Below are 57,671 nucleotides of genomic sequence, written 5' to 3'. Positions count from 1 at the left end.
GCCAGTTCGCCGACGCCTACCGCATGGAGGCGGATCTGATCCTGGCCGACGGCGACCGAGTGGTGGTCCAGGCCCGCGGCTACGCCACCACCCTCGCCGGCGAGCCCTACCACCAGACCTATTGCCTGCTGTTCACCATGTCGGACGGCCTGATCACCGAGGTGGTGGAGCACTGCGACACGGCCCTGGTGGAGCGGGTCCTGAAGCTGCTCACGCCCACGTCCTGATGCGTCGGGCGTGGCGGCGGGGGCCCGGGGCGGGTTCTGGTTCGATGGAGTGATGGCCGACAGGGTTGTTCTCATCACCGGGACCTCCAGCGGGATCGGGCTGGCGGTCGCCGCCGCGGCGGTGCGGGCGGGGTACCGGACCGTGGCGACACTGCGCAATCTGGACAAGGCCGCGCGGGTCCGGGACGCCGGGGCCGACGTGCGTCGCCTGGATGTCACCGATCCCGCCTCCATCGCCGAGTGCCTGGCGGGCGTGGTCGCCGACTACGGCCGGCTGGACGCTCTGGTCAACAATGCGGGCGTCTCGGTGCTGGGCACCCTGGAGCACCTGCCGATGGCGGACATCCGCCGGGCCATGGAGGTCAACTACTTCGGAGTGGTAGAGGTGACCAGGGCCGCCATGCCGCATCTGCGCGCGTCGAAGGGTCGCGTGGTGACGGTGACCAGCGTCGGCGGCGCGGTCGGGCAGCCCTTCAACGAGGCGTACTGCGCGGCGAAATTCGCGGTCGAGGGGTTCATGCAGAGCCTGGAGCCGGTAGCCGCCACGGTCGGCGTCGGGGTGAGTGTCATCGAACCCGGCGCGGTGACAACGGAATTCGTCAACAACGCGCGAATCGACATCCCCGCCGCCATCGACGCCGCCGGTCCCTACGCCCCCGCGCTCGAGGCCTACATCAACCGTACCCGCGGCGCCTACCGCACTGCCCAAACCGCCGACCAGGTCGCCGAGGTGGTCCTGTCCGCGCTCACCGCCTACCCGGTCGTCTTCCGCTGGCAGACTTCGGACTTCGCCCGAGCCTTCGTCGCCGACAGCCTCTCGGACCTCGACGGTTCCATCGTCGCGGGCCTGACCTCGAAGTGGGTCCGCTGACAGCGGGGTTCAGAACAGTCGAATATGCCTGACCCCCACCAGGATCCGCCGTAGCTCGGTGCGGAGTCTGCCGTCGGTGTTCGGGGTCAGGGTAAGGCCGCAGGCGGCGGCGATGTGGTCGGCGACCGCACGCAGCGAGAGCTCGTCGGTGTGGAGGTGTTCGGCGAATTCCGGTCGAGCCAGGGCATTCAGGCAATGATCCACCCGGTCGATGGCGAAGCTCTCGTGCCGCAGCCCGCCCAGCGCCCGTTCCCGCAGTCGCCGTACCACCGTCTCCGGACGCGCCATGAGCGCGAAATGCCTTACGTCGTGACCCTTTTCGCGCAGCCGCCCGACTGTTTCCGCGAAATAGACCGGCTCGACCACCGTCATCGGCGCGATCACCGGCCCGCCGTGTTTGCTCAACACCAGATCGAGTGTCTCGAAGACGCCCTGCCGCCAGGCCGGTAGATCCTGGAAGTCGGGTCGGAACTCCTTGGGGATAACCCGATGCAGCCCGAACCCGACCTCCTCGGGATCGCAGACCAGGCTCCCGGGCAACCGCCGATGCAACTCGAACGCGGTGTGCGTCTTCCCTCCGCCGAAGGGTCCATTGATCCACAGCAGCATGCCTGCCACCCTAGCTGCGGTCGTTGCTGTCCCTGGTCAGCTCTCGAGTAGGACGGTGACTGGGCCGTCGTTGACGAGCTCGACATGCATATGCGCCCCGAACCGTCCGGTGGCGACCGTCGCCCCGAGTGTGCGCAGGGTGGCGGCAAACGTGTCCACCAGCGGTTCCGCGACCGGCCCGGGGGCGGCGGCGTTCCACGAGGGGCGACGACCCTTGGCGGTATCGGCGTAGAGAGTGAACTGGCTGATCACCAGAATGGGCGCGGACAGGTCGGCGGCGGAGCGCTCGCCGTCCAGAATCCGCAATCGAAACAGCTTGTCGGCCAGCGCTTTCGCGGTGCCCTCCGTGTCGGTGTGGGTGACACCGACCAAGGCCACCAGCCCGTGCGGCGCGCCGTGCGCGGCCGGATCGATCCGTCCGACCACCTCGCCGTCGACGGTCACCTGAGCCGATGTCACACGCTGCACCAGTACTCGCATGACAGTCGATCTTCCCAGATGGCCGAGCCGCGCTCGCTTGGCTACCCTGGGGCGGCCGCGCATGCCCCGAATTTCCTTGTGCGCCACCGGGAGTTCACAGCAGTAGGCTGTGCTGGCATCTTCAGCTGGCAACGGGCGGAGCGACAGTAGTTAGCGATGGCACCTGATAACAAAGACAAGTACAAGGACAAGGACCAGACGGCCTGGCCGACGCTGAAAGACCAGGCGAATTCCGGTCATCTGGAATTCGAGCCGGGCGCGGCCGAGCAGGGCGCGCAGGCCGCGGCGACCCTGGTCGGCGATCTGCTGTACTACCAACAGATCATCGACGGTCATCTCACCGATATCGGCCCGATCGGCGATCAGGAGTCGGGCCGGACGCTGGCCACCTATCTCGGTGCGATCGGCACGCACATGTCGGATGCGCTCACCACGCATATCGCCATCCTGCGGGACATGATCGACACGTTCAATCAGGCCGGGCGCAACTACGTCGACACCGACCACATGTCGGCCGACAACCTGCGCTACCTGCACACCTCGGCGCCGGACAAAGCCACCGACCTGAAAATCGACATCCCGAACAAGAAGTCGCCCAATAGTTACGACGATTCGGCCGACGACGGCTATCCGGACAGCCTGAAGAACTACAAGGGCGGCAAGGAGTCCTACTCCGTCCGTCCGGAGCCCAAGGACACCAGGAGCTGGGAGCAGCTGTACAACCTCGGGCAGGATATGAAGCCCGATCCGTACAACAACGCCTACGAGCTCTACAAGCTGCTGAAGACCAAGGTCGACAGCAGCCTCACCGACTTCGACAACAAGGTCCAGGCGCTGCAGAGCAAGTGGCGCAGCGATGGCGCGAGCGCCGCGCAGGCCGCGGTGACGAGCTACTGCAACAGCATTCAGCCGCTGCTCGACACCATGGACAACGCGTCCCAGCTCATGCGCTACACCAACCGCTGGATGATCCAGACCGCGGCGTCCATGCCGTACGAGGGTCCGCATCAGCCGTGGAGCTGTGACAAGCAGGGTGAGCTGGACCGTTACCGCGGCTATTACCAGGACCATTACGTCGATGGCATGAACCACACCGTGCAGTCGACGCCTTCGGTTCCCGTTCCGGCGCCGGTCGAGAAGCCCAAGCCGAACCCCGATCCGAATCCGAACCCCAATCCGAACCCGAACCCCAATCCGAATCCAAACCCCAATCCGAACCCGAACCCCAATCCGAACCCGAACCCGAACCCGAACGCCAATCCCAACCCGAATGCCGGTGGCGGCACCCCGAATTCCGGTGGTGGGACTCCGAACGCGGGTGGCGGCACTCCGAACGCCGGTGGTGGTACACCGGCCCCCAACCCCAAGGTGCCTCCGCTGAAGGACGCCAAGGATCCGAACCCCAAGGGCTCCAACCCGAACGGAACCAATCCGAACGGTGCGAACCCGAACGGCGCGAATCCCAACGGTTCCAACCCCAACGGCACGAACCCCAACGGTTCCAACCCGAGCCTCCCGAATCAGACTCAGCCGCAGAACACCTCGAACGGCACCGGCTCCGGCGGCTCGGACATGTCGCAGCTGACCAGCCTGTTGAGCACGCTGGTCAGCGGTGCCAGCACCGGCATCTCGACGCTGGCCCAGCAGCTGCCGACCATCCTGCAGGCGCTGGATTCGATGCACTCCACGGATCTGTCGACCTTGGCCACCGCGCTGGGCGTGCCCGAGGACAAGCTGACGACCGCCTTCAGCGCCATCGAGCAGGACCCGTCGAAGGTGACGCAGCTGTCGCAACTGCTGGGCCTGTCGAACGCACCGCAGACGCCGACGGCCGGACTGCCAGGGGACACCACACCGCTGGGCGCGTTGGCGACGCCGAACTCGGGCCTGGCGAACGCGATTCCCGCGGCCGCCGTGACCAATCCGCCCTTGGCCGGTCTGACCAACCTGTTCGGCGGAGCCTCGACCCCCGGTCCGGAGCCGCTGGTGGGTGTCGTGGCCGCGCCGTCGGACGCGGCCGCACCGATCGCGACCGGGATCCCGAGCGCCGCGGCCGAACCCGAGGCCGAGCACGTCGACTTCATCCGGGGTCTCGGGCAGACCATCGAGGGTGTCGTCGAAGGGAACCCGGTGGTCGAGGCATGACCTGGGAATTCACCGACCTCGAGTTCAAGGTCCTGTGCAATCTGTACCGGCAGGGCGCGATTCCGTCGCCGCTGGTGTACACGAGCCGGACCATGGATCCCGACGTCTACGACCGCGAGCTGTTGGCGGCCCAGGAGGATCTCGACCTGCGACTCGATTCGTACTTCCGCGCGGTGTTCGAAGCCGTCTGCAACCCGGAGGTTTTCGTGGGTGTGCACGGCTGGCACGACGCGGATATCGACAATCCGGCAAAGCATCTGGTGGTGCACGGGGCGCGGCGCGGCCGCCGCGCCTGCGTGCTGATCCAGAAGCCCGGTGAGACGACGATGCACAGCGGCGGCGTCACGATGCTCGAGTGCGAACCGGAGGAACTGTCGGCCCTGCTGGTCGCGCAGCTCCCCGAGGCCGAGCCCGGCCAGTCGACCGCGATCCCGATCGCCACCGAGCCCGCGCCGCCGGATCCCTATGAGGCGCCGCGTGCTTCGGCCTTCGACACCTTCGAGGAGTCGGTCGACACCCGCAGTCTGCGTTTCTTCTCGACCCCGGCCGATCAGACCGGGGCCATGCAGATTCTGCAGGGCCGTTCCAAATACGGTCCCCGAGGCGTCGCGGTCTCCACCCTGGTGTGGCGGGATCTACCCGGCGACGGCCGCTACCTGATCGATCTCGATCCGGAGGTGAAGTCCGCTGTCGGCGTGGACAATCGCCGGTTCATCGAGCACCTCGACGGTGTCATCGCACAGATTCGGATGCACATGGAAGCCCGTGGGGAACAGCAGGAATTCGTCTGATCGAGGCCGGGGGACACGGCGCTGGCGTCGCCGTGTCCCCCGGATCACCACTCTCCGTTCAACTTCCGGCAACTGAGCGGTTGCCAGGAGCTGAAAGGGTCCTTGTCATGAGTGGTCGGTTGGAGTCATACCGGGACTTGTTGATGAGGGCGTCGGAGAAGACCGGTGAGGTCCGCGATGGCATCAATGGTGTGGTGAACACCTTCACCGCTCAGTCCGACGCGCTCGGCACGCCGTGGGGCAACGACTCGCTCGGCAGTCAGTTCGCGAATGGCGATCAGGGCTATCTGGCCAGCAAGAAGAACATACTCGAGGGTGCGTCCAACATGGCCGGTACGTTCGCGAATTTCTCCAAGTCGCAGAAGGATTCGGCCGACGAGCTGGAGCGCACCGAAGAGGCCAACCGCGAGGGCTTCCAGCAGGCCGCGCAATGAGCAACGAGCGTCGGAAGGCGGAGCTGGCGGAGATCCTGGACGGCTTCGGCGAGCAGATGCGCCTCATCACCCGACTGCAGCGCGAGCGGGCGGCGTTGACCGCGTCGGTGACGGTGCGCAAGCGAGTGACGGTCACCGTGAACGCCGACGGCACCGTGATCGATACCAAATTCTCGTCCGGCATAGAGGATCTCGACTATTCGGAGATCGCCCGGGCGGTCACCGAGGCCGCGCAGCAGGCCGCCGCCGAGGTGGCCCGCCGCGGCCGCGACATCATGGCCCCGGTATCCCAGAACCGCAAGCGGCTGCCCACCCTCGCCGACCTGGTGCCCGGCATGCCCGACCTGAGCAAGGAACTCGCCATTCCGGAGCCGCCGGTGGTCTCCACCGCGCCGCCGAAATCGCCGGAGCGCCTGGATGGTTACCGGGATCTAGACGCGAATACCGATGCGGCGCAGCCGCGGCGGGGCGGGGCCACCGATTCCGGATGGTGATACGACCGCGCTGGGCGAGGTAGCCGACCGTGGCTCTCGAACTGCCCTCGGAACTCGAATGGCTGGGCTGGATCGTCGGGGTCGAATGGCCCGAGGGCAACGAAGACCAGATGTGGGACCTGGCCACCTACTGGAAGAACGCGGCCGACGGCCTGCGTGACCAGGTCTCGGGTATGGACGCGGCCAAATCCGCCACGCTGGCCGCGTATGTCGACGGTGACGGCCGCGACAAGATGGCCAAGCAATTCGATCTGATGGCCGGCGTCGGCGGGAAACAGGACGGCAATACCTCCATCCTGGATCTGGCGGGCTTCTTCGACCAGCTGGGTGAATCGGTGCACGACACCGGAACCGAGATCGAGTCGACCAAGCTGATGTTCTACTCGTCGCTGGCCATGCTGGCGGTCGAGATGGCGGCGGCCTGGGCCTTCCCGCCCACCGCACCGGCCGCGGAGGCGGCGGCGCAGGCGGCCACCCGCATCGCGGTGCGCATCATCGGCCGGGAGGCGGTCGAGCGCATCGCCGAATACGTCGGCGAGCTGGTGGGCTCGTCGCTGGCGAAATTCATGCTGCGGCACTTCGTCCTGGATGCCGGGCTGGGCGTGCTCCAGGAAGTGGGCATCGAGGGCTATCAGATCGCGGCCGGGCACCGCAGTGGACTGGACTGGGGCAAGATCGGCGTCACCGCCGTCAGTTCGGCCGCGGGCGGTATCGCCGGTGGCAAGGTCGGCAAGGCGCTGGGCGAGCACTTCGAGGGCTCGGCCATGAATCACTACCTGAGCGCGGCCATCACCGGCACGAGTGCCGGATTGGCCGGTGCGGGAGCGGGATTCCTCGCCGGTACCGGTGCGCAGTTCGGGCTCGACGTGTACCAGCACGGGTGGGGCGACGCCTTCAAGAACATGGGCAACGCCTTCACCAATTTCGACCCGCGCATGCTGACCGCGGGCGTCGCCAACGGTGGCCTCTCCGGCCTCAATCACACGGCATCCCACCAGTTCTGGGAGCCCCGGGTGTCGCGCATGCGTGCGGGCGTCCCCGACAACTTCAATGTCGGCTTCCGACCCGATGCGGGCGGCACCGGCGACCTCGGCGGAAACTCCCACGGCAACGGCCATGTCGGCGATCCGGGCTCGACCCCCCGCGATGGCGGCGACCTGGGCGGCAATGGCCATGGCGGCGGCGGTGACACCGGCGGCCCCCAAACCCACGCCGCCGGATTCGCCGGTGACACACACGATTCCGACCCGCGCCCCACCGGCGACGGCAGCACGGCGCGGCCCGAGGGCGGCGATCCCAGCGGCAATGGCGGCTACAGCGGCTCTGATTCCCGCGCACCCGCGGATCGCGGTACGACCGAGGATCCGAGCGCGGCGACCGGCGGCGACCACTCCGCCCAGTCCCACACCCCGTCGGACACCGGCTCGGTGGCGCACCCACCCGCCGATTCCGCCACCCAGCCACAGGCGCAGACCCACGAAAGTCACAGCGGCAACCCAGAATCCGGTGTCCAAGCGGGCACCCGCGATACCCTCGCGCCGACCTCGGCCGCCCCGACCTCCTCGAACGCTCCATCGTCCGCGTATGCTCCGATGTCCTCGAACGCACCGACGGCGACGACCAGCGGCGACTCGCGCGCCCCCTCGACTTCCACGTCCGCCGGGAATTCGGCGGCACCCACCGGCGGCGAGTCCGGGGCGCGCACTTCCGGCGACAGCACATCCGGTGTCACCTCGAACTCGGCCGGGGACCCGGCTACCACTTCGGCGGCCCCCGCGGATTCGACCGCGGCAGCCCCGGCCACGGACTCGCGCGCCGCCGTTGCCGGTGACTCTCCCGGCCTGTCCCCGCAGAGCGCCCCATCCGGCCCGGCCACCTCACACGAGGCGGGCGCGGCCGTCGGGTCTGCGCCGGTCGGCGACCGCTCCGATACGCCGATCGCCGCCTCCTCCAACGGAACTCAGGCCCCCGTCAGCGCCGCCCCGGCCACCTCCACGTCCGGCACGACGGCCGCTCCCCAGCACGGTACGGCGGCTCCCGAACCGCGGTCCGTCTCCGAGACACCTCGCTCGACCGCCGAGGTCCGTCCGACCGCCGAGGCGCGTACGGCCGGTGAGACGCGTCCAACGGGTGCCCGTGCGGGCGACGCCACCGGAGCGCGCGCCGATGCCCCACGCGCCGACGGATCTCGTTTGAACGCTCCCCGCCACCAGGGCGCGGACACCCGCCCGGCCACGGGAGCCCACGCCCGCCCCACCGCCCCCGAGGCCGGTCGCACTCCCGAGCATGCCGCCTCAGCTGACGGCGTGACCGCACGCCCGGGCCTGGAAGATCCTGTCGCACAACCGGAATCCCGTACCATCGAGCCGGAACACCCACTCCCACCCGAGTCGACCGACCCGATCGCGCACGAGTCCACCGACTCGCGTGCGCCTGAGTCCACAGACCCGGTCGCGCCCGAGTCCACCGAACCTGTCGCGTCCGAGTCCACCGATCCGGTCGCGTCCGACCCTCGCCCGGACGCGAGCGGCTCCGACGAGCACCCCGTATCGGATGATCGTGCGGAACAGCCGGATTCCCGCACGCCCGCCGAAGGACCCCTCGAGTCGCCCCGCGAGACGGAACCGCGCGCCGAGACCACCCCGGACCGCGACGGTGCCCTGCCCAATGCGAACGAGCACGAGGGCTCGCCCACCGAACACCGCGACGAGGCCCGCGATCCCGCTGCGACGGAATCCCGTGGCGGACGCGATGCCACCGAGCCCACCGCGCGGCGTGACGAATCCGGTGCGCACCGCGACGATGCAAAACTGCCGCACGATGATTCGCCCCTCTCGCGTGACGATTCGGCGGCTCGGCGCGACGATTCGATGCGGGAACATGACGATCCGACGCCGCGGATCGACGACTCGACGCCGCAGCGTCAGGAATCCGCGCCGAGCACGCATGATCCGTCGCTGAGTGAGGCTGATCCCCGTGCGCGCCAGGATGATTCCCAGGCGCCCCAAGATGATTCCTATGCATCCCAGGAAGATCCCCGGACGCGCCAGGAAGATTCCCGAATGCGCCAGAATGATCCAAAGGCGCGCGTGGACGATTCGCAGCCGCGGGATGGTTCCGCAGATCGTCCGGCATCCCCGGAGGGCGCAGACCACCCCGGGTTCGAGCGTCGGCATTCTGCCGGGGGGCGGCCGGAACCCGTTGCGGCACAGCGGAATGGTGAGGTGCGCGATGGTGGCACCCGGTCGGAGGATGAGCACGACTCGGCCAACCCGGACGCGGGACTGCTGGTCGCGCCGATTCCTCTCGGCGATCACCCGGTCGGACGTCCGCTGGAGCCTCGGTCTGCCGGGGGTGATCGGCCGCACGAGACCCCCGGCGGCGATCGCGCGCCGGAACGGTCCGCCACCGCCGAACGTCCGACCGATCGGCGCGATGGTGTAACCAAGCGCGGGGATGGGGCCACGGCGCATCCGGGCAAGCTCGACGAGCCGGAAGTTTCCGCCTCACACCAGGAGCCGGATTCGGAACCGAGCCGTGGCCCGGAGAACCCGAATCGCGGACGCTGCGCCGAACTCTCCCTGCGCCTGCTGCGGATGCTGACCGGCAACGACTCGATCCGGGTACCGGAGCGCGCGGTCGGCCCGGAGGGCATGTCCGTCTCGGAGGTCGTGGCGGCCGCTGGCGGCAAGCTGCGCACCTACGACGACCACGACGCCATCTCCGCCCGGCTCCTTGAACTGGGCCCGGGCTCCTCAGCCCTGGTCATCGACCGCTACGCCGGTCCTGCCGACGAACACGGCGTCGGCGCCCACGGCTACATCCTGTTCAACGACGGCGGCGAGGTGAAGGTCCTCGACCCCGGAGCCGGTCGCGACCAAGGCTTCCCACCCGACATACCCCGCGAAACCAAGGCCACCCACGCCATCCTCTTCGAACCCGCCGAAAAGGGCGGCGCAGCCGTAGACCCCCTCAACGCCCGAACCCGTGCAGGCCTCGACCCAACCCACTTCACCCACCACCCCACCCCCGACCAACATCCCACCGACTCCGAGGACCCTGCTGACGCCCTCTCGCCCGAGGCCCGCCGCCCCTCGCCCTCGGACCCCGAATCCCCAACAGGGTCCGAAGACCACTCGCGCTCGGAAGACCGTCCGCGCCAGGATGACCCATCGCGGCCCGAAGACCCCTCCCGCGCGGCGGACACCCCACGTGCCGGAGATCGACCCCGGCCGGAGGAGCCACCACGCGAAGGGGGCCGGTCCCATCCCGACGAGCAGTCGCACGATGGCAGCGAGCCGCGCTCGGAAGAAGCTCCGCGCGAAGGCAACGAGTCGAGTCCCGAGGGCACCCCGCCCGAAGAAGGTCAGCCGCACCCGGAGGAGCTATCGCGTCCGGACGACCAGCCTGAGCCGAGGGAGCCTCGGGACCGGGAGCAGGCGACCGAACGGGGACCGGGTGAGGAGCGCACGCAGTCGGTCGCTTCGAATGAGTCTGTGCCCGTCCATGATTCGGAGCGCGGGCCCGGCCGCACCGAGGAACCCACCTCGGAACATCGGGCTGCTGATGCGCGCGTCGGGGATGAGCCGCCGGCGCACGATGGTGAGCGGCGTGAGCAGCCGGATGCGCATGAGCGTGGGGACGAGCATCCGGCCTATGAGTCGGCGGAAAAGCCGGAATGGGCGCTGCAGGTTGACGACGAGTGGTCGGGGCTGAGTGCCGAGGAGATTGCGGAGAAGCTCGAACAGCGGTGGGATGTCGATGTTTTCGGGTTCGACGCCGATATCCATCCCGAGGTGCTGCGCGAGTTTGCGCGCGCCGTCGACGCGATGTTCGAAAAGTATCCCGCCACCAATGTGCGGTCGGTTGGGATCGGGGATCTGCCGGAGTCCGTCTACGCGCGGTCGACGCCGGAGAAGAGCCCGAAGGTTGGCTGGTACGCCGAGAAGATCGTTCTGAATGAGCGTTACGCGCATGATCCCGAGGAAGCCCTGCGGTTGGCCCGGCGGGACGAGGCGTCGGGGCATGATGTGCCGGGCTCGAGCGAGCGCCCGATCTACGCGACGATCATGCACGAGTTCGCGCACGCGATGGACTGGACAGGTCAGGGCAAGGCCCGAAATCGCATGCTGGATGCCCTCGCCGAGCACTACGTGGCCGAGAACGGCAATATCGCCGGATTCCGACACTGGTTGGAGCGCAACCTCTCCGGCTACAGCTTCGACGGCCGCGACGGCATGACCAAGCACCTGGACAAGGCCGAAGCCCTGGCCGAGGCCTTCCAGGACGTCGAACTCAACGGCGACAACGCCAGCCCCGCCGCGAAGGTCATCCACCGGGTCCTAGTCGACGCCCTGGCCGAACACGCAGCCCAACACCCCTCCGAGCGCGGCCCCCGAACCCGGATCGACCCTGCAGCCGAGCACCGCCCCGCCGAGGCGCGCCCGGCGCAAGCGCATCCGGCATCAACGCATCGCCAGGAAGGTGAGCAGCCCAAGGACTCTCGCTTCGGCAGACGATCCGACGACCCCGATGGTGAGCACCCGTCGCAGTCCCACGACAGCGACCCCTCCGGCCGCGAGCGCCGCCCCACCGGCTACGACGACGGAAGGCCCATCCCCCCACCGGAATCGGAGCGGGGCCCACGCGTGCCCAAGGAGGAATACCTCGCGGCATCTCCCCAAGAGCGCCACACCATCAACCTCCCGCTCGACGAATGGTCGGCGATGTCTCCGTCGGAGGTCGCTCACGAGCTCGGCGAACGCTGGGGCCTGGAGGTCACCGGATTCGACAATGCGACCGTAGACCCCCATGTCGCGAGGGAATTCGCACGCGCGGTCGACGACATGATGCGCCGCTACCCGGCCGTCCGGAACCTGAAGCGCATCTCGATCGAGGAGATGGCGGACAACAACGTCTACGCCTACTGCGAGCGCACGATCCCGGGCCGCTTCGAGGGCGGTCCGCGCAGACTGGAAGCCGACGCGATCGTGCTGAACGCGCACTACGCGCACGATTACGCCCTACTGCGCAAGGCGATCTCCATCGAGGTGAAAGCGGGCGTCACCCCGCGTGGCGCCTCCCTGCGCCCCGTGCACGCGGTGATCGTGCACGAACTCGCACACGCCATGGATGTCGAGGCCACCCCCGCCGGAGCCATCCGCAACCGCCCATCCCGAAGCGCACTGCGCGTCCTGCGCGACTACTTCGAAGCCACCCGCCCCGACCTGGGCCGCAAGGAGTTCCGCACCGCCTTCCAAGACTGGCTCGATCAACTCAGCGGCTACAGCCGAGGCGGCACCGAGCGCGTGGGCCTGGGCCCCAAGTACAAATTCGACGGCGGCGAGGCCATGGCCGAAGCCCTCCAAGAGGTCGAATACAACGGCGAACGAGCCTCCGAACCCGCCAAGGTCCTCTACTGGCACCTGATGGACAGCATGGCCGAACACGCCCGCGTCGACGCCCCCCACCACATGCCCCCCGAATCGATTTCGAGGCCGACCCCGCCGACCCCGGGGGAGGAGAGCGCCCCCGCCACCCGCCGTCCCGCCGTCACTCCGAAGGTCGACGATGCGCCCGCCAGCGGTGCGCGTCCGGACTCGCCGAATCCGGCAGACGGTTCGAATACCCGTGGTGCACACGACGAGTCGGCCTCGATCGAGCCCCAGCCCCGAAGCAGTGAAGCGGAACCCCCGGCCGAGCCGGTCGATCCCGGCAAGTCCCAGGGAGATGACGAGGGCAACCCTCGCGCTCGCGATCTCAAGGCCGGTGGCCAGAACGAGACCGAAGGCACGGGCCGCAATGACCCCGAGGCCGAGCCCCCCGCTGAGCCGGCGGCCGGTGGTGCCGGAGGCGAACAACCGCCGACACCCGGCAACAAGGCCGCCCCCGGTCCCGAGCCCGAGCCGAACAGCGCCAACAACGAGGCTTCCGAGCCCACCGGTGGCCGGCCCGAAACTCCCAGTGCAGCGGGGGGATCCGAGCCGGACACGCGAAGCCCCTGGCTGCGGCGCGAGGAAGCGGTCCAAGCCGACTGGAATGCCGAAATGGCGGACCAGCGCGCGAAGTGGCTGCGCGGCATAGCCGATTCACTCCCGCAGGGCAGCCCCGATCGCGCCCTGTACGAGGCTCGCGCGACCAATGCGGAAGCCGAGGCCCGCACCGCCAAGACCACCGCGGATCAGGCGTGGGAAAGCGCCGGTGGCCGCCCCGACGAGCCGGTCACCTTCAGCGACCCAGACCCGAATCCGCCGGAGCCGCAACAGGAGCCAGGCGAGGGGCAGCGCGAGGGAGAAGGCCAGGAGCAGCGAACGGAAGAGAGCCAGGGCCAGGGCGGGGAGCCGGGTCAGGGCCAGCGCGCGGAATCGGCCCAAGGGCAGCAAACGGAGTCGAGCCAGGGGCAGCGCGAGGAGCCGGGAGAAGGGCCGGGATCGACTGCTGCGGCGACGTTGCCGGATACGCGCCTGCATACCGATATCCTGGTCGATCCGACGTTCCCGGAGGCTCACACTCAGGAATTGCTTATCCCGGCAGGAGAGGTGACGCGTGCCGTTGATCCGGTGGACGCCTCTCCGGCCTTGCATGCGGTGGCCGATTACCTGGGGCGGTCCGAGGCTCCGCCGAGTCTTCGGGAGCACAGCGCGGCCGATTTGGAGTACGCGGCGCATTTGATGGACGCGCTCGGTATGGACGGCTCCATTGGGCAGCAGCGAGATCCGCTGGCCGCCATGCGGGATGTGGCCGAGAATGCGCGTGCGCGTGGCGCTTTCGGAGATCCACGAGGCGATCGTCCGCCGCGTGCCCTGCGTCCCGAGGAATTCGGTCGACTCTCGGACGAGGATCGCTTCCTTCCGAAGCCGGTGGAACGGCCTGCGGGGGAGACGCCCCGTGAGCTGCCGCTCGAGCCGTGGTCGGAGGCGAATCACGGTCCCGTCGAGGGGGAACCGCGCACATACACGCTGTCGGAGTTGCGTCAGGAGCTGGCCGACCGCCTGGGTCTGCGGCCCGAGGATGTCACTCCGGAGCACTTGTCCGAGGTGGCCGGTGAACTCCAGTACCGGAATCTATTGCGCGCGGGTGCGATCGAAGCCCTCGCCGATGCGGTGAACCTGCACGATCGTGCTGCCACACCCGAGGGCCGTGAGGTCTTCGGAAAGATCCGCGACGAGTGGGCCCGCTTGCTGGGCGTCGATCCCGAACACCTGGCCCGCGATCCGGAGCGCGTCCTCACCGACCTTCGCGACGAAACACTTTGCCGTGCAAACGATGTCGCGGACGTCATGGCCGCCACCTTCCACCACCCGGACCCCGCCGCCGGCCCGCGCCTGGTGCTCGAGGCCGATGGCCACCGCGTGCACGTTGAGATCACCGCGGGTCCGGATGGCACGCACGGCCTCCGCACCGTCGATCGCCCGGCGGTGGAGCTCGAGCCGAAACCCGGTGCCCCGGAACAGAAGATCGGCCTACTCCGCCGCGCCTGGCGCTCGTTCAAGGGCTACGAGGGTCAGTACCCCAAGTACATGTCCGGCTACGAGCACGGCGACGGCGAAGGCCAGGCCAAGATCATTCGCGGCGTCGCCCACATGTTCGGCCACGACTTCCCCCTCGAGGAGGAGGCGAACCCGCACGAGCATGTCGCCCCCGGCCACAAACCTCACACCATCGAGGTGCTGGCGGAGGCTCCTATCGCCCGCGCCATCAAGGAGGGCGCCACCATCTGGAAGGCCCGGGAGCGCATGCCGTTCCTGAAGCGCTGGACCAGCCGCGTCGCGGACATCTCCGCCGATGTGGTCCCCATGCGCGGCCGCCGTGGCGGCGAGTACGAACCCTGGTTTTCCGAGGCCGATCCCCATCTCCGCGCCCAGATCGAGCACAGCCTGCGCTTGGGCGAGATGAAGACCGAGGCGGATTACCTCCGCGAACGTCAGGAAGGCGACACCCAGGAGCTTCCGGCCGGTTCACACACCCCGGAACTGCCCCCTCCGCCGGAACACCATTGGGCGTCGAATCTGCCCGAACCCGTGGCGCACGCGCTCGAGGCCCGCGACGCCGCCCTGCGGGAACTGGCGCGGGTGGCCCGCGAACACGGATACGAACTCTCCGAGGCGAATCCGGAGCAGCTGCGTCGCGTGGTCACCGACGAGGCGTACAAGCTGCTTCGCCGGGCCGCCGCGCTCGAGGCCCTCAACCACGCCGCCCACGAGTTCAACGAGGTCGAGGCTCGCGTCCCCCGGCGTCCGGTCGCCCACAATGACAAGAATCCGCTGGGCCGCTTCGTGCGTGAGGTCCACGCGGTCCAGGAACTGGAGCGCCGACAGGCCCAGGCCGACCGCAAGCGCGAGAAACACGGTGCCGCGCCGGATGATCCGTCGGAGCGGTTCCAGCCCAAGAAGCCCCGCAGCACCTTCCTCGACGCCGTCGGCACCAACAACAATGGCGAGTGGGCGAACCACTTCGAGGATGCCGACGAGGGCTTCCGCCAGAGCGAGCGCGGTGATCTGTTCCGCGACGCCCTCGAGCGCGACCAGCTCGCCGAGGAACAGTCGAACTGGGCGCAGCTGCTCGGCATCGGTTTGGACGAACTCGGCCCGGGCGAACTCGATCGCACCATTGCCGAGCACCGGATGGCGATCCGTGACGCCCGCGACCATCTGAACGAATTGTCCACCGCCGTAGACCATTTCCTCGCACTGGACGAGGCCTCGAAGCAACAGGCCCGAGAGCTGATCGACAGCGCGGCACACGAGTGGATGGACGCCAATGGCGGCGCCATGCTCGAGCCCGGCATCGGCGTGCGCCCGGGCGAGCACGTCGGCGACCCGAACCGCCTGGTCGTGATCAGCGGCGACGAAGACCACCACGCCCGCCTCGCCGAGGCCCTCGCCGAGTATCCGCGGCTGGCCGACCTGCTCAATCGCGGTGAGCTGCACCTGGATTACCGCACCGTCGGCATGAACGACGATGGCGTGCTGCACGTCGTCGACGAGGCCACACCGCAGGTCCGCTTCGCCGATCTGGAGCCCGGCGGCGACCGCACCCCGGTGCTCATGCTGCGCGACGGCCACGGCCCCTGGGAAGTGGTCCAGCCCGAAGCCCGGTCCGCCACACCGGAGCACGAGACCTCCACCCGGAATGAAACACCGAGTGCGCCAAGGGATCCAGATGTGGTCCGCGCCGAGCGCAATGCCGTCGCCGCCCGCCTCGAGGGCGCTTCCCACATGGACCTCGGCGAGCACCTCGACGAGACCATCGCCGCCCTGCGCCAGGACAATATGCTGCGGGCCGCGCAGATCGAGGGCATGGCCGACTACATCCGCAGCAGCGATGCCATCGAACACTTCCACGAACTGAGCGACAAGCTCGGCGATCTGGGCCACGTGCTCGGCATCGATCCGGAGCACATGTCGCCCCAGCGCGTGGCCGAGGCGATCACCGATCCGAAGACGCCGCGCGCGCGTCGCGCCCAGGCCATCGGCGATCTGCTGGATTACGCGAAACAGCTGGGCAAGACCAAGGGCCCGGAGGTCATCGCCGCCCGCGACCGGCTGGCGCGACGGCTCGGCGTCGACCCGGAAGACCTGCACGGATCGAAGTACCAGAAGAGCGAGGACAAGCGGCGGATCACCGGCTATGGGCCGGAGGCCGACGCCACCAGCAAGCGCGCGACGGTGCGCGCCATCAACAATGCGCTGGGCCGTGACGGCGAGCGCCCGCACGTGGCCGCCGCGCTCGAGGAGTACACCCGCGCGCTCGGAGCCGTCGACCCCTACCACCCGGACCTGCGATTCGACCCGCGCACCGATCCGCGCGCGGCCGACGGAGTCCTGCCCATCCATCCGGAGTCCGCGACCGCGCTCCTGCACAGCCTGCTCAGCGAAACCGTCGGCGAGCGACCGCTTTCCGGCAACCCGTCCCATGCCAGCGGCGTCTGGGCGCATCTGCTCGGCACCGATCTGCACGATGTCGACCGCATGGTCGCGTCGTATTCCAAGGAGCTGCCGGGCCTGCACGAGCGGATGTCGCCCGAGCAGATGCGGCAGGCCCTGGGCTCGCTGCCCGAGCACGCCACGCTCGAGCGGCTCCGGGAGCGCAAGCTCTCGCCGGAGGAGACGGACGCGCTCCGAGCGTCCTACGACGAGTACATGTCGGGGCTGGCGTCCGAGCAGCGTCCGCTGTCGATCGGCGAGTACGTCGAACTGGTTCAGGGCGTCCGGGACGCGCGTTTCGCCGAGGTCTACGAGGTCTATCGCGACGGCAAGATCGAGGAGCACGAGCGACCCAAGCCGGAGAAGTTCCGGCAGATGCTCGACGAACTGCGCGCCGAGGTTCGCGCCCGCGAGGCCGATATCGACGAGCTGCAGCGGCTGGCCGCCGAACACCACGCCCTCACCTCGACGCCGGAACCGCAAGCACCACACCGGAGTCCGCTTGCGGAGGCGGGTGATCTGGTCGAGGCCAGGAATGCCCGCGACCTGGCCCTCGAACAGCGCGAGGCCGCGCTGAGCCACCTGGAGACCGGCTCGGACCGCGGAGTGCGCGCCAGCGATCTGACCCCCGAGCGACTGCGCGGCACCCTCGATTACCTGGCCACCCGGACCACCGAGGATGGTCACCCGCTCAATTCCCAACAGCGCATCGACGAGTTGGCCCGCACGGCCACCGAATTCAATGAAGCGCAGGCCCGCGTCGATGATCAGGAAGCGCGAGTGCGCGCGTCCGTCGAGGCCGCCGCGGGCCCCGGCGAGGCACCGGCCGATGTGTGGCGTCGCGAAGTCGACAGTGCCGGAGCCGATGTGGTCGCCAAGGCCGCCGCCACACCGGGCCACTGGCCCGAGGATCGCGATCAGATCGTCGGACAGCTCGACCGAATCTCCCGCGGACTCCCCGAGAGCGGTGCGGAGCTCACCCACGAACTCGATCCGCTCCGCGAGGCCGTACAGCGCTACCAGACCGCTCTGGACTTCCAGGGCGCGGTCCGGCCCGAGCCCATCGAATCGGTGCGCGCGGGGGAGTCGCCGCGACAGCAGGCCGAGCGTGAACTGAACTACGCCCACCAGGACGCCGACATCGCCAAGCTGGCCGTGGAGTCGGCGCGGGCGGGTCTGCCGGTCACCGAGGCCGACCTTACCCGCGACTGGATCGACCGCACCCGAACCGAATTCGGCGGCACCCCACCCGACCGCCTTACCCCCGACCAGCGCAGCCTGCTCCGCCTCGCCGACGTCGCCGAACACCATCTCGACGTCCTCGACCGGGCCGCCCGCTGGCAGGCCCAACTCGACCACCTCGACGCCGAGGCTCGCCACGCCGCCGACACGCCCCGTGCCGCCGCGGCCCGCGCCGTCGACACCGCCCGCGCCGAACGGGCCGCCGCGATTGAGAACGTCCGCCGCCAACTGGGCATCCACATCGACGAAACCGAGCTCACCCGAACCACTCTCGCCGAAACCATCGAGGGCCTGTCGAACCGCACCATCATCACCGTCCCGGGCGAAGACCCACTCGTGGCGATGGCCGCGGCCGAACACCTCCGCTCCGCCGCCGAAAACCTCCACAACGCAGAAGATTTCGCCGACTGGGCCGACCGCCACCTCACCGACCACAACCCCGGCGACGATCCCGACGGCAATTCCGGCCACGATTCCGGCAGCGGCCCCGGCGACGACGGCGATGGCTCGTCCAAGCCTCCGACCGGTCCCGGCGATCCCGATGGGTCGGGTGACCCGGGGCGTGGCAAGTCCGGCGACAACTCGACCAACTCGAACGAGGGAGCGGACCCCAACCCCGGCCGGGACCCGAACGCGGGCAATGACCCGAATTCGGGTGTGGATCCCACTGGAGTTCAGCCTGTTCCGACATCGACCGGGGCATGGGAGCCGGTCGGGCCGAGCCGGGTTCACGTGCCCGCCGATCCCGCGGTCGCGGCCCGGATCGCGGAGGATATGCGGGCCGGGAATCAGTCCCGGACCGATGCGGAGAACGATCTGGCCAGGGTCGGCGAACTGGCCCGCGAATTCGGCGTGGATCCCACCGGATTGTCCGCGCGCGAGCTCGAGCACGCCCTGACCCAGGCGCTCGACGCCGAGGTCGCGCGCTGCGAAGAGGTGCAGGGCCGCGAGAACATCCCCAAAGAGAAGATGGTCGAGTACTTCGCCGAACGCGATGCGGCAACGCTGCGCTCGGCCGAGGTGAGTGCCGCCCGCGCCCGAATGTCCGCGGATCTGGGCCGCTATCACCAGGGCCAGAACGACGCGGTCGCCTCGATCACCTCCGCCTACCAGGCAGCCGTCGACGACGTCCTGACCTCCTCCACCGACCGCGTCGTGAACCCCGGCGTCGGCGTCACCGGCCAGCCCCCGCGCCTGGTCGTGGTGAGCCACCTCGACAACCACGACATCATCGTCGGCCCCGACCTGCGCGCCTCCCTGGCTGCGCAAGGCATCGACATCAGCTTCCACCGAGTCGAGGTAAGCCCGGACGGCACCATCACCGTCCAGGAAATCCGTCCTCCCTCGAACCCCACCGCCTCCCACCACGATCCGGGCTCCGACCCAGGCGGCTCCGGCGATGACTCCGGCCCCGGCAAGCCTGGCGGCGCCGGCGGCCGCAGCCCCGGCGACAATGGCTCCGGCACACCGACTTCCGGCCCCGGCGACCCAGATCCCTCTGGCTCCGGCGGCAAGTCGGGCTCCGGCGGCAAGGACGGCGGCACGGACCCAGCCACCGGCACCCCGGACCCCGAAGAGCCCGAGGGCAACTCGAGTTCCAACGGCAAGGGACCCGGGGCCAATGACTCCGGCGACATCAGCGGTCCGACGACCGAGCACAAGGCCGAGGCCCCCGGCACCTCGCCCACCGGCACCGTCGACCCGAACGCGGAGACGGTCGAGCTCCCGCCTTCGTCCGAGCGCCCGACCGTTGAGCTGCCCCCACTGTCGGAGCGCCCCACGGTCGAGTTGCCGCCGATATCGGAGCGTCCGACCGTCGAATTGCCGCAGGCCTCCGAGGCTTCGACGGTGGAGGTACCGCCGCATTCGTCCGGCGACCCAACCGTGGAAGTGCCGCCGCACTCATCGGGGGATCCGACCGTAGAGTTGCCGCCGCCAGGCTCCGGAGATCCGACGGTCGAGTTGCCGCCGCCGGGTGCCGGGGATCCGACGGTGGAGTTGCCCCCGCCGTCGTCCGAGGTTGCGACGGTGGAAGTTTCGCCGACGCCGGGGGAGGATCCGCTGTCGGTGAATCCGGCGGTGGTCTCGCCCACCTTGAAGGCGGTCGCGGATTTCCTGGCCGATGCTCCGCTCGAGCACAATGCGCATCAGCGGACTCCCGAGGAGCTCGCCTACTTGGCCCGGCTGGCCGAGGGCCTGGGTTTGGTCGAGCCGTTGTCGCAGCGTGCGGACGCGTTGGCCTCATTGCAGGAGCTGGCCGAAATGGCCAGGGCGCGTGGTCTGTTCGGTGATCCGGAGACCGGTGTCGGCCCCGCCTCGATGCACGGCGACGACTTCCGCCCGCTCACCACCGACGAGCGTTACGGCGGCGAGGAGTACTGGCGCTCCGAGGTCGACCCTCGCGAACTGCGCGCCATCGAGGCCGAGTTCCGGGATCTGGGCATCGCCGACCGCCTGCACCAGGCGGAGTTGGAGGAGGCCGCCACCGCTCGACAAGCCCTGGAGCAGAACGCGTCTCGCCCCACCGGTCCGGTCCGGGATCTCCCACTCGAGCCGTGGTCGGATACCACCCACCCGGCGGGAACCCCGCCGCGCGCCCTGACACTAGAAGAGCTGCGTCAGGACATCGCCACCCGCCTGGGCCTGTCCGACGCCGACCTCACCCGGCAGCGACTGCCAGAGGTCGCGGGCGAGCTGCAATACCGAAACATGTTGCGCGCCGGCGCGATCGAGGCGCTCGATGAGGCGGCAGCCCGCCACGATGCCGCTACCGATCCGCGCGAGCGCGCACGGCTCGCCGAGGTCCGCGACGAGTGGGCGCGCCTGCTCGGCGTCGAGCCCGACCGTCTCGCCCCGGAGCACCGCGCCGCGACCTTGGCCGACCTGCGCGCCGAAACCCTCCGCCGCGCCGACGATGTCGCCGACCTGATGGCCGCGACCTTCCATGATCCGGACCCGTCCGCCCCCCAGCGGCTGGTCCTCGAGGTCGACGGCCAGCGCGTCCACGCCACGGTCCGCACCTACGCGGATGGCGTGCGCCACCTGGAACCCGCCACCCGCCCGCCCCTGCCCGGCGACCGTCTCCCCGCCGAGCGGCCCGCAGCCCGTCCGCCGTTCCTGCGCCGCCTGTGGGACATGGTGCGCAGCGGATTCCAGGGCCAGTACCCGAAATACGCCTCGGGTTCGGGCATCGACGGCACCGGTCAGAAGCAGATCATTCACGAGGTCGGCGGCTGGCTGCACAACAACTTCCTCGAGCACGTCGAGATCAACCCCTCGCGCCTGGGCAAGGAGTTCGCCACCCTGTGGAAGGCGCGTGAGGATCTACCGTTCGTCAACCACCTCACCGCCCGGGTCGCGGATGTGGCCTCCGAACTGGTGCCCATGCGCACCCGAGACGGCGGCGAGTATGAGCCCTGGTACAGCGAGGTCGATCCCGCCACCCGGGCGCGCATGGCCGCGGAACTGGAGTTCGCCGGTATCGATCCGGGCGACCCGGAGCCCGTCGGACCGCACCCGCCGCACGATCCCGCCACGGACCCCGCGCAGGTCACTCAGCGTGAGCCGCTGCCGGAACTGCCCTCCGGCGATGATCCCGAACATGCTGGGACACAATCGGATCCGACGACCGCGTACCAACCTGACCCACCGGTGTCGCGCGACGCGCTGCCCAAGGTACTCGCCGACGGCCTCGACGTCCGGGACGCGGCCCTGAACGAAGTCCTGAAACAGGCGGCCCGCCAGGGCATCGATGTGCGTACGGCCGATCCGGAGACGCTGCGCCGCCTGGTCGACGAGACGACCTACGTGATGCTGCGCCGCGCCGGAGCCGTGGAGGCGCTGTTCGACGCCGCCGAGCGCTACAACGCGGAAGACGCCCGAATTCCCTACAGCCGCAACGTCAACTACTTCGAAAAGGATCCACTGGGCCGCTTCCTGCGCGAGCTGGTGCACAGCGACCCGACCCGTCACGACTGGGCGGTCTCGCGGCTGGCCCGCAAGCTCGGGCTGTTCGGCAGGGACGACCCGCTGTTCACCACCCTCGAATGGGACGGCACCCCCAATGGCGGCGAGCCCGCCCTCCACTTCGACGACCTCTCGCCCGAGGAGCTGCTGACCCGCAAGGAGGGCGTGCTCTTCACCCAGGGCTTGGACCGCGATCAGGTGCGTGAGGAGCGCGGCAACTGGGCGCAGCTGCTCGGTGTCGGCCTCGACGACCTGACCCCGGAACGCCTGCCGCACACCGTCGCCGAACTGCGCATGGCGGTGCGCGAGCACGCCGACCAGATCGCCGATCTCGGCCGCGCCGTCGACGAATACGTGCGCGCCGACGCTAACCTGCGCGCCACCGCGCACGATATCGCCGACGACGCGGCCCGCACCTGGTCCGGCGAGCATGGCGGCGTACCGCTCGATCGCGGTATCGCCGTCCTGCCCGGTGAACCGCCGCGCCTCACCGTGATTCGCGCCGACGGCGCCCACGAGCGCGCGTTGGCCGAGTACCTCGCCGACCATCCCGAGATCGGCCGTCAGCTCAACGACGAGCACCTGCGACCCGACTTCCGCACGGTCACCATGGACGAGCAGGGCCGGGTGCGGGTCGTCGCCGAACACACACCCGAGGTGCGTTTCCACGAGCCCGAGGTCGGTGGCGAGACGATTCCCACCACCACCGTGCGCGACCATCCCGCGGGCCCGTGGCGGGTCGTCGAACACCCGCCTGCCGACCCGACCCCGCACGAAACCCCCGCGCGGCCGACGCGCACGCCGGACGAATTGCACACGGCGCGTGATGAACTGGCCGCCAAGCTGGGCGTCGATCTGGACAATCTCACACCCGACAAGCTGGCCGACACCATCAAGGCCCTGCAGCACGACAACGCACTACACGCCGCGCAGATCGAGGGCATCCGCGACTTCATGCGCAGCAGTGACGATATCGAGTCGTTCAACGATCTGAACGCGGCACTGCAGCAGTTGGCGCATCGGCTGGATCTCGAGCCGTCCGCGCTGACGCCGGAGAGCCTGGCGCGGGCACTGACCGACCCCGGACTGCGCAATGTGCGACGTTTGCAGGCGGTCGAGGATCTGGTCCGCTACGCGAAATCGGTACGCGGAGTGGATGAACGGGCAGCGCTGGCCGCGCGCGATCGCCTGGCGGAGCGCCTCGGTGTGCCCCGCGAGGAGTTGCTCGCCAGCAAGTACAACAAGTCCGCCGACCGGTTCGAACCCGATGCGAAGAGCATCGCGCCCAAGGCCCTGCTGCGCGCGATCAACGACATGCAGCACCGCTCGCTGGAACAGCCGCGGCTGGTCGACGCGCTGGCCGAATACGCGCGCACGCTCAGCGGCATCGACCCCTACCACAACGATCTGCGCTTCGATCCGAGCACCGATCCCCGGGTGGCGGAGGGCGAGCTGCCCATTCACGATCCGGCCGCACCCGCCCTGCTACGCGACTTCGACCCCGAATTGATGGGCGAGCCACCGCGTTTGGACGATCCCTCCTGGGTGGATTCGGCGTGGGCCAGGCTCCAGGGCCTCGAACTCGGCGACGATCCCGCGCGCCTGGCCAAGGCTTACGAGGCGTATCGCGACGGCAAGATCGAGAAGTTCGAGCGTCCGGACGATGCCCAAACCCGCGCCACCGTCGAGGAATTGCGCAGCGAGGTCCGCGAGCGGGCCGCCGCCATCGAGGAGCTGCGACAGCTCGCGCACGAATACAACGAGGCGGACACGCCGGCGCAGACCCCCACGCAGCCGCTGCGACCGGTGCGGGCGGCACGCGAACTCCAGAGTGCGCGTGTGGAGTTCGAGCACGCCAGCAATGCCCGCGATTACGCGCTGTCGCGGATCACGCAACCCGATGAGCATCAGCCGCATCTCGAGGGCGCTCCGGGCCGCCGCATCGACGCCGCGGATCTGACCCCGCAGCGGTTGGCGTCCACGATCGAGCACCTCGAAAACTTGCCCGTACCCGAGGCCATGCGGCCGGGCCACGAGGCCAGGATCGCCGCACTGCGCACGGCCGCCGACCATCACAACGACGCCGAAGTCCAGCTGCGTGCGGCGGAGCACGAGCTCGACCGATCCCTGATGGCCGATGCCCGCCCGGACGAGGCTCCGGTGGACACCCTGCGCCGCGCCCTCGACCAGGCGCTACACGAGCAGCGGCAGGCGACGCACGGCGTGCGAGTCGACCCTGCCGACCTGACCCCGCAGCGCTACCGCGAGGCCCTGACCGAGGCGGCCCAGCACGCCCGTACCCTCGAGGAACAGGCCGCGGCCACCCCGCGCATCCAGCGCCTCGAGGACGCGACCATCCGCGTGCACCAGATCCAGGAACTCATCGCCCAACACGAGGCCGCCGCCGAGGCACAGTCCCGCGCCGCGGAGACACCCCTGGACACCGCCCGCCGCGAATCCCGTGCCGCACAACAGGAACTGCGCGCCGCCCAAACCGCCCGCGACCTGCTCATGACCGCCCCGAAGCCCACCAACCCGGAGGAATTCGCCGCCCACACCGACGCCCTCCGCGCCGCCACCGACCGAGTCGACCAGGCCCAAGCCGCCGCCAACCGCTGGTCCACCGAACTGAAACGCCTCTGGTCCGCCTACACCCGAGCCGAAATCACCCCCTACGAGGCAGCCGCCACAGCCCGCAACGAAGCCCGTGCAGCCCTCCGCCAGGCCATCACCGACTTCCACACCGCAACCGGCCTCCGCGTAGCCGAGTCCGACCTAACCCCCGAATCCCTGGACCCCACAATCGAATACCTCCAGGGCAAAACCATCCTGATCGGCCCCGGCAGCGCCACCGCCTTCGAAGACCTCCACCGCGCTGCCACCCACTCCCACCAAGCCGACGCCCTGGCCCAATGGGTCAACGAAAACATCCCCCACCCCGACAACCCCCAACCCGGCACGGCCACACCGAATTCTGGCCCCGACGGCCCCGATCCCGCCTCCGGCCCTGCGGGCAACGGCCCGAAGCCACCCAGCGACTTCGACGGCGGCGCCGCGCACCCCGAGCCGAACAGCCCCGCACAACCCGACCCCGACTTCGCGGTCACCCAGGTACTCACTCCCGGCGAGACCTCTGATGCCCCGGGCGGGCCTGCACACACCCCGTCTCCGACGCCCCCTGAGGTTCGGGAGACGAATTCTGCTGCACCGATGTCGGGTCCGGTTCAAGCCGAGCCTCAGAAGTCGGCGGTAGTCGAGACTCCGCCTGCGGTGCGGGCGGAATCGGAGAATCCGGCCGACAACGACGCTGACGCGGCGAAGCACGGCGTCGAGTCCGAGAAGCTGTTGCCGCCCAGGACCTCCGACGGTTTCGCGGCTGGATCTGTCCCGGTTGAGGAGTCAGATTCGGCGACTGTCGGCATGCAGAAGTCGGCGGGCGGTGAGCCGGAGCCGACCGGAGGCGGAGAGGAACCCGATTCGAAGCGGCCGGTGGAGCTTGGAAAGGCCCTGCCGCCGAAGACCTCCGGCGAACCCGGTGAGGGTGCAGTTCCGCCGCTCGATAGTGAGCCGCGCAGCACCGGTGAGAGCGGTGGGTTCAATTGGGATCCGAATTGGCGGTCGCATATTCCACATCCGCCGCGGTTCTTCGATCCGGAGTTTCCGCAGTACACGCCGCAGCCGTCGCAGGAGGCCGCGCCGTGGTCGCTGCCGCCGGAGGCGAATCCGCCGCAGCCACCGGCTCCGCCCAATCCTCCGGCACCGCCGAATCCGCCGCAGCCGCCGTATCCGCTGCCGCCGGGTGGGCCGGGCGGGCAGCCGTATCCCGGTGGGCCCGGGATGCCCGGCGGGGCTATGCCGCAGCCGCCGCGCATCCCTCAGATGCCTCAGGTGCCGCGGATGCCAGAGCCGCCGCAGCTGCCGCAGCCGCCGGAGACTCCGCCGTACGGGCAGACGCCGCCGGGCGGTTCCTATCCGGGTGTGCCGACGCCGCCGGATCCGGGCTGGCCGAGCGGGCAGCTGCCGACCAACGGTCAACAGCTGCCGTGGGGTTCGTGGCCAGGCTCGCAGCAGCCCGGCGGATCCTCCCAGTGGCCCAACGGTTCGCCGCAGTGGCCGGTCTCGCCCGATGGGCAGAACCCGGGCTACCCGGGCTCGCCCGACGGACAAAACCCGGGGTACCCAGGCTTGCCCGATGGACGGAATCCCGGCTATCCCGGCTCGCCCGACGGGCGTAGTCCCGGTTACCCGGGTTCGCCTTCGGCCTCCGGGCCGCGCGGTCCCGGTGGGCCGAATGGCTCTGCGCCGCATGCTCCGAACGGTGCTCCCGGCTGGAATGCCCTGCCGGACAACACTCCATCCGGCGGCAACGGCCAGAACGGCACGAATGGCAATGGCGCGAACGGCGCGTCCGGCACCCCGGGCGGTTTCCCGGGTGGTCCGATGAGTGGCGCGCTGGGCGGCCAGCAGCCTGGTGCGTCCAATGGCGGCCGCGGACGCGGCGGCAACCGTTTCCCGCGAGCATCAGGCCCGGCGTCCTCGGGCTCGGGTGTCTACCTGCGCTCGCATTCCGGCTTCGGTGAGTTCGCCACGCTGAACCCCCTGACCGGTGAACTGAACTCGGCTCCGGTCGGCGCGGGTTCCCTGGCCGGTGTCTACGACGACATGGACGGCCTACGCGTGGTCTTCTACCGCGATCCCCAATCGGGCCTGGTCCTCCGCGTCGGTGATCAGGCCATCGAGGTGGACCGCATGGGCGCGGAGGTGTATTGGGAGCGCACCCAGCAGGGCTTCAACCGCCTGCTGGTCGGTGTCGGCGGCACTCCGCAGTGCGAGGTGCGCTATCGAACCGTCCCGCAGGACGCCGATCTGGGCCTGCTGATTCGCGATGTGCTCTCCGATCCGGATCGCAGGGCGGGCATTTTCGGGTGATCCACGGGCGAGTTCGCCGATTCTTACGGTTACCGCAACCGCGCGGTCGATCGGAATATGTGATGCTGAGATCCGGCTCGGCACCGGGAGGAGAGGGACATGCGGCACGGCCACCCCAGCGACGATGAGTTGCGAAAGAATTTCGACGAGGTGCTCGCGCATGTCCTGGCGGGTCGTGGCGTGCACACCGCCACCGGTCTCGACGACGACACCCAGGACGCGCTCTGGGCGATCGCCGAGGCGTACCCCAACGCCACCCCCGACCTGATCGACGCCGCCCGGCAAGCCTTCGCCGGTCAGCTGGACGGCAGCAATGCCGAACGCTGGCAAGAGGAAATGGACAACTGGTTTGAAGGACGCGAGGAGCGCAAGGCCGCCCGCGAACGACAGCCGGGCTCGGCCGAGGGCAGCTGACGGACCGACCAGGCTCGCCCCGGCGGCGGCACCGTCGCGGGCCGAGGAGAAGATTGCGTGTGACGATTCCCCCTGACCACAGCGAAAACCACACCGGCGCAGCCACATCCGCCGGACTCGTCCCCCCGGCGGCCGAGGCCGAGGAGCTCATCGAAGTCTTCGAGGCCCCCGCCGATTCGGATCCCGACATCGGCTTCAGCATGACCGCCCCGGTGATCGACATCCCGCAGCGCGCCCGCAACCTGGCCCACCGCATCGCGGGGGAGTTGCGCGAGTTGGGCCCGCAGGGCTGGGTGCACCTGAGCGCCGCCTTCGCCCTCACGGTCAACGGCCAGCGGACGCGGGTCGTGTTCTCCGACGATCAACAGCGCAGTGCCCAGATCCTGCCGCCCACGGAGATCCTCGCCCTGGTGGCCGAGCATCGTAAGCTCTCCGCCGAACTCGGCGATCCCTGGTGGCGGCTCGAATTGGAGGTCACCGCCGCGGGCGAACTCACCGTCGACCACGACTACGGCGACGAGCCGTTCCCGGCCGACCAGATGTTCGCCCCGCAGGACTACCTCGCCGACCTGGCGGCCCACCCGCGCGACGAGCTACCCATGTGGCTGGCCGCGTACCTGCGCCACGACGACCGCCAGTCCCGCGATCCGCGCCAGGCCGCCATCGCCGCGCGCGCGGACCGCGAATCCGGTTATCTCCCCGTGGTTTCCGAGGACGGCTTCCCGAATTTCCCACTGCTGTGGTCGCGTTGGGCCGCCATCTCCGCCGCCTTCGTGGCGGTGGGCTCCGAGTGGGGCCCCCGGGTGCTTCCGTCCTTCGGCTGGTTCGAGGGTTCGCGCCGATCCGGTTCGTCGCTGTACCTGCTGCCCGGTGGCCGCGCGGTCCTGTCCGGAGGTGTCTGGAACGCACCGGAATTGGTGGCCGCCTACAACGGTCGCGCCGCCCTGCCGCGCCCGTTCGCGGGCGCACCGGAGTGGGTCGCCAACCCGGTGCTGAACACCCGCGCGGCCGGTGGTCTGCTCACCTTCTGCTACTGGTGGGAGCGTGGCCGCTGGTATCGCGGCGAATCCCCGGCCGCCGCCGACGTGGCCGCCGCGGTCCCGGGCATCTGGACGACCGCCACCGTCGCCGACGTGATCAGCGGACTCATCGCCGAGGCACCCACCGACGAACAGCGCTCGGCTGTAGCGGAATTCGTGGCCGCCGCAGAACGCTCCGATGTCACCCGCGCCGTCCTCGCGTCCGCCTTCGGACCCACCGCGGACCTCGACGGCGCGCACTACCAGCTGACCCTGGCCGGGGTGGCCAGGCTGGGTCCGGACCCCCTGCCGGAGTCCGAGGCCCTGGACGCGGTCCGTCACCAGGTGCGCACCGCGGGCACGGACACCTCCGCCTATCCGCTGGATCGCCTTCGCGCCGAACGGCTTCCGGTCGGCTGGATGGTGTACGTGCCCACCGAGCCGGACGAGCTGGTGATCGATCGGGCCCTCTACTACGTCGCCGACGACGGTGTGGTGGAGCAGACCACCTCCAGCATGCCCGCCTCGGTCTACCTGCCGGGCATGGAACAGCGGTTCCGCCAACGACATTCGCAGTGAGACGGGTCGAACGACTGTGGCATCTGCGGCGACGACCCGTAATCTTTCAGGCGTTGGTCGAGTTAGGAGCGGTACATGGGTGACACCTACAACCCTTGGCTCGGGCTGTCGCGGGACGCGCACTCGAGACACGACCGGCTGCAGTTGGACCCGGGCTCGGCCGAGGCGGGCGCCAAGTACGCCGCCGAGGCCATCAACGCGCTCAACGCGGCCCGGGGCTACGCCTATCTGCTCGATCAGTACTCCGGTTTCAGCAATAACGGTGTCCTGCAGTCGGCCCTGAACCTCCAGGATCGGTTCGCCAAGGAGGGCGGCCGGGTCGCCGGGATCATCGACGACTACGTCGCCCTGTTGAACGCCATGGGCGACACCTTCGTGGCGGCGGGCAAGTCCTACCGCGAGACCGACGATCAATCGAAGTCGGACTTCGACAAGCTCAAGACCCAGGCCGTCGTCGACATGCACTTCGACGGCATCCCGCTGGACGGCACCACGCACCTGTCGAGCTGGTCGGACGCCTCGTCCCCGACGCCCTCCGACAGCAACGGCATGGGCGATATGGCCAAGGTGGCCAAGGAGAAATCGGGTCGCTACACCGATCCGATCGGCTCCGAGGACCCGACCCACCACGGCGGCAAGTGGTTCTTCGACGTGGGCCAGGGCATCGACCCGACGCCGATCGCCAATCGCAGCGCCCTGTGGAAGTGGATCGCGCAGGTTGTCGGCTCCTCGTTCGAGACCCTGACCGGCGCGGTCAAAAGGCTGGAGTCCGACGGTCATTGGACCGGCAAGGGCGCCGACGCCGCGGTCGCGGCGTGTCAGGCATTCGAGGCACAGGGCACGGCCTTCGCCACCGACCTGTGGGCCGTCGCCGAGAACCTGCTCTACACCGCCACCTGGCTGAACCAGACCAAGGCCGGCATGCCGCGCCACTGGGAGGACAGCTTCAAGGGCACCTCCACCGAGACCTACATCATCAATACCGGCACCGCCGCCTTCACCGCCTGGTACATCCCGGGAATCGGCAACTCCAGCACCACGATTCCGATCCTGGTGGATCCCACCAAACCGCCCACGCAGAATCCCTCGGACGATCCGCGCTCGGATTACGGTGGCTCCCGGCCGGATCCACGCTCGGGCGGCCCGACCGGACGGGTCTCGCCAACCGGCCCGGGCGGCGGCGACCCGGGCGCGAAGAGGCCGGGCGGGAAGACCGACCCCAAGGGCGCGCATCCGAGCAAGGACGACCCGAACAAGGATCACAAGGATCCGAACGGCAAGGACCACAAGGACCCCAACGGCAAGGATCCGAACGGTAAGGACCCCAACGGCAAGGATCCGACGGGTAAGAACCCAGACGGCAAGAACCCGACCGGCACCTCGCCAAACGGCTCGAATCCGGATGGCACCAACTCGAATTCGTCGAATCCGAGCTCCTCGTCGAATTCGGGCACGTCCGCGCTGTCGGGCCTGCAGAGCGCGCTGCAATCACTGACCTCCACGGGTTCGCAGAGCACCGATCAGAAAAAGGCGCAGGAGCTCAAGGATCAGCTCAAGGATTCGCCGCTGACCAACCTGCTCGACAACCTGAAGACGCCGGCCGGCGGTTCCCCCGGCGGCGGCGGTCCCGGCGGTGGTGCCCCGCTCAAGCCGCTCGCCGACGTGGCCAATGCGCGCCTGTTCCCGCGCGCGGCCGTGGCCGAAGAGGCGTTGGAGGGCAATATCGCCGGTGCCGCCCGCGCGGGCGTCGCCTCCGGTACCAGCACCGGCGGCATGGGCGGCGGCATGGGCGGCATGGGCCACGGCGGCAGTGGCGCGCACGGAGCCCAGGGCAAGGAGCACAAGCGCCCCGACTTCCTGGATTCCAACGAGTACCTCGACGAGGCCATGGGCACCGCGCCGATCGTGGCGAAGCCCGTGGTGGAGGGCTGAATTCGTGCTCCGGACCTGGAAATTCACCGATCTCGAGCTGCTGTCGCTGTGGCAGGGCCTGGGTGAGGAGTTCCTGCCGCACCCGCTGACCTTCGCCAGCCGCACCCAGTGGTGGAACGACCACCTGGCGAACATGGCCCGCGCCCGCGAGAGCCTGCGCGCTCGGGAGGCCGAGGACGAGGCCGATTACACCGAGGTGCTGCACGCCCTGCTCCGGCCGGAGGTGCGGGTCGAGGTGCACGGCTGGGACGGCCGCGATCGCCTCTCGGCGTCGGGCACCATTCGCCTGCTCGGCATCCGCTCGGGTGAGGCCGGGTACCTGCTGGTGCAGCATCCGGGTGAAACCTACCGGCACAGCAGCGGTTTCACGCTGTCGGAGTTCTATGCCGAGGAACTGGCCGAGCGCGTGGTGGCGGCGCTGCCGGACACCCCGGCGGGCCGCGACTTCCCGGGTGCGCAGGGCGGCGATCTGGTGCTCGCCGAGACCGAGGACACCGATCAGACCGACTACGACTTCGGCATGTCGCCCGCACACGAAACCCTGGAGGGCACCGTCGTCACCCGCGCCGCCGACTTCCTGGCCGCGCCCACGCCGAGCCAGGGCACCATCGAAGTGGTCCAGGGCCGTTCACGTTTCGGCCCGCGCGGCATCGCCCGCTATCGACTGCAGTGGCGCGACCTCGAGGACGACGGACGCTACGTGATCATCGGCGAGCATCCCCCGGTGGCCGCCGCGGCCGACCGCCGCCGCCTGGTTCAGGTGCTGGACGACCACATCGCCGAGGTGGTGCAGGTGATGGCCGATGAGTGAAGGGAACGACCCCATGGAATCCCAGGACCTCCCCGCCGCATCCACGGACACCCCGGCAGCCCCCGACTTCCCGACCGAGTTCACCCTGTCCTCGCGCACCGGCGCGATCGTGGTGACCACCACGGAAGCTGGCCTGCCCCGGGCGATTTCGGTGGAACGGGATCGCCTGCGCGAGGACCCGCAGCTGCTGGCCGCGGAGATTCTGCGCCTGTGCCGCCAGTCCGCGGCCCGCGCCGGGGTCGAGCGGCGTGCCCAGCTGCAAGCCGCCGGTCTCGCGCCCGAACTGTTGGCGCTGACCGGTTTACCGACCATGGCAGAGGTGACTCGCCAGGAATATGTCGAGGAACAGGAGTACGAGACCGAGCCCGACAGCTGGCTGCGACCGATCTGAACCGAGTGAGATATCCAGTGCGCCAGCATGGTTGGATATCGGACGTGACAACTGGTTTCGGGAGGCGCGGGTAACTCGCCGGGCACGCCCAAAATTGTTGTGGCACTGTATGTTGGCGCGGGTGTATGGCGTTGGACGCTCCCCGAGCCGTCCGCTGAAGTTCCGGGGAGGCGGAGTTGTATACCCGGCGTTCACCGGTCTGTTCGTCAGTTCGTGAACTCTTCCCTATGCCGGGCGAATGTCCGCTCTGTATAGTTCGATTTGAAATGATCTTCCCGATGGGGGTCTCATGAGCAGCCATCTCGTTGCCACACCGGAAGCGATCCGCGCCTACGGAGACGCCTCGGCCACCATGGCGAGCGCCGTCGCCGGTGCCGCCGCGGTCGATCAGGTCGCCACGGTCGCCGGATTGGTCCCGGTCTTCGGTCTGATCGGACAGGACTTTCTCCTGAGTTACGCGGGCGCGCAAGCCAATCACCTGGCCTCGGTGGCCGAACTGGCCGCCGTGCACGCCGGCACCGCGGTCACCGCCCACGAGGCGGCGGCGGGCTACCAGGCCACCGACGAGGCCGCGGGCGTCGATTTCCTCTCGTTGTCGCGGGACCTGTGAGCGCGCCGTTCGACCCGGGCTCGACGGGAGCCGCCCAGGCCACGCCGACCGTCGCCACCGGCCAGTCGGTGGCGGATGCCTTGCGCGACACCAACTTCGCGCCGCTGCTGGACAGCCCGGTGGGCGATGTCCTGCAGACGCTCGGCCTGCCCGCGCTGCCGCAGCTGCCGTCGATCCCGCCGCTGCCGGATATGCCGCCGCTGCCCACCCTGGATCTGACCGCGCTCACCAAGCCGCTCACCGATCTGGCCTCCGCGTTCGGCACCGGGCAACTGGGTCAGGGCCTGGACGCCACGCAGATGCTCTCGGGCGTGTCGAGCGCGCTGCAGCAGGTGATGTCGATCGCCCAGTCGGTCATGTCGCTGGCCAACTCGAATTCCTGGCAGGGCTCCGGCGCGACCGGCGCGGCCGAGAAGGGCACGGCGGCACAGACGAACGCGCTCGAGCTGGAAGCCCAGAACGGACAGCAGAAGACGGTGATGGCGGGCGCGGCGACCTCGGTGGCCACCGGCGCGGCGACCATGTCGGCCATCATCGCCAAGTTCGTCACCGGCGTCACCATGGCCGCCCCGTTCATCGCCACCCCGCCCGGGCAGGCGTTCCTGCTGTCGTTGGCCACCGAGACGGGTGTGGAGGCGACCGCCACCGTGGCCAAGACCCGCGCGGAAATGACGGTGCACAGCGCGAATATGACCACCGCCGGACACAAGGTGAAGGTCACCGACGCCCCGAAGGGCGTGGACTCGCTGTCGCAGGTGACGCAGCTGCTGAGCCTGATCTCGCCGGTGAGCAGTGCGGCCAGCACGGGCGTGCAGCAATTGCAGCAGTTGCAGTCGATCAGCCAGACCTCCCAGGTGGATCCGACCCCGGAAGCCGAACCGATTGCCGCCAAGACGGATTCGGGCGGTCTCGGCGGCGGTCTCGCCCCGATCGGCGGTCTCGGCGGAGCGGGCACGCCCTCGACCCCGCTGGGCCAGGCCAGCCCCCGCACCATGAGCACGACCACCACGCCGCCCGTTCCGGCTCCCGCGCCGGTGTCGGCCACCGGAGGCGTGGGCATGGGCGGCGGCATGGTGCCGCCCATGGGTGCCGCCGCGGGTGCGTCCGCGCAGGCCGGTGACGCCGACGAGGAAGTCCGCACGAATATGGTCACCGCCGAGCACGGCGACGAGGTCGTGGGCGAGCTGGGCTACACCGGTGTGCCGGTGGTCGGCGCGGTCGGCACCAACGGCCCGCGTCCCGCACAGTCGTGAAACCCAGTCGGTATCGGTCGGTGCGACGCGATAAGATGCGCTGAAAAGGGAGGGACGATGAGCGAATTCAACTTGCGCGGCGTACGTTTCGACGCCGATGAGGTCCTGGCCGCGGCCGCGGACCTGGAGGCCATGGCCGATCGCCTGGAGGCAGCACTCGGCGCGGACGGCGAGGCCCTGGCCGTCCCCGCCGCTGGATCCGACAAGGTATCCCTGGCCGCCGCCGACACCCTGACCGCGGTCGGCGCATCCTTCGTCAGCCAGAGTGCTTCCGGCGTGGACGAACTGCGCAAACTAGCCGCGGTCGTCCGCGACCAGGCCCACACCTTCGGCCAGGTCGAAACCGCCAACGCGGTGGACTTCACCAACCTCTGATCCAGCTCGGCCGCGAAGCCCTGGGAACTCCAGCCGGTTTCGCGGTGATCCGACCGGATGCGCGAATCGGGGAGCCCGCCTGGGCTGGGGAGCCCTCGTCGGGCTCGGGGCGCGTCTGCGGATGACGGACTCTCGCGAGGTACCGGGAGTGGGGCTCGGCGCTGCGCTCCGGCTTGCGCCTGAGAGCGCTCGGAGGCGGGTCCCTACGGGTGCTCGATCGTGGTGGGAAGCGGTTCCGCGGCTTCCGATTCGGGCTCGAAGGGCGGGGTGGAGCCGGCGAGGCTGAGGTAGCCGTTGACGCTCTGGGTGAGGGCGAAACCGAATCCATCGGGGGTGCGCGCGTACGCCGCGCGCGGGAGCTGGTTCGGGTCGGAGCTGGTGGCCCAGCCCTGCTCGGTCCACGCGCGCAGCACCGACTCGAAATACCGTTCCGATGTTTCGGGCGTGGTGCCCAGCACCCAGTACCTGATGTCCAGGAAGCGCAGCGGGCTGTCGGGATCGCCGTCGTCCCAGGGCAGGGTGACGCCACGGTGGAAAACCGCCTTGGGCAGGTCCGGATGCCGGACCGTCAGCGACAGCTCCGCGGGCAACGCGCGCAGGGTCTCGCCGAGGTGCCGCAGTAGTTGTGCGCGGGCGGCACTCTGCGTTGTCGCCGTGGGCATCCGGTCCTCGTCTCCTCGCTTCGAAGGGCGCGCGCTCGGCCCCGTGGTGTGTGTTGTCACCGCAGCCGGTGCGCGTTGCCGGTCAGGATCATGCCCAGGATCCGGTAGGAATCGTGGGCGGCGCTGAAGTAGTTCTTGCCGCCGTGATCGTCCGGATTCCAGCCCAGCCGGGTCTGCGTGGGCTGGCTGCCCGACTCGAAAACCCTAGCGCCGTACCCCGGATCACTGGGCAGGGGACCGTGGGTGGGCGGCATCAGCACCAGCGAGTCGTACTCGGCCATGGTCGCGAACACGTGGTCGCCGATCTCGGTCGGATCGACACCGGTCAGTCGGAGATCCCCGACATGCGTGACACCACTGCCGATGGCACCGATGAAAACCACCGTGTCGGTGTTCAATTCCTGCCCGTGCCCGGCCGCGTGCCCCGCGGTGACACCGCCGTACGAGTGCGCGATGGTGGTGATGTTCGCGGGCGGCCCCTGATGGGTGGCCCGCAGCCCGTCGTGGAACTCGCGCAGCTTCGCCGCACCGCCCTCGCCGTGCTCGGAGTGCATGCCCTGGACCAGCGAATTCGGATTGTTGTAGGCGCCGAACAGGATGACCGACGTCTCCGCGGTCGGGTCGATCGCCAGGGCGGCCTGCCGCACCTGGGCCAGCGTCTCGAGCGCGTACCCGACACCGCTGCGTCGCCGGAACGCACCGGCCACTTCGACGGCCACGTTCTGGGCGGTATCCGGATCGCCCAGCGCGTAGATGTACTGGAGTTTCTCGTCGATATACGCCAGGTGCACGGCGGGCATGCCCTCCTCGGTCGGCAGGCTCAGGTAGTTGTCCCACATGTCCCGGAGGATGTCGAGGCGCTCCTGGATCCGCTTGCGCTCGGCCAGCACCTCCGGCGTCTCGGGTTCGGCCTGAGCCCGCAGCATGTCCTGCTCGGCCTGGTGCCGCAGCATGTCGAAGGTTTGCCGGTTGTAATGATCGCGGTCGGCGTGCGGTATGCCGTCGCGGTTTCCGATGAACGGATCCGCGCGATGCCACGCGTCGCGTTCCTCGGGGGAGAGGTGCTGCCATTCGTCGTGCAGCTGGTGCGGATCGATCGGCAGTCGGTGGTCGGGATCGGTGGGGAGCCCGATGTCCGGCGCCGGCGTGTGGTCGGGGTACTCGTGTGTGCTGGGCGGCCACCGGAACCAGCGCTCACCGGTTCGGGGATCCTGGACCACGTGCGGGTCGTCCGTGAGCCGCAGCGGTCCCGACTCCGCCCGCTGGGGGTGCGCGAGATGCTCGGCCATCTCGGCCCGATAGACCATGTGGGTCCGCATGATCGCGCCGTGGGTCGGGATGGACAGGTAGTCGAGCGCGTCCGCGGCCCGGCGTTCGAGGCGGACCGTCTCGACGTATTCCCTATCGGCGGTGGGCAATTCGGTCTCGCGACGGCCGACGTCGGCGAGCAGGTCCTCGACGTGCCCGCGGGCGTGCTCGGTCAGGTATTCGGCGACGAGCGCACGCCGGTCGGCCGCGCCCGGGGTGCCTTCCCGCAATCCGAGTCGTTCGACCAGGGCCAGCGCTTCCCGGCGGGTGGCGGGATCGTGCCCCGCCTGTGCCCCCTCGGCCAGTTCACGCAACTGTCGAATGCGGCCGAGGTCATGCTCGGTCGGGATGGCGTCGTGGTCCACCGGGCCGGGGCGCAGCACACCGGGGTCCGGTAGGCGCGTCTGATCGATCAGACGCGCCAGGTCCGGATCGTGCTGGGCCAGTAGCCGTTCCACGGTGGGCGCGTGCTCGGGATCGTGCAGACCCAGGTGGTGCATCAGGTCGATCAGGTCGCGGCGCAGGGGCGCCAGGAGATGCGGTTTGACGCGCGCCGCGACGCCCTCGCCGATCTGGTCGACCAGGACCCGCAGCTCGGCGAAGCGGCCGCCCAGGTGTGAGGTCAGCCGGGTGGGGCGGTCGTCGGTGCGGTCGGTGAGTACGTGGTCGTCCTGTTCGAGTCGGATTTCGGCCAGTTCGTGTGCCACCGCGCGGACCACATCCTCGTCGCGGGCGTGCGGGGAGACCTGGATGTCGTAACCGGTGACCCGACCGGATTCGTCGGTGCGCCAGGTGAATTCGGCGACGGCGTTGTCTCGGGTCGGCCCGACCTCCACGGTGATGTCGAGGGTCCGGCCGTCGTGGTGCATTTCGAAGCGGCTCGCCTCGGGATTCCAGACGACGTCCTCGGGCTGGATCAGCCGCAGATTGCCCTCGACCTTGTCGACCACGTTCTCCCGCGTCAGCGGTTCCGCGCCCTCGGGTCGCGCGTCACCCCGGAATTCGCCGACCGGGCTCGCCGTGCCGTGCTCTGTCGACGGTGTCTCGGTGCGCGGCGTTTCGGGGTGGGGTGTCTCGGTGTGGGGTGCTTCCGGAGTCGAATATCCTTGCTCGCCGGTGGAATGCGGGTCGTAGGTGATCACCATCCGGTGTTCGGGCAACGGCGGGTTGTAGGTCGCCATCACCTTGGTGTTCAGCTTGTTGCTGGCACCGGCGTCGATGGTGTAGTCGTAATTCTCATTGCCGGGCGGCGGGAATGTCTCCTCGGTCTGACGGAACGGGTTCTCCGCGTCCCGGTAGTGCCATTCGATGGCCTCCCACAGCTTGGTGCCCAGAATGTGGTGGCGATCGCCCTCCTCGCCGCCGAGCTTCTCGGGCTTCATGTCCCACTGCACCTCGACTCGCCCACCGGGAGCGAGGGTTTCGGGCAGTCGCGCGGCGATGTCGCGGTAGACATGCTCGGGCAGGTCAGCGCTGACATTGTTGATGAAGATCCGCGCCACCTCGCCGGTGGGCGCGGCGCTCAGGATATTGCCCTGGGTGAGCAGGTCGCCGAAGACCATGACGGTGCCCGGCTCGGTCAGCGGTCCGGGATCGAGGATGCCGAGATCGCGTCGACGCTGGCCCTTGATGGGGAATTCGGAGGCCAGCTCGGTCTTGATGATCAGGCCGCGGCCGGCACGGTCGGCGGCCGGGGTCATCTCGACGGCGAAGGCGCTGCGGCCGACGCCGATATCGATGGTGTGGCCCTCGACGCCCGTGGCGGGCAGTCGCTCGTGCTGGATGCGAGTGTTGTTCTCGCCGAAGACATTCTGGTCCAACGGCAGTCGATGCTGCGGCCGTGGTCGCGACAGCACCTCGACGGCGGACTTGCCGTCCACGGCGTCGTGCACGACCACCGTGTACTCGACATTGAGCCCGTTCTCGCCCGCGCCGCGATTGGCGCTGTCCACCTGGCGCAGGAAGTCGCCGAGGTTGGTGGCCTCGCCGTCGATGACGAGCACGCCGGTGGCGTGGTCCATTACGGCATTGATCCGGTCCATGCCGGACGCGACCCTATCGGCGGCGTCGTACATGTCGTGGAAGACCTGTGTGCCGATGGCCTCGTGGAATTTCTCGGGCATATCGTCGCGGAAGCGCGCGATGGCCATCTTCATCGCCTCGGCGCGGTCGCCGGGGCTCAGCGTCGGGTCATTGATCGCCGCGTTGAGCGGGTCGAGCGCGTTGAGCAGGTATTCGATATCGACGGTCTTGCGGGCGGCCCTGGTGCTGTTATCGAAGAGCGGGTCGAAGACGCGGCGCGCCATTTCCTCGCGCATGCGCCCGTCGAGTGCCAGCTGCTCGGCCCGCACCACATCGGCCACACGATCGCCGGACAGCGAGTGCTCCAACTGATTCAGATGCTCTGCGCTGGAGTGTTCGAAGGTGTCTTCGGTCAGGTGGGTGTCGAAGATCGGCCGATGTTTGTGCAGGCCCAGCTCTTCGAGCTTGAGTCGCTGCGCGACCTCCGGATCGTGCCTGGTCAGTAGGTCGCGCACGGTGGCCGCGTGGTCGCTATCGTTCATCCCGAGGTGTTCGGCGAGGTCGCGCAGGTCCTGACGCAGTTGTGGAAGTTCGTGCGCGCGAGCCGGATCGGCGCTGGCGCGGTCGATATGCGCTTCGAGCACCCGCATTTCGGCGAACCGGCCACCCAGGTGGGGGGTCATGGTCGAGGGCCGATCGTCGTGCGGATCGATCAGGATGTTCGGGTCCTGCGACAGGCGGATCTCGGCCAGTTCGTGCGCGAGCGCCCGCACCACGTCCTCGTTGCGAGCCCGCTCCGAGAGCACCACGTCATACCCGGAACCGTCTGCCCGAGCGTGGAATTCGGCCACATTGCCGTCACTGGTGGTGCCCACGGTGACCTTCACGGTGCCACCGTCGCCGGGGAGCAGGAAGTGGTGCTCGTCGCGGTTCCAGGCGACGCCCTCCGGGGTGATGAGCCCCAGATTGTCCCGGATCTGGTCGAGCACGAACTCCGGCTGCAGATTCTCCGCGCCCTCACGAGCGTCGCCGTGGAAGTCGCCGATCGGGCTGGCATTTCCGTGGTCGGTGTCCTGGTCGTGCGGGAGCGACGCCCCTTCGTGCTCCGAGACGCCGTGTGTGGCAGTGGAATCCGGGTCGTAGACCATGATCCACCGATGCTCGGGCTGCGGAGGCGAAAACCCAGCCATCCGCTCGTGCGGCAGCTCGTTACTGGAGCCCGCGTCGATGGTGTAGTAGTAGTCCGGATTGCCGGGGTGCGGGAACTCCTTGCGCTCCACCAGCTTGAACGGACTCCCGCCGTCGGGGTACGGCGCTTCCATCGCCTCCCACAGCTTGGTGCCCAGAATGTGCTTCCGATCGCCCTCCTCGCCGCCGGGCTTCTCGGGCTTCATGTCCCACTGGATCTCGATTTGGCCGCCGGGAGCCATAATCTTCGAAAGGTGTTCGGCGATAGGGTGATACGCCTCGTCTGGGAGCTTGGCGCTGACATTGTTGATGAACACGCGCGCGATGTCCCCGCCGAGCAGGTGCCCATTGCCCAGCAGATCGCCGTACACCATGACCGAGCCGGGTTCCATGAGCGGTCCCGCGTCGAGGATGCCGAGATCGCGGCGGCGCTGCCCGCCGATCGCGGCGTCGGTGAGTTCGGTCTTGATGATCAGCCCGCCACCGGCCTTGTCGGATGCCGGGGTCATCTCGACGGCGAATGCGCCGCGGCCGACACCGACATCGATGGTGTGCCCGCCCGCCGCGGCCGCCGGGGCGGATGGCCGGGGTTGGTGGTCGATGGGATGGTTGTCGTCGCCGAACCGGTACTGCTCCAGGGGAAGTCGATGCTGCGGCTGCGGGCGGGGGAGTACCTCGACCGTGGACAGCCCGTCCACCGCGTCGTGCAGGATGACCGTGTACTCGACGGTGAGGTTGTTGTCGGTCGCGCCCCGGTTGGCGCGGTCGATGCCGTGCAGGAAATCGGCGAGGGTGGTCTGCTCGCCGCCGATGGTCATGCGCCCGGTCGCGTGGTCGATGACGCCGGTGACGCGGTCGGGCGCGGTGGCGAAGGCGTCCGCGGCGGCGTGCATGCGCGCGAAGCGCTCGGGGCCGAGGGCGTCGCGCGCCGACTGCGGCATGCCGTCGTGGAAGGCGTCGATCGCCCGGTGAATGGCGGCGGCCTGCTCGTGCCCGCGCAGCGTCGGATGGTTGATGGCCGCGTTGACCGGGTCCAGCGCGGGGAGCAGCCCGGGCACCTGCTTGCGGGGGGCCCTGGCCTCTTCTTCGAAGATCGGCTCGAAGACTCGACGGGAAAGCTCCTCGCGCATCCGGCCGTTGAGGCCCTGCTGTTCGGCGCGCAGGAGATCTTCGGCGTGGTCGCCGGTCATCAGCTCGTGCAGTCGGTCGAGATGTTGCTCGGCCGCGTGCTGGAACTCGTCCTCGGTGAGGTGTTGGTCGAAGGTCGGCCGCTCGGCGAGCACACCCTCGGCCTCCAGCTGCAGCCGGTGCGCGAGGTCCGGATCATGCTCGGCCAGTAGCCGTTCCACGGTCGGCGCGTGCTCGGAATCGTTGAACCCGAGATGATCCAACAGGTCGTGCAGGTCGTGCCGCAACCTGGGGAGCTGTTCCGCCCGGGCCGGGTTCATGGTGGCGTGATCGATCTGCGTGGTGAGCGTCCGCAGCTCGGCGAAGCGTCCGCCGAGCTGGGTGGACATCCGGGTGGGTCGATCATCGTGCGGATCGATCAGGATGTCCGGGTCCTGCGACAGACGGATCTCGGCCAGTTCGTGGGCGAGCGCGCGCACGACATCCTCGTTGCGGGCGTGCTTCGACAGCCGCACGTCGTAACCGTCGGCGCTGGGCCGGAATTCGGCCACATTCCGGTTCGACGTCTCGCCGACCTCGATCCGGACGACGCGCCCGTCGGACAGGACGAAATGACCCTTCTCCGGATTCCACGACATCCCTTCGGGTGTCATGATCCGCAGGCCTTCCTGAATCTGGCCGTGCACGTCCGTGAGTGTGAGTTCGCCGGAGCCGCGGTTGTTTCCGTGGAAGTCGCCGACCGGACCGGCCGCGGCGGGCGCGTACTCGCGGGCGTCCGGACGGGCGTGTGGTGGCGTGTCGACGGGAAACGGGAAGATGGCCACGCCATCCGGATGCTCACCCGGGGAACCTGCGCGGTCATCGGGGGATACGCGGTGATCGCCGGGCAGCCCGCCGCGGTCGTCTGCCGGACCGTCGTTGTCGCGGGACCTGGCGGCATGGTCCCCGGGGCGGTCGGCCTGCTCCCCGGGACGGGCGGTGCGGTCGCCGGGTCGGTCGGTGTGATCGCCGGGCCGGCCGACCCGATCGCCGGATTGGTCGGCTCGGTCGTGCGTGGTGGCGGTCGGTTCGACCGGCTCTCGCGTCGTGTCGCCGGAGAGGTTCAGGAAGTCGTTGGACGCGTCCGCGGTCACCCGTTGCTCGTGATTGCCGGTGTTCGAGTCGGCCTGCCGCACAGTCGGTTCGACGCCGGTGCGGTGCGCCTGCACCGGGGCGTCGGGCCGGGTGGCGCGGTCGAGTCCGACTCCGGCGCGGCTGTCGGGGGTCCGGGGCGAACCGCCATCCGTGGGCTTGGGGGCGGTGCCGTCCGTGGCTCTGGGGGCACTGCCGTCGGCGGGTTTGGGAATGCTGCCGTCCGTCGTACCGCGGGGTAGGTCGCGCGGTGCGGTGACCTTGGCCGGATCCGCTGCCGGGGACCGCGTTTCGCTGTTCGAGGTGCTGGTATCCGCCGACTTGCCGGGCTCGCCGATGGGACGGGTGCTGTTCTCGTTCGAGAAGTTCGTCGCCGTCGTGGAATTCGCGTCCCTGGATGCTTCCGAGGTGTGGTCGACAGTGGATTCTGTTGTGCGCGCGTCCATTCCGGTGTCGTGCACGCGACCGGTCGGGTCGATGGCGGACGTTGCGTCTCCGGCGCGATGTTCCGGAGTTCCGCTCGCATCCGCGCGTGTGGTGTCACCGGCTGACGAGTCGCCGACCGAGTGGGTGTCGGAGGCGCGATGCGCCCCGGAATCGGTTGCGCCGCCGGTGTCCTGCACATTCGGGTCCGCGGGCGCGCGGCGGCTGTCCGAGGTGAACGAGCCGTTGTTGTCGGACCGCTGGGAGTCGCCACTGTGGTCGGAGGACTGATCGTGGGCGGGTGGCGCGGTGTCGGTGGCGGTGGCCTCCGGCGCGCTGGCCGCGTGCAGACTGGGCCCGCCGGACTGCTGCCCGTGCGGGTTGTCGCCGCCACCGGACGAGTCACCGGTATTCCCGTGCTGCCCATTGCCATTCGGGTCGCCACCGGTGGCATGCTGCCCGTTCGCACTCGTATCCCCGGTGGTGTGCTGCCCGTCGGGGCTCGTATCCCCGGGGGCTCCGTGTTGTCCGTTCCCGTTCGGATCCCCGGTGGTGGCGTGCTGCCCATTGGCGCTCGTGTCGCCGGTGGTGCCGTGCTGGCCGTTGGCGTTCGTCTCGCCGGGGCTGCCGTGTTGTCCAGCGCCCGAGTCTCCGGGTGTGGTCTGTCCGTTGCCGGGCGCATCGACGTTGGCCGTCCGGCCGTCCGAGGTGGTGCCCGGCTGCTCGGGTACGTCGACCTTGGTGCTGGTTTCGCTGGGAGCGCGCACACTGCCATCGCCGCGTTCACTGCCCATGGGTGCTCCGGCGTGGGGGGATTCGCCGTTGTAGCCGTGCAGTCCACTGGGACCCGCACCCGCGAACGCGCCACCGGTGAGGGAGCGCGGGTCGAATGACCAGTCGCCGTTGACCAATCCATTGGCCAGCCAGCCCGCGCCCGCGCCGCCCGCTCCGGCGGCCGCGCCGGTGAGCATGCCGCTGAACGCGCCCTTGAAACCGCCTCCGGCCTCGCTGGGCAGGATGTGGTGCGCGCCAAGGCCGATCGCGCCGCCCGCACCGCCGGACAGCCCCGCGACCAGCGCATTCTTCCCGATCGCGCCGAGGTCGAAACCGTGCCCGTGCCCGTCCATGTTCTGAATGGACTGGACCAGCAATTCCTGGGTGGTGGCCTGGATGGTGGAGATGACCGCGCCCTTGCCGATCTCGTAGATGGCCTTGGTCAACACCTCCCGCAGCAGCGCATTGGTGATCCGGCTCTCGACCAGTTCCGCGATCCGGTCCGCGAACAGCTGGCCCAGCTTGCGGAAGGCGATGCGCGCCGACGCGAAGACCGCCGCCTCCGACTCCGGCGCGAAGGGCCCGGTGGCCGCGGCCCAGGCCAGCTCCCCGATCAGCCATCCGCCCGCGATATAGAAGTTGAGCTTCGCGCCTTGGAGCTGATCGCCGAATCCGTCGGCGGCCGTGGACAGCTGACGATAGTTGTCGCCGAACTCCTTGATCGAGCCGTGCCCGGTGCCGTCCCCGTCGCGTAGCGGCTTCAGCCATTTCAGGATCTCTTCGCCGCCGGTGCCGTCCGGGTAGGCCTTGCCGATCGCGCCGATCAGATGATCGAGGTCATCCAGAAGTTTATCGGCCTGTCCGCCAACCGATTCCAGGTCACGGGCCATGTGCCACATGGTGTCTTCGTTGCCATGCGGCCATTCGGAGCCCACCAACCAGCTCAGCCACTCGAGCCACGATGGAAACTCCAGCGCCACAGGCCACCTCACGCCGGTCGGGATCTGATCTTGGCCAGACCGACTGTGCCACAGCCAAGCAGGTGAACTCAACACGAACGCCGAATGAGTCACCGGTGACCGGCCCGCATACTCCCTGCGGTGATAGGGTCCGGCTGGAAGGAGGCCGCATGGGCGACATCTCGAGTGCACGCGAGGAACTGGACCGGCTGGGCGCGGCCCTGCGGGCGCAACTGGTCGAACTCATTACCGACCTGACCCCCGGCACCGACCTGAGCCTGCTGTTTCTCGACGATCCCACCGTCGTCGACTGGGCCGAACCGCCGCGCTACCACTATTCGGGGCTGATCCGCGGGCAGCGACCGGCACAGGTCCCACCCGCCGATATCGTCCAGCGCGCCGGCGCCCTGCTCGCTGCCGCGGGCTGGGAGGTCAGCGCGCAGGAGGTGGAGAACCGCGCTGTGCTGGTCACCGGTCACCGCGACGGCAGCACCATCGAAGTCCGTGTGAGCGACCAGAGTTCATCGGTGATGTTCAGCGGCCGAACCCCCGCCCTGGCCCTGCGCGCCGCGGGCGACTACCCCCGCCCCGAGCCGGCGCGTACACCCGAAACCCTGACCCCCGGCTACGTCCTCTGCTACGAGTGCGACGGCCTGGGTGCCTGCCCCGAATGCGACGGCCGGGGCCGACTGTCCAGCGGCCGCCTCTGCCCCGAATGCAACGGCTCCCGCTACTGCCCTATCTGCCGAGGCGCGGGCCAATTGGCCCCCTCCGAACTGTCACCCTTCCAGCGCACCTACTACCCCGAATTGCGCGGGCCCTCGGAGTAATTCACCAGCCGGAGTCGGTGGCTCCCCGCTTGTCTTGGTCCTCGGTCCACGCTTCGTAGCCCACCGCATTGCTGAAGTCGGGTCCGGGCTCGTGGAGCTGGGACAGCCGTTCCCGCGAGCGCGGGGGAGCGAGTGAGGCGGGTTCGACGGTCGGCGCTTGGGATTCGATATCCGGCATGCCCTCGATCAGTTCCGACAGCTTGGGCATCCGCGCCCGCTTGTCCCGCAACGGCTGCAACAGTTCTCGCCCCTGCCGCGCGACATCGGTCGCGGCGTTCTGCGCGGCCGTCGTCACCGCCTTGGCGATCTCCTCATAGCTCAGTTCGTCAATGTCGGAGGAGAACCGCGTGGCGATCACGACCCCGTCGGCGTTCACCGTGACCTGTACGCGCCCGCCCGCCGCCGAGGCGCTGGCGATCAACTTGGTCCGCTGGCGCGAGGCCTCCGCGATCTCCCGCATCTGCGCCGTGAACCCCTCGAGGATGTCGGCCTTCGCGAGTTCGCCGTTCTCCCTGACCATTTCGCCCGCCTACGCAAAAGTGCTGCGGTTGCCGTGTTCCATCTGGTCGAGCTTGTCGGCGGAATCGGTCAGCCCGCTGTGCAGATTCTTGAACGACTCGGCCAGCTTCTCGGTCCCGCTGGCCATGTTCTCGCTACTGGTGGAGAACCCCTTCGCGCCGTCGGCGAACTTGCCCCCGAAATCGTCATCGCCCCACCCGGCGGCCCCCGGCGAGACGGCCGCCCGCGCATTGTCTGCCATCGACTGCAAGCGGGCCTGAATATCCGCGGCGAACCCCGCGGCGTCGCGCACCGATTCCGGATTTACCTGCACTCTCCCGGCCATAAGATCGACTGTCCCACAACCGATCAGTGAACACAACATGAACGAGACGCGTCGCCCCGCGCCTGGCAAGATCAATCCCGAACCGCCCACCCCGGCCGAAGGAGCCCCCATGCCCGACACCCTCCCGCTGGCCCGGACCAACGCCGAGGCCCGCCTCTACCTCACCCTTCAACCCTGCCCCACCTGCGGCGAAACCCGCTGCCAATACCGCAGCGCGGTCATCACCACCGACGACGGCGACCTGGCCAGCCGCTACACCGGCGACTGCCCTCGCTGCGGCACCACCCGCACCTACGAATTCCGCCTCCCCGCCGACATCCTCCCGCCCCCCGCCGATTCGGTCCGCTTCGGCCTGGACAACCCCTCCGAACTCCTCGACCCCGGCGTCTGGCTCTGGTACTCCGACGTCTGCATCCGCCAGGTCCCGGCGACTTTCGAGGGCCTGGACGACCGCGCCGCGCGAGCCGCCCGCCACACCCTCGCCACGGCCCTGGCCGCAGTGGAGGAAACCCTCAAATTCCTCCCACCCACCGCCGACCGAATCCCCGCCTCCGCCTTCGTCTCCGACAAAGGCCGAGCCACCTACAACACCGAACCCGGCCGCTTCACCCGCCCCCGCCTAGAAGCCCTCCGCGACACCTACACCGCCGCCCTCACCCCCCGGTAATAACCCGCACCGCCGCATCTTTCGCAGCCTCATCCACCTCCCCCACCCGATACCCCCGGTTCGCAATGTGCCGCACCAGCTCCGCCTCCGGCGGCAACCCATGCTTATGCAGGTAATGCGACACGGGCCCCCGCTCAAACCCAAGTCCCATCGGTCCGGAAATTCAACGGCACATCCCGATCCGCCGGCACAAACTCATCCTGCTCAAAACTCCGAGCCGCCAACACAACCGGCGCCGACTCCAAATAGGCAAGCACCGCAGTCCGCACATTCCCCTCCAACACAGGCCGCTCCACCACCGGCCGCCCCTCACCATCCTTCCCGTCATACACCTTCGCCATCCGAGGCGGCTGCGGCGGAAGCTTCACGGTCGCTTCAACATTGGGCGCGGGCGCGAACGGATTGGGCGCCGGCGAGGCGGGCGCGAACGGATTCGGCGTAGGCATGGCCGGTGCGAACGGATTCGGAGCACTAACCGGCATCGCGACCGGCGGCGGCATGAATCCCGGCGCGTACCCCGGGAAGCCTGGCGCTTGTAGCCGAGGTGCGGCCAGATGCGCCACCAGGCTGGCGATGGTCGCGGCGATCGACACGATTACCGCCAGCAGCATGATGAAGTAGCCGATCGGGGTGGCGTCGAGGGCACTGAGAAAGCCCGTCCCGGACTTCTTGAAAAGCGCATGTGTCAGGGCGATTCCAAACACGATTCCAGCCGTGCTGGAACCGAGCATCCGAATCACTGGGCTGGTGACGCCCCGGCCCATGAACAGCAGCCCGGCGATAACGCAGCCTACGACCCCGGTGATCACCGGAAGTGCAATTGCGGCATTGACATGGAGGGGATATCCCTGATCAATGGCCGACTTCAGGGTCAGCGCCTCGGAACTGAAGGTCAGCAGTGCAGCCAGCACGAGGAACGTCGCCGAGACCCGATCGGCGACACCACCGGCCCCGTTCGGCGACCCGTTCGCCGTTTCGCGAATCGCCGCCGCAATGGCGGCAATCGCTCCGAAGAACGCCAGCACCAGCAGCCAGAAACCGAACCCGTAACTGACCCCGTCATACGACGCCACACTCGTCGAAATCGCCAGCGCGACGGCGATCACGCTCCCGGCCGCGAAGGTCCCGAACCACCGCACTCCCGGCCGTCGAACCCCTAGACCCGCGATGAGCAGCACTCCGCTCAGCGTGGCCAGCGCGGCCGCAACTTCGAATGCCGCCCCGACGACGAGGAATTCCGATCGCGATTGAGCATGCGCATTGAAGTAGTCGACCAGTTTCCACGCGAACAACTGCCAGCCGTTTCCGTGAATCCACCTATGTCCCAACTCCAAAACAGAAGCCGCGGCCATCAATACCCCGACCGCCAGCAGTAGCGCCCCCGCGATTCGCCAACCGACGGCACCTCGCTGTGCCGACACACTGACGACGCCGTCATTCTGCCTGTAGGTCATAGATTCGCGTCCCTCCCATCACCTGATTCACATCCATCGCCCGAAAAGCACCTCATCCCAGGCGATCCGGCCCCCACGCTATCGACAACCTCACCCCACAGCGAGTTGCGGCCCCAGCCCCACCCCCGGCAGGGTCATTGCATCCGAACGTGAGGGGGCCGCTCAATTGACAATCGTTTCGTGGCAATGGCCCCTGGTCTTCGCCCTGGTCGTGATCCGCCTCCTGGCCCCCGGCTGGCTGATCATGCTCACCCTCTGGACCCTGGGCCTCCCCGTCTTCATCGTCTGCGCCCCACTGCTTTTCGCGGCCTCACTGTCCACCCCCGACCAACACCCGCTCATACGACTGGCCGACATCCTCCTCCTTGTAGCCGCCTTCACCGTCCCCGATGGCGGCGACAACAGCGGCTACCACATCCCCCTGCTGACTCTGTTGAAGGGCAACCCTGAAATCGACGAAAAGAACCTGATAGGCAGGGCGCTCGTTTGGACCGGTATGGGCAGCGTCCTCGCCTACGCGGTCGTACTCCTCATCCTCTGGGCCAAGATCGGCGAGGCCCACGGCTGGATCACCCTAGGCTTCACCTAACCAAGATCAGGGAGCTCTCACCGTGGCAATTCGTCCGAATCACCACGCTGAGAGCTCCCTGATCTTGATGTCGTCGGAGTGTTCCCCCACCTCGTCTCAGGAGTACCCGGGCCGCTACGCAGCCGAAGGATGCACCTGCGGTCTTGCGGCGCTCGACATCGTAACGGCGCTGACCGGACACTGCCGTACACGGTACTGAGATCGACTACGCGTCGCCGGGCGTGGAAAGTGTTGCGACGCTGACGATTACAAGGTGTCGTTAAGGTGCTGAAAAGCTCCTGGCGATCAACTGTGTGTGTCGGAATTCCCGTTCCGGCACAACACTATTGACGAAAGCGAACATCATGAGACCGGCGTCTGCTGTCAAGATCGCACTCATGTGCGCCGCCACCGCCACCGCGGCGACCGCTATGGCCGCCCCCGCCCACGCCGACCTGTACCCGGGCGCGTGCCTGTACGTCGACAACCAAACATCTTCTACCGCCACCATCACCGTCCACAGCAGCATCGTCGGCGACATCGACTTCGACATCGACCCTTACCAACTGAGCTACCTGACCTACGACGGCAACCCGATCTCAACAGTCACCGGCGGCTGGAACATCAGCTACTCACCCAGCTACGCCCAGGGCTCCTGGCGCTACGAATCTGACTGGGCCCCAGCCTCCGACTGCAACGGCTCCTGGGTCTTCACCATGAGCTAGGGTCAGGCCGGATCGAGATGCGCATTCGCCGAGGTTCCGGTCCTGCTCCGCCGGTCGGCGCGCTGTGTGGCTGCTATCCGGCGAAGGCGTTGGCCGACAAGTGCAAAGGGCAACAGCTACTGCGAGCGTTTCAACTGGGCGGCCCGCTCCCTGATCTTCCGGTCGGACTCTTCCCTCCATCGCGCCGCATTGCTGCCGTCGAGCTGTCCGGCGAAGGCGCTGCGTGACTCCTCGACAAGTTCCTCGCTCGCGTTCGGATGCGCGCGGGCAATCGCATTGAGCGCGTCTCGGGTAGGTCGGTCGAGTCCGGTCTCGGTCCGAACGAGTCGTCCTTCCGACGCGCTCGCGAGCACCTGCTCGAATGTCTGCTGCAGCTGTTCCTTGCTCGGACGTCCACGTCGCATATCCGCCTCCTTCCGCCACCGGCTCTTCCAGGCGGATGGTCCCGCTACGGAATCGGAAGTAGGACGGCGATTGCCGGAGCATCAGCGAACCTTCGTGTGGCATGCCTACGGTCAGGCATCCTCGGGCCGCTTTCTGACGTAGGAAGGCAGGTATTGGCCGAAGAACTCCGCTACGGCCCCGGTGATCGGCCGGATTATCGACAGGGAGTAGTTCAGAACGAATCCGGCCATACCGTGACCGCCACCCCAGTACCGGTATTCGGGCTCGAGTTCATCCAACGGTTGCTGGTAGAGATCGCGTACCTTCAGGAAGTCGAGAAGTTGCAACAGACTCCATTTCGAGACCTCCGCCCCAGGATCCTCTGGCAGGACCGCTGTCCCCTCCCCATTGCTGCCTCGCACCTTTTCACCCTGGCTGAGCGCCTCGGCGGCTTTCAGATCGAAGAAGTGGTACGGCCCGGCGTGCTCGATGAACACCCACTCGTTGAACCGTGGATTCTCGTATACATCGCCGGTGGGCAGCTGGGCGACGAGGTTGGTGAAACCCAGTCCAGTACGACGAATCTCGTGGCTCTGCCCGTCTTCATCGAGCACGGTGATGGTGTCCTCGACAGTGGTGATCCAGTCGGTAATCGACTTCCGGAACTCCTCGCGCCTGTCGAATCCACGCACACACTCGAGATGAAACGGCCATTCGAAGAAATTCGCCTCATCGTCCCACGGTGCCAGGATCAGGTGATACGGCTGCACCGATTCGGCCCAGCCCTCCACCTCGAGAACGTATCGACCGCAAAAGTGACATACGTTGCTACCGTGGAACACTCGTCGCCTCTCCCCATCACCCACGTCGACCACTGACCGGTCCTCGGAGACTCCGCCCAGACTCCACGCACTCTATCCTTCCCTACCTATTGCCGCCGTGGCGACCCGACCAGGTACTTTGGCTCACTCCTGCTCGGCGAGGTGGCGAAGAGCAGCGAGGTCCGGTGCCGACTGTTCGATTGCGTCGGGTCCGATGATGCCGAAGCGGTCGTAGACGTATGGGGCGGCGTTCCGGCACTGCCGCAATGCCTCCTGTGACGAGGTGCCCGCACCAAAAGCGTCTCGTAGGCGAAGCTTCCACAAGCCGCCGGCGGCGATTCCGTCAGCGCCGGCGGCCGTACGGGGGAGGTAGTCGGCTGCGTTTTCCGTGGTCGCCGACCACAGATATCCGAGGACCGTATTTTCCCTGGTAACGGCGTAAAAGACGAGAGGAGAGGTGGTCTCGACCGGAAAGGGGGGTTTCGGGGGTGCCGAGACCAATGGACCCCAGCCGTTCGATCGATCATCTGGGGAACCGGTAGGCGAGGTACCGTCTTGAATCCAAGGCCCCTTTCCCAGCGGTACACCGGGGTTCAGTTGGAGCGCCAGATCCTGGATGGTGTCAGCCACCGCCACTTCCGTATCCGCCGCCACCTCACCGTATTCCGCGTCGGAAGGCCTGCCGATGAAATATCGGACGGCTTCCTCAGGAGAGAGCCCCATGGTGCAGGTTTCGGTGAGCCGGTTCTGCCAGTAGGAGGCTGCCTTGTTTCGATTGCCGTGCGCCGCCACACACGGCAGGAATCCCGCCGAGTTCCCGCCCCGTGAGCCGTAGAGGTAGCCGACCAGCTCTTCGCCTCGTGTCACAGGCACATAGTCGACCCGCAAACGGGTCCAGAACTCATACTTCGCCTGACGCGCGGCGTGGTCCCGTACTTCGCCCGGCGCGATGGTGTTCTCCGGTGTCACCGGTCCAAATCCCTTGTTGAACTTGGGATTGTCATCGACGATGCGCTCGGCGCGGCTGAGCGCATCGCGGGCACGCTGATCTGCCGCGGTCTGCCGGTCTATCTCATGTAACCGCTCGACAGTGATTCCCATTCGCGCCGCGGTTTGTTCGTCGACTTCCCGCTGCTTCTCCGGATCTGCGGGGTTCAACCAAGGTGGTGTCTGCATGGCAGTGCTACCCCTCCCATCTGCCGGTAATGATGCGTACCGCGATCTCTTTCGTGGCCTCGTCGATCTCCCCGAGTTGGTACCCACGATCAACGATGTGCTGCACCAATTCCGGCTCCGGCGGCAACCCATGCTTGCGCAGATAATGCGGCACCGACCCCGACCAGATCCACGCCCCATCGGTCCGAAAGTTCAGCGGCACATCACGATCGCCCGGAATGAACTCGTCCTCGTCGAAGCTGCGCGCGGCGAGCACGACCGGCGCACTTTCCAAATAGGTGATCAGCTGGTCCCGCACCTGGTCAGGCAGTACTTCTCGCACTGCCATCGGCCGCCCGCTATCGTCCCGCCCGTCATAAACCCGCGCCATGCGAAGTTGATCGGTTCCCTCGCTCACCACCCGAAACCTTCCTGCTCCCCCAACTCTGACTTCGCCGATCCTAGTCAAGAGCACCACCCACGTGCTCCTGGACGCCAGATCGCCGGACCGCCCCGACGGATTCGAGCAGGGTTCGCGACGTCTTGTTCAATGCGGAATCGGGCCTGGCAGGGCGGCAATGACAATGGCCGTGTAGTTCCTATGGCCTATATGAATAATTGCTTCGCCCGCAGGATCTCCGAGACCCGCTTGTTGTGGGCGGCGACGCGCTCCCTATCCGGTCGGGTCTGTTCAGGATCTTCGTAGATTCGCCGCCGCTCGTAGTTCTCGAGGAGCGTGGTCGACCCGTCCTCTCGGACCCGGCCGTGTGAGGAGGTTTCCCCGTCGTTGGCTGTCTGGAAGTAATCCAGGAAGTAGCCGGTCTCGTCGTGCTCGGCGCGGACGACAATCCGCTGGCGGGGAGACCCGTCCGGTGCGAGCAGCCCTATCCTGATCCCTAGCGGTAGAGGATCCGGGAGTGCGGCGATGTGGGTCGTCACCTGCGTCAGGGCCGCGACGAAGATATCCCGCACTGGACCCGGCACAGCTTCTTCCACGGTCATGACTGCGTGGTTCCTCTGACTTAGAAATAGAAACCCTTCGCCCGCAAGATCTCCGAGACCTTCTTGTTGTGGGCGGCGACCCGCTCCTCTTCCTGCCGGTCCTCTTCGGGATCAGCGAAGTATCGCGTCATTTGATAGTTCTCCAGTCGCGTGACCGAGCCGTCTTCACGGACCCGGCCGTGCGAGAAGGTTTCCCCGTCGTTGCTCTCCTGATAGAAGTCGAGGTAGTAGCCGGTCTCGTCGTGCTCAGCGCGGACGACAATCCGCTCACGAGAAGATCCGGCTGGCGCGGACAGCTCTATCCGGGTCCCCAGTGGCAGTGGATCCGGGAGCGCGGTGATGTGGGTCGTCCCCGGTTTCAGGGCCGCGACGAAGATGTCCCGTAGCGGAGCGGGCACCACTTCTTCCGACGTCATGAACGTCTCCTCCTGCTTCTGATCACCCGTTAGGGAACCGTGGGGGTAGTCGGCCCGGCTGACCCGAGTACCTCGAGCTCGATGACGTGGCCCGTCGTTCCGTCGGGCAACACATGCGGGGTCACGCTCACGACCCGCACCACCTTACCGGCCGGCAGCAGCAGCTCCTTGCCGTCATTGGGCGGGACCTTGTAGTGCAGCCCGTCGGCGAAGTCGGAGATGTCGTAAGCCACACCACCCCGGATCTTGAACAGAACGTTCTCCCCCGGCTGCTCCCACCAGGTCCCGCCGACCTCATCGGCCACCGAGCTGAACGCCTTCCACTTGATAACCGCTCCATCGGTATACGTCGCGAGGAAGTCGGGTAGGTCCCAGGGTTTGACGGACAGCGATCGGTAGACCTCGGACACTACGGCCGGAGGAAGCTTGCTCAAGGAGTCATTGACAGCTTGTTGCAGTTCGGCGACGGAGTCAACGTCCGTATCGGTGCGCAGCCGGCGGTTGAGTTCCTCGTAGTAGAGCTTGGTCGTGTACAGGTCGATGACGAGTACGTCGCCGTGTGGAATGCCGTACTGGCGGGCCAGACCCTCGAGGTCGGGCAGGTAGCGCTGACGGCTGCGGTCGTTGTGGTTGTCGACGATGTACTCGACAGCGACTTTCCTACTCACGCCGAACTTCTCCAGTGCGTGGATCAGCTTGTCGGGCACGATCGCGTCAACCTCCGCGAAGGTGATGTCGCGACGCGGCACCGCGGCCGGGTCGGCATGCTCACCGCGCAGCGGCAGTCCGTCGTTGTCGGTGCGCGCAGGCGGAGGGCGTCGTAGGCCGATATCGTCGGCCACCGCATTGACGTCGAGGCCCGCCTCGGTCATCAACGCCCGGCGTTGCATGGCCGGTCCGTCGTTGCGCAGGACGTCTTTGCCCGCCCGCAGCACACCCGCGTTCTCCAACTCGGTACGCAGCTTCGCCTTGGTGGCCGTCTGGTCGACGCCGGCCCGGTTCAGGTCGTCGCGGAGCTCCTCGATGCGCTCGATGCGCTCGACGTCGGCGCGGTTGAGTTCTCGCGCCGGACTGCCCGAGACCAGTGCGTCGCGGCTATGTGTGCGGAGCCGCGCTTCGTCGCGAACCTCTTGCGCGCGGTCGTCGATGTGTCGATCGCGCGCGCCGACGGGATCGAGGTCGCTCTTGTGTTCCTCATGTGTTCCCGGAGCGAATCCATCTTCTGTCGCACGGGTTTTGGTGCCGTCGGGGTGATGCGTTTCCCATTCGCCGTCGGGTGGGATGCGGGGGCGGCGGGTGCCGTCCGGGTGGGTTTCCGCGGTACTGGTGTAGAGGCGGCCTTGGGTGTCGGACCAGGCGGGTTTGGTGGGTGCCAGGACGTCTACGTCGAGGTGTGTGGCGAGGCGTGCTGCGAAGCCGTTGGTACCGGCGTCGCAGCCGATCAGTCGGATAGGCTTCTTGCCGTCCCAACCTGATTCGCGGAGGAGGTCGCCGAATTCTTCGGGGGTGTAGACCTTTCCGTTGATGTGAGCGTTGCCGTCCTTGTCGATGTGGACATCGGCGGTGAAGTGGTTGGGGTCCTCGGGGATCAGACCGGCAAGGTCGGACAGCGCCGCATCGTCGGGATGGAAGGACACACCGGCTTCGGTCTCGGTGGCGAGGTGTTCGGTGCGATCGCCTGAAAGGTCCTCGCGCCCAGTGTGATCAGCTGGTATCTCACGCAGAGGTGCATGTTCACTGGACTCGTAGAGGAACACGCGTGTCTTGCCGAACAAGCCCGAGTTCGGGTCCTCTTCCACACCGCGCACCTCGAATGTGGTGCCAGGCTTGAACAGCACTTCCTGCTCGCCCGGCCGTGCGGAGAGGGCGCTGATATCGCGACCCGACTCCGAGTGGATGATGAATTCGACGTTGCTGGTGAAGATTCGGCGAGAATCTCGAGAGGTGCTGGTGAAGGCGGGCTCGGTTACCTTCGCGCCGGGAACGTAGCGGGCGAGCTGCTCGGAGGTGAGATGCATTCCGCGCCAAACGGTGCCGTCGTACGCTGGCAGTTTCTCCAGTCCCGATGCGATATCGGCAGCGAGCTTCTGCTGCGCCGAGTCGAGTTCGAGCTCGTTGCGCAGGCGGTGATTCAGATCGCTGAATATGTCGGCATCCGGATCGGTATACCGATGTATCGCGGATTGCTCATCATGGGTGAGTTCCGTCGCAGTACGGTCCACATCGGGAATCGCGTTGTCTGCCAGGGTATCCGGATCATCGGCGAGCGGTGTTTCTTTGGACTGTTCATCGTGCGGTCTGGAGGTCTGGTTTTCGGCGTGCTCTTCGGTGTGCTGCTGTTCGCTGGTTTCGTGGCCAACAGCTTCCGGGCTGGATTTGCTACGAACCGCAGCGAGGTCTTCCACACTCGGCAGCAGATGCTCATGGTTCTGCTGAAGATAATTCGCGAGTGCAGCGTCGTGCTCGCCGAACAACCTCCACGGCGTTTCCCAGTTCTGCTGGTCGCGTAGTCCGAGCTTGTCGACGACGTCGCCGAGTTTCACACGTAGCCCAGGCAATTCGGCTGTGCGTGCGAGATCGTTGTGGGCCGCGACGATGTCGCTGATGTGACCCCCGAGCTCCTCGAAGCGATTCTTCAGATGCTGGGTCAGTGTCGCGGGTCGGTCTGAATCGAGTTCGTGCCGAGCTACACCCTCGTTGGCATGCTCCCCGGGCTCGGGTTTCAGCGGCGAGTGTTCGTGCGGCTCAACCGCATCACCCCAGGCGCGGCCAAGCTCACGATCATTCGGCAGCAGTTTCGCTTTAATCAGATAGTCGGCGCCTGCGGCATTCGGTCCAGTAGGTTCGGCTATGACATCGGTGATGACATACGGTGTTCGCCGCCCGACCAGGAGCTCGCCCTCATAAGGGTACGAACTTTCTCGGCCCAGCCAGACGGCGGGTGTTCCTTCCGGAATCTCGATTTCCAGGACGTAGCGTGGAGATCCTGGCGGTGTCGCGCCGAGCGTGGTCGACAAATAGCCCTCGTCGGTTTGGACCGTGCCTGCGAGCTGCATCGGATCTCGGCTCCCGAGCAACTCACCATCCGGGCCGCGCATGAATTCGACGGACTTGATGCCGCGTACGGCGACAAGGTTTTCCGGCAGCGGCTGAGAGGTCGCACGGTCGAGCGTCGCGACGTAATCCCGGAGCGATTCGACCGTCGGCTCGCCGCCCAGCTGCCGCTGCATCTTCTCGTAGTGCTTGGCATCCTCCCAGATGCTTTCCAGCACACCCTGCCGGTAGGGGTCGTTGAGGATCTCGTCGAGGAGTTCCCGATTCCGTTCGATTGCCGCACGCTGCGCTTCGGAAAGATCCGGACGATTGACGTGCGCCTCGAGCTTGTTGGCGTTCGGTGCGTAGTGCCCACCGAAGATCTCTTTCACCGCATTGCGCTGTTGCAAGGCATTCGCCTGCTTGTCCAGCTCGTGCTGTGGATTCTCCATCCGGAGCAGATCATTGATAGCCGAATTCCATGAGTAGCTGCGCAGACTCTCTAGCTCGTCGTGCGGCAACGCATCTCGGATCGGGCCGAATTCGGTTTCGCCGTACTCCCTGCCGCCGTCATTGTTCTCGAACCGGCGGAAACTCTCATCCTGTGACGGCTCTGCGGCGACTACATGCGGATCGGAGGACAACACCTCGCCGGGAGCATCGTGCTCGGCCGTGGTCCTCGGTTCTGTGTGGGATCGCGCAGGCGCTTCCTCTGCTGGAGGTAACAGGTCATGGCCGTAGGTCGCAAGGTAGTCGGCCAGTTTGGAGTCGTGTTCGCGGAACAGCCGCCATGCGTTGGGTTCGGTCTCGGGATTGCGCAGGCCGAGTTCATCGAAGCGGGTGGCCATTTCCTGGCGCAACTGCGGCAGCTCGTCGGCTCGGGCCGGATCACCGAATGCCTCGACGACTTTCTTCGCGCTGTTGCGAAGCTCTTCGAAGTTGCTGCTGAGCTCTGGTGTCAGCCTTGTGGGGTGCGACGTGATGTCAGGAGTTGCCTCGACGGAGTACGGTCCTGGACTCGGAGCATCGTCGAGACTCATGGCTCGAATGTCTTCGGTGTGCCCGGGCTTGGACGGCGTCTCCTGGCGCGGCGCGTCGGTAGCGGGTGCTTGATCAGGAGAGAAGTTCCGCGGCGCGGAGCCTTCCACAGCAGGCTGGGCCTCCAGGCCGTCGACCGGGACGACGAATCCACGATCGTTGAAGGGACCGCCGGCCGGATACTCGCCGGGCGGAACATCGAGAAGGCCCTTGTTCGTGAAGAACCGGACTTGCCCGTCGCGGCTCACCACTGCCTCGATATGCGGTGTGAACTTGGACTGGAGGTCCTGCCGCATGCTGTTCGTGGTGGTTCTGCGGAGCCTGAGCTCTTCTTCGCTCGGTGGTCCGGGAAGTCGATCCTCAGGATGTGTGTGCAGCACGAACCGGTACTCACCGCGTAGATCGTCGGGAATTCTGCTTCGGCTCTGCTCGCCGCGGAAGAGGCGCAAGTCGCCCTTCGCATTCTGGACGATGGCGTGTTCGACGCCCGAGAACTGTTGCAGCTCGGTGAGATGCCCGACATTCACTTCGCCGGGTCGAAGCGGAATGTATTCGGCTTCGGCGAGCGAATTCACCAGGTGCTTGGCCTTCGGCGAAAGCTCGTCGAAGGTGATCAGCCCACCGTCCATCCGGGAGTTGGAC

The 57,671-nt window shown here is 67.9% G+C and carries 33 protein-coding genes (2 of these 33 only partly in view); 19 read left to right on the top strand and 14 right to left on the bottom strand.

What is annotated here, in order from left to right:
* Together ABZV44_RS01445 and ABZV44_RS01440 are read left to right on the top strand one after the other, a co-directional pair.
* A protein-coding gene (locus ABZV44_RS01445) for a nuclear transport factor 2 family protein (RefSeq protein WP_354830502.1) crosses the window boundary here: on the top strand, positions 1 to 227 show its 3' portion. It extends 187 nt beyond the left edge of the window; the window shows 227 of its 414 coding nt (coding positions 188-414); its start codon lies off the left edge, out of view; the stop codon is at positions 225 to 227.
* Positions 228 to 279: 52 nt separating this feature from the next.
* A complete protein-coding gene (locus ABZV44_RS01440) occupies positions 280 to 1,098 on the top strand; it encodes an SDR family oxidoreductase (protein ID WP_354830501.1) in 819 nt (272 codons plus the stop codon).
* A gap of 9 nt (positions 1,099 to 1,107) precedes the next feature.
* Here ABZV44_RS01440 and ABZV44_RS01435 read toward each other — a convergent pair whose 3' ends face one another.
* Both ABZV44_RS01435 and dtd read right to left on the bottom strand, forming a co-directional pair.
* On the bottom strand, positions 1,108 to 1,707 hold the full coding sequence (locus tag ABZV44_RS01435; RefSeq protein ID WP_354830499.1) for an AAA family ATPase: 600 nt from the start codon (positions 1,705 to 1,707) through the stop codon (positions 1,108 to 1,110).
* 36 nt (positions 1,708 to 1,743) lie between these two features.
* Positions 1,744 to 2,187: a D-aminoacyl-tRNA deacylase gene (gene dtd / locus ABZV44_RS01430; protein WP_354830497.1), complete on the bottom strand. Its 444-nt coding sequence runs from the start codon at positions 2,185 to 2,187 to the stop codon at positions 1,744 to 1,746.
* Between the two features lie 156 nt (positions 2,188 to 2,343).
* Here dtd and ABZV44_RS01425 point away from each other — a divergent pair, with 156 nt between their 5' ends.
* The 13 genes from ABZV44_RS01425 (at position 2,344) to ABZV44_RS01365 (ending at position 34,497) form a co-directional block, all read left to right on the top strand.
* On the top strand, positions 2,344 to 4,332 hold the full coding sequence (locus ABZV44_RS01425) for a hypothetical protein (protein WP_354830495.1): 1,989 nt from the start codon (positions 2,344 to 2,346) through the stop codon (positions 4,330 to 4,332).
* Positions 4,329 to 5,123 (top strand): ESX secretion-associated protein EspG, encoded by a 795-nt coding sequence (locus tag ABZV44_RS01420; RefSeq protein ID WP_354830493.1) that lies wholly within the window; start codon positions 4,329 to 4,331, stop codon positions 5,121 to 5,123. Before ABZV44_RS01425 ends, ABZV44_RS01420 begins: the two co-directional genes overlap by 4 nt.
* Positions 5,124 to 5,266: 143 nt before the next feature.
* Entirely contained in the window at positions 5,267 to 5,557 is a 291-nt protein-coding gene (locus tag ABZV44_RS01415; protein WP_354830491.1) for a hypothetical protein, read from the top strand.
* Positions 5,554 to 6,051 carry a YbaB/EbfC family nucleoid-associated protein gene (locus ABZV44_RS01410; protein WP_354830490.1) on the top strand — a complete coding sequence of 166 codons (498 nt, stop codon included), beginning with the start codon at positions 5,554 to 5,556 and terminating at the stop codon, positions 6,049 to 6,051. Before ABZV44_RS01415 ends, ABZV44_RS01410 begins: the two co-directional genes overlap by 4 nt.
* A gap of 29 nt (positions 6,052 to 6,080) precedes the next feature.
* Positions 6,081 to 27,113 carry a hypothetical protein gene (locus tag ABZV44_RS01405; protein ID WP_354830489.1) on the top strand — a complete coding sequence of 7,011 codons (21,033 nt, stop codon included), beginning with the start codon at positions 6,081 to 6,083 and terminating at the stop codon, positions 27,111 to 27,113.
* Between the two features lie 99 nt (positions 27,114 to 27,212).
* Complete coding sequence (locus tag ABZV44_RS01400) at positions 27,213 to 27,527, top strand: hypothetical protein (protein ID WP_354830488.1); 315 nt, start codon at positions 27,213 to 27,215, stop codon at positions 27,525 to 27,527.
* 59 nt (positions 27,528 to 27,586) lie between these two features.
* A complete protein-coding gene (locus tag ABZV44_RS01395) occupies positions 27,587 to 29,125 on the top strand; it encodes a hypothetical protein (protein ID WP_354830487.1) in 1,539 nt (512 codons plus the stop codon).
* 75 nt (positions 29,126 to 29,200) lie between these two features.
* Entirely contained in the window at positions 29,201 to 31,057 is a 1,857-nt protein-coding gene (locus ABZV44_RS01390; RefSeq protein WP_354830485.1) for a hypothetical protein, read from the top strand.
* 4 nt (positions 31,058 to 31,061) lie between these two features.
* On the top strand, positions 31,062 to 31,868 hold the full coding sequence (locus ABZV44_RS01385; RefSeq protein ID WP_354830484.1) for an ESX secretion-associated protein EspG: 807 nt from the start codon (positions 31,062 to 31,064) through the stop codon (positions 31,866 to 31,868).
* On the top strand, positions 31,861 to 32,259 hold the full coding sequence (locus tag ABZV44_RS01380) for a hypothetical protein (RefSeq protein ID WP_354830482.1): 399 nt from the start codon (positions 31,861 to 31,863) through the stop codon (positions 32,257 to 32,259). Before ABZV44_RS01385 ends, ABZV44_RS01380 begins: the two co-directional genes overlap by 8 nt.
* A gap of 289 nt (positions 32,260 to 32,548) precedes the next feature.
* Positions 32,549 to 32,869 carry a type VII secretion target gene (locus tag ABZV44_RS01375; RefSeq protein ID WP_354830480.1) on the top strand — a complete coding sequence of 107 codons (321 nt, stop codon included), beginning with the start codon at positions 32,549 to 32,551 and terminating at the stop codon, positions 32,867 to 32,869.
* Positions 32,866 to 34,122, top strand: coding sequence for a hypothetical protein (locus tag ABZV44_RS01370; protein WP_354830478.1), 1,257 nt, complete (start codon positions 32,866 to 32,868; stop codon positions 34,120 to 34,122). Before ABZV44_RS01375 ends, ABZV44_RS01370 begins: the two co-directional genes overlap by 4 nt.
* Before the next feature lie 57 nt (positions 34,123 to 34,179).
* The gene (locus tag ABZV44_RS01365) at positions 34,180 to 34,497 is read left to right on the top strand and encodes a PE family protein (RefSeq protein WP_354830476.1); all 318 of its coding nucleotides are present in this window, start codon (positions 34,180 to 34,182) and stop codon (positions 34,495 to 34,497) included.
* Positions 34,498 to 34,700: 203 nt separating this feature from the next.
* Here ABZV44_RS01365 and ABZV44_RS01360 read toward each other — a convergent pair whose 3' ends face one another.
* Positions 34,701 to 35,159, bottom strand: a complete 459-nt coding sequence (locus ABZV44_RS01360; RefSeq protein WP_354830474.1) for a hypothetical protein — start codon at positions 35,157 to 35,159, stop codon at positions 34,701 to 34,703.
* Between the two features lie 56 nt (positions 35,160 to 35,215).
* The gene (locus tag ABZV44_RS01355; protein WP_354830473.1) at positions 35,216 to 44,023 is read right to left on the bottom strand and encodes an alpha/beta hydrolase; all 8,808 of its coding nucleotides are present in this window, start codon (positions 44,021 to 44,023) and stop codon (positions 35,216 to 35,218) included.
* Positions 44,024 to 44,262: 239 nt separating this feature from the next.
* Between ABZV44_RS01355 and ABZV44_RS01350 the strand changes: the two genes are divergently transcribed.
* A complete protein-coding gene (locus tag ABZV44_RS01350) occupies positions 44,263 to 44,922 on the top strand; it encodes a hypothetical protein (protein ID WP_354830471.1) in 660 nt (219 codons plus the stop codon).
* 1 nt (position 44,923) lies between these two features.
* Here ABZV44_RS01350 and ABZV44_RS01345 read toward each other — a convergent pair whose 3' ends face one another.
* Together ABZV44_RS01345 and ABZV44_RS01340 are read right to left on the bottom strand one after the other, a co-directional pair.
* Positions 44,924 to 45,442 carry a YbaB/EbfC family nucleoid-associated protein gene (locus ABZV44_RS01345; RefSeq protein ID WP_354830469.1) on the bottom strand — a complete coding sequence of 173 codons (519 nt, stop codon included), beginning with the start codon at positions 45,440 to 45,442 and terminating at the stop codon, positions 44,924 to 44,926.
* A gap of 9 nt (positions 45,443 to 45,451) precedes the next feature.
* Positions 45,452 to 45,766 (bottom strand): hypothetical protein, encoded by a 315-nt coding sequence (locus ABZV44_RS01340; protein WP_354830468.1) that lies wholly within the window; start codon positions 45,764 to 45,766, stop codon positions 45,452 to 45,454.
* Positions 45,767 to 45,875: 109 nt separating this feature from the next.
* Here ABZV44_RS01340 and ABZV44_RS01335 point away from each other — a divergent pair, with 109 nt between their 5' ends.
* A complete protein-coding gene (locus ABZV44_RS01335; protein WP_354830467.1) occupies positions 45,876 to 46,433 on the top strand; it encodes a hypothetical protein in 558 nt (185 codons plus the stop codon).
* Positions 46,434 to 46,567: 134 nt separating this feature from the next.
* Here ABZV44_RS01335 and ABZV44_RS01330 read toward each other — a convergent pair whose 3' ends face one another.
* Positions 46,568 to 47,887 (bottom strand): hypothetical protein, encoded by a 1,320-nt coding sequence (locus ABZV44_RS01330; RefSeq protein ID WP_354830465.1) that lies wholly within the window; start codon positions 47,885 to 47,887, stop codon positions 46,568 to 46,570.
* A gap of 166 nt (positions 47,888 to 48,053) precedes the next feature.
* Here ABZV44_RS01330 and ABZV44_RS01325 point away from each other — a divergent pair, with 166 nt between their 5' ends.
* Positions 48,054 to 48,476 carry a hypothetical protein gene (locus ABZV44_RS01325; RefSeq protein WP_354830464.1) on the top strand — a complete coding sequence of 141 codons (423 nt, stop codon included), beginning with the start codon at positions 48,054 to 48,056 and terminating at the stop codon, positions 48,474 to 48,476.
* Between the two features lie 344 nt (positions 48,477 to 48,820).
* A complete protein-coding gene (locus ABZV44_RS01320; protein WP_354830462.1) occupies positions 48,821 to 49,180 on the top strand; it encodes a hypothetical protein in 360 nt (119 codons plus the stop codon).
* Between the two features lie 116 nt (positions 49,181 to 49,296).
* Here ABZV44_RS01320 and ABZV44_RS01315 read toward each other — a convergent pair whose 3' ends face one another.
* The 7 genes from ABZV44_RS01315 to ABZV44_RS01285 form a co-directional block, all read right to left on the bottom strand.
* The gene (locus tag ABZV44_RS01315) at positions 49,297 to 49,584 is read right to left on the bottom strand and encodes a hypothetical protein (protein WP_354830461.1); all 288 of its coding nucleotides are present in this window, start codon (positions 49,582 to 49,584) and stop codon (positions 49,297 to 49,299) included.
* Between the two features lie 111 nt (positions 49,585 to 49,695).
* Entirely contained in the window at positions 49,696 to 50,355 is a 660-nt protein-coding gene (locus ABZV44_RS01310) for a hypothetical protein (protein ID WP_354830459.1), read from the bottom strand.
* A gap of 174 nt (positions 50,356 to 50,529) precedes the next feature.
* Positions 50,530 to 51,561 carry a hypothetical protein gene (locus ABZV44_RS01305; protein ID WP_354830457.1) on the bottom strand — a complete coding sequence of 344 codons (1,032 nt, stop codon included), beginning with the start codon at positions 51,559 to 51,561 and terminating at the stop codon, positions 50,530 to 50,532.
* 7 nt (positions 51,562 to 51,568) lie between these two features.
* A complete protein-coding gene (locus ABZV44_RS01300) occupies positions 51,569 to 51,958 on the bottom strand; it encodes a hypothetical protein (RefSeq protein WP_354830455.1) in 390 nt (129 codons plus the stop codon).
* A gap of 188 nt (positions 51,959 to 52,146) precedes the next feature.
* Positions 52,147 to 52,542: a hypothetical protein gene (locus ABZV44_RS01295; RefSeq protein WP_354830453.1), complete on the bottom strand. Its 396-nt coding sequence runs from the start codon at positions 52,540 to 52,542 to the stop codon at positions 52,147 to 52,149.
* Positions 52,543 to 52,562: 20 nt separating this feature from the next.
* Positions 52,563 to 52,958, bottom strand: a complete 396-nt coding sequence (locus ABZV44_RS01290) for a hypothetical protein (RefSeq protein ID WP_354830451.1) — start codon at positions 52,956 to 52,958, stop codon at positions 52,563 to 52,565.
* A gap of 29 nt (positions 52,959 to 52,987) precedes the next feature.
* Positions 52,988 to 57,671, bottom strand: partial view of an ADP-ribosyltransferase gene (locus ABZV44_RS01285; RefSeq protein WP_354830449.1) — the 3' portion only. Its footprint extends 4,181 nt past the window's final position; the window shows 4,684 of its 8,865 coding nt (coding positions 4,182-8,865); its start codon lies beyond the right edge, outside the window; its stop codon occupies positions 52,988 to 52,990.

The sequence above is a fragment of the Nocardia sp. NPDC004860 genome (assembly GCF_040609015.1).
Taxonomy (GTDB): Bacteria; Actinomycetota; Actinomycetes; order Mycobacteriales; family Mycobacteriaceae; genus Nocardia.
This window is presented reverse-complemented; position numbering and strand designations above follow the sequence as displayed.

Coding starts and splice junctions, on each gene's coding strand:
- ABZV44_RS01330 (WP_354830465.1), bottom strand. CDS start 47,887: ATGACCTACAGGCAGAATGACGGCGTCGTCAGTGTGTCGGCACAGCGA.
- ABZV44_RS01380 (WP_354830482.1), top strand. CDS start 31,861: ATGAGTGAAGGGAACGACCCCATGGAATCCCAGGACCTCCCCGCCGCA.
- ABZV44_RS01355 (WP_354830473.1), bottom strand. CDS start 44,023: ATGGCCCGTGACCTGGAATCGGTTGGCGGACAGGCCGATAAACTTCTG.
- ABZV44_RS01305 (WP_354830457.1), bottom strand. CDS start 51,561: ATGCAGACACCACCTTGGTTGAACCCCGCAGATCCGGAGAAGCAGCGG.
- ABZV44_RS01350 (WP_354830471.1), top strand. CDS start 44,263: ATGGGCGACATCTCGAGTGCACGCGAGGAACTGGACCGGCTGGGCGCG.
- ABZV44_RS01420 (WP_354830493.1), top strand. CDS start 4,329: ATGACCTGGGAATTCACCGACCTCGAGTTCAAGGTCCTGTGCAATCTG.
- ABZV44_RS01425 (WP_354830495.1), top strand. CDS start 2,344: ATGGCACCTGATAACAAAGACAAGTACAAGGACAAGGACCAGACGGCC.
- ABZV44_RS01375 (WP_354830480.1), top strand. CDS start 32,549: ATGAGCAGCCATCTCGTTGCCACACCGGAAGCGATCCGCGCCTACGGA.
- ABZV44_RS01340 (WP_354830468.1), bottom strand. CDS start 45,766: ATGGCCGGGAGAGTGCAGGTAAATCCGGAATCGGTGCGCGACGCCGCG.
- ABZV44_RS01360 (WP_354830474.1), bottom strand. CDS start 35,159: ATGCCCACGGCGACAACGCAGAGTGCCGCCCGCGCACAACTACTGCGG.
- ABZV44_RS01345 (WP_354830469.1), bottom strand. CDS start 45,442: ATGGTCAGGGAGAACGGCGAACTCGCGAAGGCCGACATCCTCGAGGGG.
- ABZV44_RS01390 (WP_354830485.1), top strand. CDS start 29,201: ATGGGTGACACCTACAACCCTTGGCTCGGGCTGTCGCGGGACGCGCAC.
- ABZV44_RS01440 (WP_354830501.1), top strand. CDS start 280: ATGGCCGACAGGGTTGTTCTCATCACCGGGACCTCCAGCGGGATCGGG.
- ABZV44_RS01435 (WP_354830499.1), bottom strand. CDS start 1,707: ATGCTGCTGTGGATCAATGGACCCTTCGGCGGAGGGAAGACGCACACC.
- dtd (WP_354830497.1), bottom strand. CDS start 2,187: ATGCGAGTACTGGTGCAGCGTGTGACATCGGCTCAGGTGACCGTCGAC.
- ABZV44_RS01290 (WP_354830451.1), bottom strand. CDS start 52,958: ATGACGTCGGAAGAAGTGGTGCCCGCTCCGCTACGGGACATCTTCGTC.
- ABZV44_RS01315 (WP_354830461.1), bottom strand. CDS start 49,584: ATGCGACGTGGACGTCCGAGCAAGGAACAGCTGCAGCAGACATTCGAG.
- ABZV44_RS01295 (WP_354830453.1), bottom strand. CDS start 52,542: ATGACCGTGGAAGAAGCTGTGCCGGGTCCAGTGCGGGATATCTTCGTC.
- ABZV44_RS01410 (WP_354830490.1), top strand. CDS start 5,554: ATGAGCAACGAGCGTCGGAAGGCGGAGCTGGCGGAGATCCTGGACGGC.
- ABZV44_RS01335 (WP_354830467.1), top strand. CDS start 45,876: ATGCCCGACACCCTCCCGCTGGCCCGGACCAACGCCGAGGCCCGCCTC.
- ABZV44_RS01320 (WP_354830462.1), top strand. CDS start 48,821: ATGAGACCGGCGTCTGCTGTCAAGATCGCACTCATGTGCGCCGCCACC.
- ABZV44_RS01400 (WP_354830488.1), top strand. CDS start 27,213: ATGCGGCACGGCCACCCCAGCGACGATGAGTTGCGAAAGAATTTCGAC.
- ABZV44_RS01365 (WP_354830476.1), top strand. CDS start 34,180: ATGAGCGAATTCAACTTGCGCGGCGTACGTTTCGACGCCGATGAGGTC.
- ABZV44_RS01415 (WP_354830491.1), top strand. CDS start 5,267: ATGAGGGCGTCGGAGAAGACCGGTGAGGTCCGCGATGGCATCAATGGT.